Annotated in this window: 56 protein-coding genes and 2 pseudogenes (1 of these 58 only partly in view); 33 read left to right on the top strand and 25 right to left on the bottom strand. The window is 73.0% G+C overall.

Annotation, left to right across the window (positions count from 1 at the left end; genetic code table 11):
* Positions 1–592: 592 nt before the first annotated feature.
* Positions 593–2200, bottom strand: coding sequence for an MFS transporter (locus tag ALMP_RS42080; protein ID WP_264937317.1), 1608 nt, complete (start codon positions 2198–2200; stop codon positions 593–595).
* Positions 2201–2390: 190 nt separating this feature from the next.
* On the opposite strand from ALMP_RS42080, the gene ALMP_RS42085 reads away from it, so the two are divergent.
* The 9 genes from ALMP_RS42085 (at position 2391) to ALMP_RS42125 (ending at position 10363) form a co-directional block, all read left to right on the top strand.
* A complete protein-coding gene (locus tag ALMP_RS42085) occupies positions 2391–3029 on the top strand; it encodes a TetR/AcrR family transcriptional regulator (RefSeq protein WP_264937318.1) in 639 nt (212 codons plus the stop codon).
* Positions 3030–3261: 232 nt separating this feature from the next.
* The gene (locus ALMP_RS42090; protein ID WP_264937402.1) at positions 3262–3906 is read left to right on the top strand and encodes a TetR/AcrR family transcriptional regulator; all 645 of its coding nucleotides are present in this window, start codon (positions 3262–3264) and stop codon (positions 3904–3906) included.
* Positions 3907–4330: 424 nt separating this feature from the next.
* Positions 4331–5086, top strand: coding sequence for a HipA family kinase (locus tag ALMP_RS42095; protein WP_264937319.1), 756 nt, complete (start codon positions 4331–4333; stop codon positions 5084–5086).
* The gene (locus tag ALMP_RS42100; RefSeq protein WP_264937320.1) at positions 5083–5502 is read left to right on the top strand and encodes a DUF3037 domain-containing protein; all 420 of its coding nucleotides are present in this window, start codon (positions 5083–5085) and stop codon (positions 5500–5502) included. Before ALMP_RS42095 ends, ALMP_RS42100 begins: the two co-directional genes overlap by 4 nt.
* A 103-nt stretch (positions 5503–5605) precedes the next feature.
* Positions 5606–6367: a 3-oxoacyl-ACP reductase FabG gene (fabG, locus tag ALMP_RS42105; RefSeq protein WP_264937321.1), complete on the top strand. Its 762-nt coding sequence runs from the start codon at positions 5606–5608 to the stop codon at positions 6365–6367.
* 18 nt (positions 6368–6385) lie between these two features.
* Positions 6386–7147, top strand: coding sequence for an SDR family oxidoreductase (locus ALMP_RS42110; protein ID WP_264937322.1), 762 nt, complete (start codon positions 6386–6388; stop codon positions 7145–7147).
* Positions 7148–7340: 193 nt separating this feature from the next.
* Entirely contained in the window at positions 7341–8924 is a 1584-nt protein-coding gene (locus tag ALMP_RS42115; protein ID WP_264937323.1) for an ABC transporter substrate-binding protein, read from the top strand.
* Between the two features lie 79 nt (positions 8925–9003).
* Complete coding sequence (ung, locus tag ALMP_RS42120) at positions 9004–9687, top strand: uracil-DNA glycosylase (protein WP_264937324.1); 684 nt, start codon at positions 9004–9006, stop codon at positions 9685–9687.
* A 193-nt stretch (positions 9688–9880) separates the two neighbouring features.
* Entirely contained in the window at positions 9881–10363 is a 483-nt protein-coding gene (locus ALMP_RS42125; RefSeq protein ID WP_264937325.1) for a hypothetical protein, read from the top strand.
* A gap of 4 nt (positions 10364–10367) precedes the next feature.
* Here ALMP_RS42125 and ALMP_RS42130 read toward each other — a convergent pair whose 3' ends face one another.
* On the bottom strand, positions 10368–10874 hold the full coding sequence (locus ALMP_RS42130; protein ID WP_264937326.1) for a hypothetical protein: 507 nt from the start codon (positions 10872–10874) through the stop codon (positions 10368–10370).
* Between the two features lie 261 nt (positions 10875–11135).
* On the opposite strand from ALMP_RS42130, the gene ALMP_RS42135 reads away from it, so the two are divergent.
* Positions 11136–12047, top strand: a complete 912-nt coding sequence (locus ALMP_RS42135) for a Gfo/Idh/MocA family protein (protein WP_264937327.1) — start codon at positions 11136–11138, stop codon at positions 12045–12047.
* Here the strand turns inward: ALMP_RS42135 and lnt are convergent.
* Entirely contained in the window at positions 11965–13530 is a 1566-nt protein-coding gene (gene lnt / locus ALMP_RS42140) for an apolipoprotein N-acyltransferase (protein WP_264937328.1), read from the bottom strand. The two genes, ALMP_RS42135 and lnt, sit on opposite strands and share 83 nt — an antisense overlap.
* A gap of 135 nt (positions 13531–13665) precedes the next feature.
* Positions 13666–14139 (bottom strand): nuclear transport factor 2 family protein, encoded by a 474-nt coding sequence (locus ALMP_RS42145; RefSeq protein ID WP_264937329.1) that lies wholly within the window; start codon positions 14137–14139, stop codon positions 13666–13668.
* A 112-nt stretch (positions 14140–14251) separates the two neighbouring features.
* Here ALMP_RS42145 and ALMP_RS42150 point away from each other — a divergent pair, with 112 nt between their 5' ends.
* On the top strand, positions 14252–14887 hold the full coding sequence (locus ALMP_RS42150; protein WP_264937330.1) for a DUF4291 domain-containing protein: 636 nt from the start codon (positions 14252–14254) through the stop codon (positions 14885–14887).
* Positions 14888–15017: 130 nt separating this feature from the next.
* Here the strand turns inward: ALMP_RS42150 and ALMP_RS42155 are convergent, their stop codons facing one another.
* The 3 genes from ALMP_RS42155 to ALMP_RS42165 all read right to left on the bottom strand — a co-directional run bounded on the left by ALMP_RS42155 (position 15018) and on the right by ALMP_RS42165 (position 17582).
* The gene (locus tag ALMP_RS42155) at positions 15018–15995 is read right to left on the bottom strand and encodes an SGNH/GDSL hydrolase family protein (RefSeq protein WP_264937331.1); all 978 of its coding nucleotides are present in this window, start codon (positions 15993–15995) and stop codon (positions 15018–15020) included.
* A 385-nt stretch (positions 15996–16380) separates the two neighbouring features.
* Positions 16381–16560: a hypothetical protein gene (locus ALMP_RS42160; RefSeq protein WP_264937332.1), complete on the bottom strand. Its 180-nt coding sequence runs from the start codon at positions 16558–16560 to the stop codon at positions 16381–16383.
* Positions 16561–16706: 146 nt separating this feature from the next.
* Positions 16707–17582 carry an undecaprenyl-diphosphate phosphatase gene (locus ALMP_RS42165; protein WP_264937333.1) on the bottom strand — a complete coding sequence of 292 codons (876 nt, stop codon included), beginning with the start codon at positions 17580–17582 and terminating at the stop codon, positions 16707–16709.
* A gap of 332 nt (positions 17583–17914) precedes the next feature.
* On the opposite strand from ALMP_RS42165, the gene ALMP_RS42170 reads away from it, so the two are divergent.
* Together ALMP_RS42170 and ALMP_RS42175 are read left to right on the top strand one after the other, a co-directional pair.
* A complete protein-coding gene (locus ALMP_RS42170; protein WP_264937334.1) occupies positions 17915–19072 on the top strand; it encodes a Gfo/Idh/MocA family protein in 1158 nt (385 codons plus the stop codon).
* Positions 19069–19995 carry a PmoA family protein gene (locus ALMP_RS42175; RefSeq protein ID WP_264937335.1) on the top strand — a complete coding sequence of 309 codons (927 nt, stop codon included), beginning with the start codon at positions 19069–19071 and terminating at the stop codon, positions 19993–19995. Before ALMP_RS42170 ends, ALMP_RS42175 begins: the two co-directional genes overlap by 4 nt.
* 36 nt (positions 19996–20031) lie before the next feature.
* On the opposite strand, the gene ALMP_RS42180 is transcribed toward ALMP_RS42175, so the two are convergent.
* The gene (locus ALMP_RS42180) at positions 20032–20505 is read right to left on the bottom strand and encodes a helix-turn-helix domain-containing protein (protein WP_264937336.1); all 474 of its coding nucleotides are present in this window, start codon (positions 20503–20505) and stop codon (positions 20032–20034) included.
* A gap of 127 nt (positions 20506–20632) precedes the next feature.
* Here ALMP_RS42180 and ALMP_RS42185 point away from each other — a divergent pair, with 127 nt between their 5' ends.
* The gene (locus ALMP_RS42185) at positions 20633–21802 is read left to right on the top strand and encodes a thiolase family protein (RefSeq protein ID WP_264937337.1); all 1170 of its coding nucleotides are present in this window, start codon (positions 20633–20635) and stop codon (positions 21800–21802) included.
* Positions 21803–21805: 3 nt separating this feature from the next.
* On the opposite strand, the gene ALMP_RS42190 is transcribed toward ALMP_RS42185, so the two are convergent.
* Both ALMP_RS42190 and ALMP_RS42195 read right to left on the bottom strand, forming a co-directional pair.
* A complete protein-coding gene (locus tag ALMP_RS42190; protein ID WP_264937338.1) occupies positions 21806–22621 on the bottom strand; it encodes a TVP38/TMEM64 family protein in 816 nt (271 codons plus the stop codon).
* A gap of 119 nt (positions 22622–22740) precedes the next feature.
* The gene (locus tag ALMP_RS42195; protein ID WP_264937339.1) at positions 22741–23265 is read right to left on the bottom strand and encodes a hypothetical protein; all 525 of its coding nucleotides are present in this window, start codon (positions 23263–23265) and stop codon (positions 22741–22743) included.
* A gap of 314 nt (positions 23266–23579) precedes the next feature.
* On the opposite strand from ALMP_RS42195, the gene tuf reads away from it, so the two are divergent.
* Both tuf and ALMP_RS42205 read left to right on the top strand, forming a co-directional pair.
* Positions 23580–24758: an elongation factor Tu gene (gene tuf, locus ALMP_RS42200; protein WP_264937340.1), complete on the top strand. Its 1179-nt coding sequence runs from the start codon at positions 23580–23582 to the stop codon at positions 24756–24758.
* A gap of 95 nt (positions 24759–24853) precedes the next feature.
* Positions 24854–25699: a spermidine synthase gene (locus ALMP_RS42205; protein ID WP_264937341.1), complete on the top strand. Its 846-nt coding sequence runs from the start codon at positions 24854–24856 to the stop codon at positions 25697–25699.
* A 79-nt stretch (positions 25700–25778) separates the two neighbouring features.
* On the opposite strand, the gene ALMP_RS42210 is transcribed toward ALMP_RS42205, so the two are convergent.
* From ALMP_RS42210 to ALMP_RS42220, 3 genes are all read right to left on the bottom strand, one after another.
* Positions 25779–27110 (bottom strand): MFS transporter, encoded by a 1332-nt coding sequence (locus ALMP_RS42210; RefSeq protein ID WP_264937343.1) that lies wholly within the window; start codon positions 27108–27110, stop codon positions 25779–25781.
* A gap of 150 nt (positions 27111–27260) precedes the next feature.
* Positions 27261–28307 carry a hypothetical protein gene (locus ALMP_RS42215; RefSeq protein WP_264937344.1) on the bottom strand — a complete coding sequence of 349 codons (1047 nt, stop codon included), beginning with the start codon at positions 28305–28307 and terminating at the stop codon, positions 27261–27263.
* 66 nt (positions 28308–28373) lie between these two features.
* Complete coding sequence (locus ALMP_RS42220; RefSeq protein ID WP_264937345.1) at positions 28374–29321, bottom strand: hypothetical protein; 948 nt, start codon at positions 29319–29321, stop codon at positions 28374–28376.
* Positions 29322–29407: 86 nt separating this feature from the next.
* On the opposite strand from ALMP_RS42220, the gene ALMP_RS42225 reads away from it, so the two are divergent.
* Complete coding sequence (locus tag ALMP_RS42225) at positions 29408–29845, top strand: DUF4442 domain-containing protein (protein WP_264937403.1); 438 nt, start codon at positions 29408–29410, stop codon at positions 29843–29845.
* Positions 29846–29868: 23 nt separating this feature from the next.
* Here the strand turns inward: ALMP_RS42225 and ALMP_RS42230 are convergent.
* A pseudogene (locus ALMP_RS42230) lies at positions 29869–30239 on the bottom strand (UTP--glucose-1-phosphate uridylyltransferase); the annotation flags it as partial.
* Positions 30240–30377: 138 nt separating this feature from the next.
* Between ALMP_RS42230 and ALMP_RS42235 the strand changes: the two are divergent.
* A pseudogene (locus tag ALMP_RS42235) lies at positions 30378–30554 on the top strand (DUF721 domain-containing protein); the annotation flags it as partial.
* Positions 30555–30729: 175 nt separating this feature from the next.
* Positions 30730–31002, top strand: coding sequence for a hypothetical protein (locus ALMP_RS42240; RefSeq protein WP_264937406.1), 273 nt, complete (start codon positions 30730–30732; stop codon positions 31000–31002).
* Positions 31003–31063: 61 nt separating this feature from the next.
* Here ALMP_RS42240 and ALMP_RS42245 read toward each other — a convergent pair whose 3' ends face one another.
* Positions 31064–31636, bottom strand: a complete 573-nt coding sequence (locus ALMP_RS42245; RefSeq protein ID WP_264937346.1) for a DUF4240 domain-containing protein — start codon at positions 31634–31636, stop codon at positions 31064–31066.
* Between the two features lie 134 nt (positions 31637–31770).
* On the opposite strand from ALMP_RS42245, the gene ALMP_RS42250 reads away from it, so the two are divergent.
* The 3 genes from ALMP_RS42250 (at position 31771) to ALMP_RS42260 (ending at position 35929) form a co-directional block, all read left to right on the top strand.
* Entirely contained in the window at positions 31771–32550 is a 780-nt protein-coding gene (locus ALMP_RS42250; protein WP_264937347.1) for an SDR family NAD(P)-dependent oxidoreductase, read from the top strand.
* Positions 32551–33319: 769 nt separating this feature from the next.
* Positions 33320–35203: an RICIN domain-containing protein gene (locus tag ALMP_RS42255; protein WP_264937348.1), complete on the top strand. Its 1884-nt coding sequence runs from the start codon at positions 33320–33322 to the stop codon at positions 35201–35203.
* Positions 35204–35272: 69 nt separating this feature from the next.
* Positions 35273–35929, top strand: coding sequence for a DedA family protein (locus tag ALMP_RS42260; RefSeq protein ID WP_264937349.1), 657 nt, complete (start codon positions 35273–35275; stop codon positions 35927–35929).
* 3 nt (positions 35930–35932) lie between these two features.
* Here the strand turns inward: ALMP_RS42260 and ALMP_RS42265 are convergent, their stop codons facing one another.
* On the bottom strand, positions 35933–36472 hold the full coding sequence (locus tag ALMP_RS42265) for a gamma carbonic anhydrase family protein (protein WP_264937350.1): 540 nt from the start codon (positions 36470–36472) through the stop codon (positions 35933–35935).
* A gap of 109 nt (positions 36473–36581) precedes the next feature.
* On the opposite strand from ALMP_RS42265, the gene ALMP_RS42270 reads away from it, so the two are divergent.
* Positions 36582–37346, top strand: coding sequence for an acyltransferase (locus ALMP_RS42270; RefSeq protein ID WP_264937351.1), 765 nt, complete (start codon positions 36582–36584; stop codon positions 37344–37346).
* 99 nt (positions 37347–37445) lie between these two features.
* On the opposite strand, the gene ALMP_RS42275 is transcribed toward ALMP_RS42270, so the two are convergent.
* On the bottom strand, positions 37446–38303 hold the full coding sequence (locus ALMP_RS42275) for a DMT family transporter (RefSeq protein ID WP_264937352.1): 858 nt from the start codon (positions 38301–38303) through the stop codon (positions 37446–37448).
* 105 nt (positions 38304–38408) lie between these two features.
* On the opposite strand from ALMP_RS42275, the gene ALMP_RS42280 reads away from it, so the two are divergent.
* Together ALMP_RS42280 and ALMP_RS42285 are read left to right on the top strand one after the other, a co-directional pair.
* On the top strand, positions 38409–38981 hold the full coding sequence (locus ALMP_RS42280) for a helix-turn-helix domain-containing protein (RefSeq protein WP_264937353.1): 573 nt from the start codon (positions 38409–38411) through the stop codon (positions 38979–38981).
* 43 nt (positions 38982–39024) lie between these two features.
* Complete coding sequence (locus ALMP_RS42285) at positions 39025–39582, top strand: YbaK/EbsC family protein (RefSeq protein WP_264937354.1); 558 nt, start codon at positions 39025–39027, stop codon at positions 39580–39582.
* Between the two features lie 24 nt (positions 39583–39606).
* On the opposite strand, the gene ALMP_RS42290 is transcribed toward ALMP_RS42285, so the two are convergent.
* A complete protein-coding gene (locus tag ALMP_RS42290) occupies positions 39607–40725 on the bottom strand; it encodes a cation diffusion facilitator family transporter (RefSeq protein WP_264937355.1) in 1119 nt (372 codons plus the stop codon).
* Between the two features lie 63 nt (positions 40726–40788).
* On the opposite strand from ALMP_RS42290, the gene ALMP_RS42295 reads away from it, so the two are divergent.
* Positions 40789–41148, top strand: coding sequence for a metalloregulator ArsR/SmtB family transcription factor (locus ALMP_RS42295; RefSeq protein WP_264937356.1), 360 nt, complete (start codon positions 40789–40791; stop codon positions 41146–41148).
* A gap of 70 nt (positions 41149–41218) precedes the next feature.
* On the opposite strand, the gene ALMP_RS42300 is transcribed toward ALMP_RS42295, so the two are convergent.
* Entirely contained in the window at positions 41219–41626 is a 408-nt protein-coding gene (locus ALMP_RS42300; protein WP_264937357.1) for a CoA-binding protein, read from the bottom strand.
* 116 nt (positions 41627–41742) lie between these two features.
* Between ALMP_RS42300 and ALMP_RS42305 the strand changes: the two genes are divergently transcribed.
* The 5 genes from ALMP_RS42305 to ALMP_RS42325 all read left to right on the top strand — a co-directional run bounded on the left by ALMP_RS42305 (position 41743) and on the right by ALMP_RS42325 (position 47934).
* A complete protein-coding gene (locus ALMP_RS42305; RefSeq protein WP_264937358.1) occupies positions 41743–42459 on the top strand; it encodes a hypothetical protein in 717 nt (238 codons plus the stop codon).
* Positions 42456–43001, top strand: coding sequence for a histidine phosphatase family protein (locus tag ALMP_RS42310; protein WP_264937359.1), 546 nt, complete (start codon positions 42456–42458; stop codon positions 42999–43001). The genes ALMP_RS42305 and ALMP_RS42310 overlap by 4 nt, the downstream gene beginning before the upstream one ends.
* Before the next feature lie 35 nt (positions 43002–43036).
* Positions 43037–43663 (top strand): YigZ family protein, encoded by a 627-nt coding sequence (locus ALMP_RS42315; RefSeq protein WP_264937360.1) that lies wholly within the window; start codon positions 43037–43039, stop codon positions 43661–43663.
* 117 nt (positions 43664–43780) lie between these two features.
* Positions 43781–44944, top strand: coding sequence for an exonuclease SbcCD subunit D (locus ALMP_RS42320; RefSeq protein WP_264937361.1), 1164 nt, complete (start codon positions 43781–43783; stop codon positions 44942–44944).
* Positions 44941–47934, top strand: a complete 2994-nt coding sequence (locus tag ALMP_RS42325; RefSeq protein WP_264937362.1) for an SMC family ATPase — start codon at positions 44941–44943, stop codon at positions 47932–47934. The genes ALMP_RS42320 and ALMP_RS42325 overlap by 4 nt, the downstream gene beginning before the upstream one ends.
* Here ALMP_RS42325 and ALMP_RS42330 read toward each other — a convergent pair.
* The gene (locus ALMP_RS42330; protein WP_264937363.1) at positions 47928–48374 is read right to left on the bottom strand and encodes an Lrp/AsnC family transcriptional regulator; all 447 of its coding nucleotides are present in this window, start codon (positions 48372–48374) and stop codon (positions 47928–47930) included. The two genes, ALMP_RS42325 and ALMP_RS42330, sit on opposite strands and share 7 nt — an antisense overlap.
* A gap of 94 nt (positions 48375–48468) precedes the next feature.
* Between ALMP_RS42330 and ALMP_RS42335 the strand changes: the two genes are divergently transcribed.
* Positions 48469–48954 (top strand): rhodanese-like domain-containing protein, encoded by a 486-nt coding sequence (locus ALMP_RS42335; RefSeq protein ID WP_264937364.1) that lies wholly within the window; start codon positions 48469–48471, stop codon positions 48952–48954.
* Positions 48955–48972: 18 nt separating this feature from the next.
* On the opposite strand, the gene ALMP_RS42340 is transcribed toward ALMP_RS42335, so the two are convergent.
* Together ALMP_RS42340 and ALMP_RS42345 are read right to left on the bottom strand one after the other, a co-directional pair.
* Positions 48973–50664: a DUF885 domain-containing protein gene (locus ALMP_RS42340; RefSeq protein WP_264937365.1), complete on the bottom strand. Its 1692-nt coding sequence runs from the start codon at positions 50662–50664 to the stop codon at positions 48973–48975.
* 32 nt (positions 50665–50696) lie between these two features.
* Positions 50697–51188, bottom strand: a complete 492-nt coding sequence (locus tag ALMP_RS42345; protein ID WP_264937366.1) for an Lrp/AsnC family transcriptional regulator — start codon at positions 51186–51188, stop codon at positions 50697–50699.
* Positions 51189–51248: 60 nt separating this feature from the next.
* On the opposite strand from ALMP_RS42345, the gene ALMP_RS42350 reads away from it, so the two are divergent.
* Positions 51249–52433: a PLP-dependent aspartate aminotransferase family protein gene (locus ALMP_RS42350; protein ID WP_264937367.1), complete on the top strand. Its 1185-nt coding sequence runs from the start codon at positions 51249–51251 to the stop codon at positions 52431–52433.
* Between the two features lie 104 nt (positions 52434–52537).
* Here ALMP_RS42350 and ALMP_RS42355 read toward each other — a convergent pair whose 3' ends face one another.
* The 3 genes from ALMP_RS42355 to ALMP_RS42365 all read right to left on the bottom strand — a co-directional run.
* Positions 52538–53839, bottom strand: coding sequence for a GNAT family N-acetyltransferase (locus ALMP_RS42355; protein WP_264937368.1), 1302 nt, complete (start codon positions 53837–53839; stop codon positions 52538–52540).
* Positions 53840–54006: 167 nt separating this feature from the next.
* Positions 54007–55581, bottom strand: coding sequence for an alkaline phosphatase (locus tag ALMP_RS42360; RefSeq protein WP_264937369.1), 1575 nt, complete (start codon positions 55579–55581; stop codon positions 54007–54009).
* A gap of 155 nt (positions 55582–55736) precedes the next feature.
* Positions 55737–56236, bottom strand: the 3' portion of a protein-coding gene (locus tag ALMP_RS42365) for an alpha/beta fold hydrolase (protein WP_264937370.1). The gene runs 331 nt beyond the window's last position; the window shows 500 of its 831 coding nt (coding positions 332–831); its start codon lies off the right edge, out of view; the stop codon is at positions 55737–55739.

The following is a 56236-nucleotide window of genomic DNA, read 5'->3' on the forward strand; positions in this document are numbered from 1 at the left end:
CTGAGGTTCCCTTCGGGGGGTGCGGTGGATCTGCACAGAGTTACGGGCCGCGCTCGCCGCTCGTTCATCGGCGGCCCGCTCGGCCCGGACAGTGTCGAGATACTGACCCGCTCGAGATGAGACGGGCGTAAGCCACAGCTGTCGCGGAGCTGTCGGCCGGGCGCCGAAGGCCGCGCGCACCCCGGGGGCCTGGGGCGATGGTCAAGGAAGTGAGCGACCCGCTCGATCAGGCCATTGCGTGAGGGCGGCTCGCTGCCGTGGCTCGCCGAGGCCGACGCCGTGCGCGCCCCGTTCCATGGCCTCCGCCCTGCGCGTCGCGCCCGGTGCGGCTCGGCCCCGGCGTGGGAAGGGACGGTGCCGGGTGTCCCCTCCCGGCACCGTCCGGGGCCGTGCGCCGCTCAGGCACGGCCCGTTCAGGGAGGGCCTGCCGGAGCCCGGGGAGGCCATGGCGGCGTCCTCGGGCTCCGGCAGGCGGGTGAGCGGTTCGGCGGTGCCGGCGGGCGGCCCTTCCGGCGGGGAGGGAGGGACCGCCGCCGATGGGGTCGGCCGCCCTCCGCGGGCTCCTTGGCCGGCCCCCGCGCGGGTCTCATGGTCAGCCGACCTCCGCGGGCTCCTTCCGGGTCTCTTCGGTCCGCTCCTGGCGGTGGCCGGCGGTGGCCTTGCGGCCGGGCAGGACAGCCAGGACGATCAGGGCGCCGACGGCCATGATGACGCCGCCGATGATGCTGGTGTGCGCGACGCCGTGGGCGAAGGACTCGTGCACCGCGTCCACCAGCGCCTGGGCCTGCTGGGGCGTGGCGCCGGGGGTCTTGGCGACCTGCTCGGCGACCGCGAGGCCCGCGCCCACCGACTCCTTCGCGGTGTCGAGGGCGTCGTGCGGGAGCCGGTTGCCGACCAGGTCGGCCAGCTTGTCCTGGTAAGCGGTGCCGAGCAGCGAGCCCAGGACCGCGATGCCCAGGGAGCCGCCCAGTTCCAGCGAGGTGTCGTTGGCGCCGCCGCCGACGCCCAGCTCGGACTCGGGGAAGGAGTCCATGATCGTGTCGGTGGCCGGGGAGACGCTCAGACCGATCGCGAAGCCGAGCAGCAGCAGCGACGGCAGGAAGTCGGTGTACGTCGAGCTCTTGTCGATCTGGGCGAGCAGGAACACACCCACGGTGCCCAGGGCCATGCCGGGCACGACCATGGCCTTCACGCCGAGCTTCGGCGTCAGCTTCCCGGTGACCGCAGCGCCGGCGAACACGGCACCGGCCAGCGGCAGCAGACGAATGCCGGTCTCCAGGGCGTCGTAGCCGAGGACGAACTGCAGGAACTGCGTCGAGTAGTAGATCGATCCGAAGGTGCCGAAGAAGAAGAACAGCACCGCGAGCATCGAGCCGCTGAAGGGGCGCTCGGCGAACTTGCGGACGTCCAGCATCGGGTGCGGGTGCTTCAGCTCCCACAGCGTGAAGGCGACGAAGCCCACGCCGGCGACCACGGCCGCGGTGACCGGGCCGACGCCCCAGCCGAAGTGCGGGCCCTCGATGATGGCGTAGACGAGGGAGCCGACGGAGACGATCGACAGCAGCCCGCCGACGTAGTCGATCCGGCCCATGCCCTCCGCCTTCGACGGCGGCACCAGGACGAACGCGCCGACGACGGCGACGACCGCGATGGGCACGTTGATCAGGAAGGTCGAACCCCAGGCGCGGCTTTCCAGCAGCCAGCCGGCGACGAGGGGGCCGACGGCGATGGCGAGGCCGGAGGTCGCGGTCCACGCCGTGATGGCCCGCGTCCGCTCCCGCTTCGGGAACATCGCCACCAGCAGCGACAGCGTGGCCGGCATGACCACGGCCGCGCCGACCCCCATGATCGCGCGGGCGACGATGACCAGGGTCGTCTCGTCGACCAGGCTGCCCATCACCGAACCGCCCGCGAAGATCAGCAGGCCCGTGATCAGGGCGCCGCGGCGGCTGTACTTGTCGCCGATCGAGCCCAGCACCAGCATCAGCGCGGCGTAGGGGACCGTGTAGCCGTCGATGACCCACTGCAGATCACTGCTGCTGAGCCGCAGGTCCGTGGTCATGTCGGGGGCGGCGACGATCAGGGACGTGTTGGCCATGACCACGATCAGCAGGCTCAGGCACAGCACGATCAGCGCCCACCAGCGCCGTGTGTACGGCCCGGTCATCTTCTCGACCGGTGTGTTCGCGAAGAGCGGCATCGAAAAAGCTCCTAGGGGACGAAGCGGTGGCTTCGGGACCGGCGGGAACGGCGCGGGCTGCGGCCGGCACCGCGGACATTTATTTGCCCACCGGTGTGCAGGCTAGTTTATTGCCCGCCTGTGTGCAAGTATTACTTGCCCGCTTCTGGGCAAGTAGATGAGGCTTCCCGCGTCGACCGGAGGTATCGCCGTGACCGACCCACGCGTCCTGCCCGGCCCCCGGCGCGACCGGACGCGCCCGACGCGGACCCGCATCCTCGAAGCGGCCCGCCGGGAACTGGGCCGCGACCCGGACAGCAGCCTGGGTGCCATCGCCGAGGTCGCCGGTGTGTCGCGCCGTACCGTGTACGGCCACTTCGCCGGACGGTCAGCGCTGGTCGAGGGCCTCGTCGACGACGCGCGGGAGGCCCTGCGGGAGGCGCTGGCCGAGGTCGCGCTGCCGTCCTCCGACGCCATCGACGCCCTGGCGCGCTTCGTCCTCACCCTGTGGCCCGTCGGCGACCGCTACCGCATGCTGCTCCGGCTCGCACCCCAGGACCTGGGCACGAAACGCGCGGACGACGTCCTCGCCCCCGCCCGCGACATGGCCACGGCGATCATCACCGCGGGCCGGCGGCAGGGCGTCTTCCGCACCGGCCTTCCCCCGCACGTGCTCGGCCGCGCGATCGAGGCGCACATCCTGGCGCTCCTCGACTGCGTCAACGCCGGCATCTGGACCGACGACGGCACACGTACGGCTGCCGCCGTCCTGATCGCGGCCGGGGTCGACGGCGACCTCGCCGCCGCTCGCGTCCGTCGGCTGCGCCGGCCCCGGCGCCGGGGTGCCTGACGGTCGCGGACCACACCCCTGGAGAGAGCCATGTGGCCCCGTACGGCGAGGGCTCCGTGCAGGTGAGCGCCCCGTCGCCGCGGAGGCGGCGGAAGATGGCCGTCGTCCGCGACGGGGCCTCGGCCGCAGTGGTGCCGGGTCGCGACCTCGGACCAAGACGAAATTCCGCATGCCAGAATGGACGTGCCGTTGCTGTCCCTCCCGTACCGCCCCGTCGAGGTTGTCCGTGACCGTGCCCAAGCCCGTCGGCCGCGTGCCGCAGCGACGCAACGCGCGTTCCAACCGGGCACGCATTCTGGAGACGGCGCGCCGGGAGCTCGGCCGGAACCCGGACATCACCCTGGAGGAGCTGGCACGGCTCGCCGGTGTCGTACGGCGCACCCTCTTCGGTCACTTTCCCGGCCGGGCCGCGCTGCTGGAGGCGCTGGCCGAGGAGGCCTCCGAGGCCATCCGGGACGCGGCGGCGGCCGGGGTGAAGCCGGAGGAGCCGGCCGAGCGGGCGCTCGCGTACTTCGCGTTGTCGATGTGGCCCGTGGGCGACCGTTACCGGATGCTCCTGGCGCTGGCCCAGAGGGATCTGGGCGCGGAACGCGTCGCCGGGCTTCTCGAGCCCGCGCGTGACGAGGTCACGGCCATCCTGGAGCGCGGACAGCGGGACGGCGTCTTCCACGCCCACCTGCCCCCCGCGGTGCTCAGCGCGGGGGTGGAGGCGATGACGGTCGCCCTGCTGGAACAGGTCAACACCGGGGCACTGGAGGACGACGGCACACGGAGTGCCGTGGCCATGCTCATCGCGGCCGGCGTGTCCGAGAAGCAGGCGCGGGCCGTGGTCGAGGACGTCGCGGCCACGATCACCGCCGAGGCCACCGCCGACTGAGTCGTCACACGGCTGTCCTCAGGGGGCAGGGCGGTGCCGAACGCGGCCAGGGTGTCGGCGAGCCCGGCGACCGCGGCCGCCCGATGGCCCGGCACCTCGCGCCCGCCGGCCGAGGCGCCGACGCCGAGGAGCCGCTGCCTGGTGGCGAAGGCCAGCCCGACCTCGTGGCCGACCATGGACGCGCCGTCGGCCAGGCGCCGGGCGTTGTCGTCCCGCCGGATCGAGCAGGCGTCGGCCAGGTCCAGCCCGGGCAGCGCTCGCAAGGCTGGATGGGAGCGGGTCACCGCCCGACCGGGGCATCACCGCGACCGCCCGCGATCACCCTCGGTTACTATGCTCACTTCATGCCGGAGGCCGGAAGCTTCTGCACCCCTCCGAAGTTGGCCGTGGATCGCAAGGCTGAACAGATGGGTGGCCTGGGGAAATGTTGAAAGAGGTCGCCGCGACCCGCTACATCACGCCGTTGCGTGAGGGCGGCTCGCTGCCGGGGCTGATCGAGGCCGACGACCTCGGGACCTACGTCCTGAAGTTCACCGGCGCCGGACAGGGCCGCAAGACGCTTGTCGCGGAGGTCGTCTGCGGCGAGCTCGCCCGCCGGCTGGGCCTGCGGGTCCCGCGTCTGGTCGCCGTCGCACTCGACCCGGTGCTGGGCCTCGGTGAACCCGACCAGCAGGTGCAGGAGTTGCTGAGGTCCAGCGGCGGCACCAACCTCGGTATGGACTTCCTCTCCGGAGCCCTCGGCTTCGACCCGCTCGCCTTCCCGGTCGATCCCGAGGAGGCCGGCCGGATCGTCTGGTTCGACGCGCTGGTGAACAACGTCGACCGGTCCTGGCGCAACCCCAACCTGCTCGTGCGCCGCGGCGAGCTGTGGCTCATCGACCACGGCGCCACCATGATCTGGCACCACAACTGGCCCTCCGCCAAGGCCTCGGCGGCCCGCCCCTACGACGCCTCGGACCATGCCCTGGCCCGGTTCCGTCCGGACGTCGCCGCCGCGGCGGCAGGGCTGGCCCCGCTCGTCACCGCCGACCTCCTCGCCGAGGTCACCGCCGAGATCCCGGACGTCTGGCTGGCCGACGAGCCCGGATTCGACACCCCGGACGCGCTCCGGCGTGCCTACGCGGCACCCCTCCTCGAGCGCGCCACCGTCATCCACGACCGCATCAAGGGGACCGAGTGAGCGACGACCGCCACTTCATCAGACCGGGCCAGGGCGGCGACCGGGACGTCTTCGAGTACGCGCTGCTGCGTGTCGTCCCCCGTGTCGAGCGCGGCGAGTGCATGAACGCCGGCGTGCTCGTCTACTGCCGTGCCCAGGGCTACGTCGGCGCCCGCACCCACCTCGACGAGGCCCGGCTGCTGGCTCTCGACCCCGAGGCGGACGTGGCCGGTGTCCGGGCGGCCCTGCGGGCCGTCGAGGGAGTGTGCGGCGGTGGTGAGGGGGCCGGGCAGGCGGCGGCGGACGACCCGGGCCGGCGCTTCCGCTGGCTGATCGCCCCGCGCTCGACGGTCGTCCAGCCGGGGCCGGTGCACACCGGCCTGACCGCCGACCCGGTGGCCGAGACCGAACGATTGCTGAACCTGCTCGTCAGGTAATGGATCACACGCGCGCGGATGCCGTTGACACCGCGTGCCAGTGCTTCTAGCGTCACGTCGTACTGAAGGTACTAAGCGGTCGCTCACCCGAGGAGAAGCAGCAATGTCCACCACTGAGCAGCGGGTCGCCGTCGTCACGGGCGCCGCGCGGGGCATCGGCGCCGCCACCGCCGTACGGCTGGCCGCCGAGGGCCGCGCGGTCGCGGTGATCGACCTCGACGAGGCCGCCTGCAAGGACACGGTCGAGAAGATCACCGCGGCCGGCGGCAAGGCCGTCGCGATCGGCGCCGACGTCTCCGACGAGGCCCAGGTCGAGGCGGCGATCGCACGCGTCGTCGAGGAACTCGGCGCCCCGACGATCCTGGTCAACAACGCGGGCGTGCTCCGCGACAACCTGCTGTTCAAGATGAGCGCCGCGGACTGGGACACGGTCCTCAACGTGCACCTGCGCGGCTCTTTCCTGGTCACCAAGGCCGTCCAGAAGCACATGGTCGACGCCGGCTTCGGCCGGATCGTCAACCTCTCCTCGTCCTCCGCGCTCGGCAACCGCGGCCAGGCCAACTACTCCGCCGCCAAGGCCGGTCTGCAGGGCTTCACCAAGACCCTCGCCATCGAGCTGGGCAAGTTCGGCATCACCGCCAACGCCGTCGCCCCCGGCTTCATCGCCACCGACATGACCGCGGCGACCGCCGCCCGCGTCGGCATGGGCTTCGAGGAGTTCAAGGCCGCCGCCGCCACCCAGATCCCGGTGGCGCGCGTCGGCGAGCCCGACGACATCGCCAACGCGATCGCCTTCTTCACGGGCGAGGCCGCCGGCTTCGTCTCCGGCCAGGTGCTGTACGTCGCCGGCGGACCGCTCGACTAGCCACAGGGGTCACGGAACATGACTGAACTGCCCGCACTCTCCGGCAAGGCCGCCCTCGTCACGGGTGCCAGCCGCGGCATCGGCTACGGCGTCGCCGAGGCGCTCGTCGCCCGCGGCGACCGGGTCTGCATCACCGGCCGCAACGAGGAGGCCCTGAAGGAGGCCGTGGAGAAGCTCGGCGCCGACCGGGTCATCGGCGTCGCCGGCAAGGCGCACGACGCCGAGCACCAGGCCGCCGCCGTCGAGCGCGCCATGGAGGCCTTCGGCCGGGTCGACTACCTGGTCAACAACGCCGGGACCAACCCCGTGTTCGGACCGATCGCCGACCTCGACCTGAACGTGGCGCGCAAGGTCTTCGAGACCAACGTCATCTCGGCGCTCGGCTTCGCCCAGCGCACCTGGCACGCCTGGCAGAAGGACCACGGCGGCGCGATCGTCAACATCGCCTCCGTCGCCGGCCTGTCGGCCTCGCCGTTCATCGGCGCGTACGGCGTCAGCAAGGCCGCGATGATCAACCTGACCCAGCAGCTGGCGCACGAGTTCGCGCCCAAGGTGCGGGTCAACGCCATCGCCCCGGCGGTGGTGAAGACCAAGTTCGCGCAGGCCCTGTACGAGGGCCGGGAGGCCGAGGCCGCGTCGGCCTACCCGCTGGGCCGGCTCGGCGTGCCCTCCGACATCGGCGGCGCCGCCGCGTTCCTGACCTCGGAGCAGTCGGACTGGGTCACCGGCCAGACGCTCGTCGTCGACGGCGGCATCTTCCTCAACGCCGGCGTCGCCTGACGCGCCCCCCGCGTATACGAACCGGGCGTCCCTTGCGCGAGGGACGCCCGGTTCCGTACAACGGGTCCACGACGTCATGACAACGTCGTCACAACCGGAGTGATCAATAACGCTCCCCCGTGGCGGAGCCACCCGGCGTGTCGCTGCGGTATGGTCTGCCGACCCTTGGTATGGCAGCTCGAGGAGCGTGCGCGTGTTCAACCGGAACCGATCCATGCAGCAGGTGGCGGCGATCGTGTCCATATCCCTGGTGGCCGGATGCGGGCTGCTGGGGGAGGAAGGCTCCGACAAGGCCGGGCCGATCGTCGTGGGCACCACGAGCGCTCCCAGCACGCTGGATCCCGCCGCCTCCTGGGACGGCTCCTGGGAGCTGTTCCGCAACGTGTACCAGACGCTGCTCGCCTACCCCAACGGCGCGACCACACCGCAGCCGGACGCCGCCAAGAGCTGCTCGTTCACCGACAGCTCCAGCCGCACCTTCCGCTGCGAGCTGCGCGACGACCTGAAGTTCTCCAACGGGGACAAGATCGACGCCAAGGCCGTGAAGCACTCCATCGACCGGATCCGCGCCATCAACGCGCCCACCGGCCCGGCCGCCCTGCTCGGCAGCCTCGAGGAGATCGAGGTGCCCGGTGACCACGAGATCGTCTTCAAGCTCAACAAGCCCGACGCGACCTTCCCGTTCGTGCTCGCCACCCCGGCCATGTCGATCGTGGACCCCGACGACTACCCCGCGAACTCCCTGCGGGAGGCCGACGGCATTGTCGGTTCCGGGCCCTACCAGCTGGACTCCTACCAGGAGGGCGACAGCGCCGAGCTGGTCCGCTACGGCGGGTACAAGGGCTACGCCGACCACCAGAACGACGCGGTGACCATCCGCTACTTCCAGGACTCCGCCGAGATGGTCAAGGCCCTGCGGAGCCGGCAGATCGACATCACGTACCAGGGTCTCGCCGCCGACGACGTCGTAGAGCTCGGCCAGGGCGGCGCCGACAACGAGGGTCTGCGACTCGTCGAGGGCAGCAGCACCGCCATCAACTACCTGGTCTTCAACCCCAAGGACCCGGTGGCCGAGAAGCTGCCCGTCCGCCGGGCGGTCGCCCAGATCGTCGACCGGCCCGCGATCGCCCACAAGGTCTACAAGGACACGGTCGACCCGCTGTACTCGATGGTCCCCAAGGGGCTGACCGGCCACACCACCGCCTACTTCGACGACTTCGGCGAGCCGGACGCGGACAAGGCCCGCAAGATCCTCGCCGACGCCGACATCGAAACGCCCGTCCCGCTGACCCTCTGGTACACCACCGACCGCTACGGCTCCGACACCGCTCTGGAGTTCAAGGAGCTCAAGGCGCAGCTGGAGGCGTCGGGTCTGTTCACGGTCACCCTCAAGAGCCGCCCGTGGAAGACGTACGTGGTCGGCTACCAGAAGGGCGAGTACCCGGTGTTCGGCCGTGGCTGGATGCCGGACTTCCCGGACGCCGACAACTTCATCGCGCCGTTCGTCGGCGATCAGAACGCCCTCGGCACGCCCTACCCGGCGAAGGAGATCACCGACGACCTGCTGCCCCGCTCCCGGCAGGAGAGCGACCGTGCCAACGTGGTGAAGGAGCTCCAGGAGGCCCAGCAGATCCTCGTCGACGACGCCCGGCTGCTGCCGCTGTGGCAGGGCAAGCAGTTCCTCGCCATGAACGAGGACCTCTCCGGCGGCGAGCGGGCGCTCGACCCGTCGACGATCATGATGATGTGGCAGCTGTCCCGCAAGACCAGCTGGTAGGCACTGCGGGCGCCCCGCTGTCAGTGGTCACCTGTAGGTTCTGTGGCCTGGAAGTGACCGCACAACGAAGGACGTTGACGTGACCGACACCGCCATGCTGCCCGAGTCCTGGCGCGGGGTCCTGGGCGACGAGCTGCAGCAGCCCTACTTCAAGGAGCTGACGGAGTTCGTCGAGGAGGAGCGAGCGAAGGGTCCCGTCTACCCTCCGCGCGAGGAGGTCTTCGCCGCGCTCGACGCGACGCCGTACGAGCGGGTGAAGGTCCTCGTCCTCGGCCAGGACCCTTACCACGGCGAGGGCCAGGGCCACGGCCTGTGCTTCTCGGTGCGCCCCGGGGTGAGGATCCCGCCGTCGCTGCGCAACATCTACAAGGAGATGCACGAGGAACTGGGCACGCCGATTCCGGACAACGGCTACCTCATGCCGTGGGCCCAGCAGGGCGTGCTGCTGCTCAACGCGGTGCTCACGGTCCGCTCCGGCGAGGCCAACTCGCACAAGGGCAAGGGCTGGGAGAAGTTCACCGACGCGGTGATCCGCGCCGTGGCCGACCGGCCCGACCCGGCCGTCTTCGTCCTGTGGGGCAACTACGCGCAGAAGAAGCTCCCGCTGATCGACGAGACCCGGCACGTGGTGGTCAAGGGCGCCCACCCCTCCCCGCTGTCGGCGAAGAAGTTCTTCGGCTCCCGCCCGTTCACCCAGATCAACGAGGCGGTGGCGAGCCAGGGCCACGAGCCCATCGACTGGACGATCCCCAACCTGGCCTGAAGGTGCCGCCGGGCCGGTCCCTCGCCGGACCGGTCCGGTCCCGCCTGACCCGGAATGCCGCCGTCTGCCGTTAGCGTCGTCGCCAGGACGAAGACGATGCCGAGGCGGAGGCCGAGGACACGATGAGGACGGGACGGTACCGGCCGGGGCGACCCGGGCGGCCCCGGACCGCCGACGAGGTGCGGAGGGTGCGGTGGCGGAGCATCGACAGGGGCAGGCGACGCCGGACGCCCTGCTGACGCGGATCGGGCAGGTCGTGATGCTGCACCACGGCGGGGACCGCGAGGAGGCCCGGCGCCGCCTGCTCGACCTGTGGACGGAGATCGGCGAGGACGGCGATCCGCTGCACCGCTGCACCCTGGCCCACTACCTGGCCGACACCCAGGACGACCCCTTCGACGAGCTGGCCTGGGACCTGCGGGCGCTGACCGCCGCCGAGGAACACGAAGGGTCGCCCGAGGTGCGGGCGCTCTACCCCTCACTCCATCTGAACCTGGCGGCGGACTACCTCAAGCTGGGCCGTACGGAGGCCGCCCGCACCCATGTCCGCAAGGCGCGGCGCGCGGCCCGGGCCCTGCGCGACGACCGGTACGGGGACGGGATGCGGGCGGCGATCAGCCGGATGGAACTACGGCTGGGGGAGGGCGGCGGCATCGGCGGCCCGCGTGGCGAGTGACGACTCACCGCCCGTAGGCCTGCTCGCAGATCACCGCCTCCGGGCTGTCGGACTGCCAGCCGCCGTACCTCCTGCCCAGGCCGCACACGTCGGTGCCGCGGGGCACCTCGGCCGGCACGTCCGGGACCGGCACCCGGGGCTGCGCCGGACTGGTGCGGTCCGGCCGGTCGGGGCGGGGGTGGCGCGGCTGTGGCTGGGGCCGGGTCCGGGGCGGGACGCGGGACGACGGCGGCCGTTCGGCCTGCCAGGTCTGTCCCGCCGCCGGGGCGGACCGCTGCCGGGGCAGCGGCGTCCGCGGCTCCGGCTCGCGCGTTCCGATCCTCTGCAGCGCCTCGAGCGCCGGCGGCTGGACGGTCTTCGTGTCGTTCTGTTCCACCGGCGGCGACGGCACCGGCCGGGAGGGCGCCACGGGTGGGGCGGGTGCGGGCGGGTGCTGGAGGGTCACGCAGCCGGCCACGGCCGTGACGGCCACGATCAGCAGGAGCGTTGCGGTAGTCGTCGTTCGAAGCACCCGCGTCACTCTGCTGGTTCGGGTCCGCCCGGGCACGGCCAAGCGGCTCAGGATGCTCCGCACGAGTGATCCGCCGGCCCTTGGCGCACAGAACGGTCCCGTCACCTGCCGGGCATGCCGTCCAGCAGTTCCCGCAGGCCCGTGCGTACCTCCTCCAGGCCGACGGGATCGCCGAGTGGCGGCCGCCGCAGCAGCCGTATGCTGCGATGCGGACAGGTGCCGGCGGGCCGGACGAACAGGGCGAGCAGTGAGGGAGTTGTCGTGAAGGTCGGCTGTATCGGACTCGGTGACATCGCGCAGAAGGCCTACCTCCCGGTGCTCGGCGCGCTGCCGGGGCTCGAACTCCACCTGCACACCCGCACCCCGGCCACCCTCGACCGGGTCGCCGACACCCTGCGGCTGCCCGCCGGGCAGCGGCACCGGGACCTCGACGCGCTCCTCGCCCGGGGCCTGGACGCCGCGTTCGTGCACGCGCCCACCGTCGCCCACCCCGAGATCGTCACACGGCTGCTGGAAGCCGGCGTCCCGACGTACGTCGACAAGCCGCTGGCGTACCGGCTCACCGACTCCGAGCGGCTCGTGCGGCTCGCGGAGGAACGCTCCACCAGTCTTGCCGTCGGCTTCAACCGGCGCTTCGCCCCCGGGTACGCGCAGTGCGCCGACCACCCGCGGGAACTGATCCTCATGCAGAAGAACCGCGTCGGGCTGCCCGAGAAGCCCCGCACGATGATCCTCGACGACTTCATCCACGTCGTCGACACCCTGCGCTTCCTGGCCCCCGGCCCGGTGGACGACGTGACCGTGCGGGCCCGCGTCGAGGACGGGCTGCTGCACCATGTCGTCCTCCAGCTCGCCGGGGACGGCTTCACCGCGCTCGGCGTGATGAACCGGCTCAGCGGGTCGAACGAGGAGATCCTGGAGGTCTCCGGGCAGGACACCAAGCGTCAGGTGGTCAACCTGGCGGAGGTGATCGACCACAAGGGGCAGCCGACCGTGCGGCGGCGCGGCGACTGGGTGCCGGTGGCCCGCCAGCGCGGCATCGAGCAGGCGGTGCTCGCCTTCCTCGACGCCGTCCGCGCGGGCAAGGTGCTCAGCGCCCGGGACGCGCTGGCGACTCACGAACTGTGTGAGCGGGTGGTACGCGCGGTGGAGGAGCGCTCCGCCGCAGCCTGACCCCCCGCGTCGCCTCGATCAGGCCCATGGCCACCAGGACGAGCAGCGCCGCCTTGACGGGCCAGTCGCCGAAGCGGACGTAGAGGGTCGTGCCGCTGGTGAGGGGAACGTCGAAGACGACGGCCGTGCTCGCGTCCGTGCCCAGCCACGACCCGATCGGCCGGCCGCTCGCGTAGTACACGGCGGAGGTGCCCGTGAGGGTGGCGTGCACGAACGGCCGGCCGCTCTCCGCGGCGCGCAGGGCGCCCAGGGAGGCGTGCTGCTCGGGCGCCCAGCTCTCCTGGAACGTCGACGTCGACGACTGGGCGACCAGCACGTCGGTGCCGTCCTCGGTGAGGTGGCGGCTCATGTCGGGGAACGCCGTCTCGAAGCACACCATCGGGCCGATCCGCAGCCCCCGCCCGACCTCCATCACGACCTGACGGCTGCCGCGCCGACGGTCCTCGCCGGCCGCCTCGCCCACCGAGGTCGCCCAGCCGAGCAGCGAACGGGCCGGGACGTACTCGCCGAAGGGCACCAGCCGCATCTTGTCGTACCGGTCGCCGGTCGGGCCGTCCGGTCCGATCAGGATCGAGCTCTTGTAGATGCCCGGCCGGTCGGAGCGGCGGGCGTCCACGTTGACCAGGATGTCGGCGCCGGTCGTACGGGACAACGCCGCCAGGCGGCGCGCCAGGTCGGGCCGGTCGCCCAGGTCGTAGCCGACGCTGCTCTCGCCCCAGACGATCAGGTCGACGTCCTGTCCGGCGAGCTGTCGGGTCAGCTGCTCCTCGCGGGCGAAGCGGCGGTCGGGGCCGGGAACCACACCCGGTTGCACGACCGCGATCCGCGCCCGCCCGTCGGTGTCGGGCCGCGGCGCGCCCGTCCAGGCGGCGGAGGCCGCTGCGGCGGTCGTGAGAAGCCCGGCGACGGCGGGCACCCGATGCGCCGGGACCACCAGGAGGACGGCCATGGCCACGTTCACCGCCACCACCAGGAAGCTGAGCAGCCACACCCCTCCGACGGACGCCAGCCGCAGCGCCGGCTCCACCTGCCACTGGCTGGACCCGAGCATGCCCCACGGCCCGCCCAGCCCCTGCCAGGACCGGACCAGTTCCACGACGAGCCAGCCCGAGGGCAGCACCACCAGCGCGGCCGTGGCCCGGCCCCGGGAGGGCACCCCGGCGAGGAAGCGGCGCACCAGCAGGCCCCACGGCGCCCACAGCGCGCCCAGCAGCGCGGCGATCACCAGGGTGAACACATGCAGGTTCGGCAGCAGCCACAGATGCATGGCCAGCATGAACCCGAACCCGCCGCTCCAGCCGTCGTACATCGCCCGCCTGCCCGTCGGCGCCGAGCGGACGAGCAGGAGCCACGGGACCAGCGCGACGAACGCCCACCACCACAGGGCCGGCGCGGGGAACGCCGGCACGGGCAGCGCGCCCGCCAGCGACCCGACGGCCGAACGCCGCCACGGGGAGGTGAGCCAGGGAGCGAACGTCTTCATACGGCACCTCCCTACCCGCTGGTGCCTCCAGTGTGCGCGTCGTGAACGATCTCCGACCAGATGGGCTCGTTTCCGCTGGTCGGATTCAGGTCAGCGGGGCTGGGGGCCGCCGGGTGGGGGGAGCGGGGCTGGGCGTCAGCCGGCCTGGGCGGGTCGGCCGAGACGGCGCCACTTCTCCTCCACGACCACCTCGCGCACCCGCCAGCCGTCGGGGGTGCGCAGCAGTCCGAAGGAGTACCGGCCGCCGCACACGAAGTCGGGCGCGCCGGCCGAGCCGCCGTCGGCCAGCCGCATGGGGTTGACGTAGTCGGCCCGCAGCCGGGCGGTGTCGCCGGTGTCCCGCTCCAGGACCTCGAAGCGCAGCCGGCGGTTGACGATGAGGTGCTGGCGCATCTCGAACAGCCCGAGGCTCCGCTCCAGCCAGGCGGCGACCTTCCCGGCGTCTCCCTCGATACCGCCGGCCGAGCGGTAGTCCGCCCGCCCGTCCGGTGTGAACAACTCCCGGTACGCCGTCCAGTCGCCGTCGTCGACCGCCACCGCGTAGTCGGTGATCAGCCCGTCGACGGCCAGTCGGTCCATCAGAGTGGCGAGCTCGGCACGCTGCGTCATGGCCCGAGTGTTGGGCATGACGCCAGCCGAGCCAAGAGCCGTGCGGGTGGAGCCGGGCCACCGGGGAAAAATCGGTGGCCCGACCGGGCGACGGGCGGCGAGGCTGAACGCCGTGAACGATCAGTCCGTCGAACGACAAGGTCAGCTCGCCGTCGACCAGGAGCCCAGGTTCCGTATCCGTGCCCTGTACACGGAGTCCACGGTCACCGTCTATCAGGCCTACCGCCCCGAGATCGGCCTCGCGGCGGCCCGCACCGGGCGGTTCCCGTCGGCGTGGAGCCGGGAGCGCATGACCTGGATCAAGCCGTCCTTCCTGTGGATGATGTACCGCTGCGGCTGGGCCACCAAGGAGGGCCAGGAGACCGTCCTCGCCGTCGAGATCACCCGCGAGGGCTTCGAGTGGGCGCTGCGCCACGCCTGCCTCTCCCACCACGTGCCGCCGCTCCACGGCGACCAGGCCTCCTGGAAGCGGCAGTTGAGGAGTTCCCCCGCACGCGTGCAGTGGGACCCGGAACGCGACCTCCAGCTCAACCCCCTGCCCCACCGCTCCCTCCAACTCGGCCTGGCGGGCGAGGCGACGGCCCGCTATGCCGACGAGTGGATCGTGGCCATCGAGGACGTCACCCCCCTGGCCCGCCGGATCCACACCCACGTCCGCGCCCGCGAACTCGACCACGCGACCCGGCTGCTGCCCCCCGAGCGGCCGTATCCGGTGGCGGACGAGGTGCTGGCGCATCTGCGGAGCTAGGCCTTGTCTCCCAGACGTGAGAGGCCGGATCTGGGGTCGCCCTGGAACACGGAACCGGCCCCTGGCTGAACGCCGAAGGCCGGCCGCGTCGCCGGTTCGCTGCGGGTTTGCCCCGGGGGTGCGGTGGGGGTCAGCTCTCGTCGAGGGCGTTCAGCAACGCCTGTCCGACGTGGTCGGCGGCGTTGCGGTGGCCGTGGGCGTTGGGGTGCACCAGGGACAGCTGGTCAGGGGGCGTGACGAAGCCCTCCACCCACTTGTCGTCGTCGCAGACGCTGTGCCTCTGGGAGGAGTCGTAGAGATCGACGAAGCTGGCGGCTTCCTGCGTGCTGGTCGACTTCTCGATGGTCTCGTTGAGGGGTTCCAGGACGTCCTGGCGAAGCCAGTCCAGGTCGCCCTGGGTGATCGTGCCGAACTTCGTGATGTCCGCCCAGCCGCACTTGGAGGTGTTCTGGGGGACGATGGTGGGGTAGCCGACGGTCAGGATCTTCGCCTTCGGGGCACGCTTGTGGAGCACCGTGAGCATCCGGTCGTATTCCTGGCTCACCTTCTTCAGCCGGGCCGGGATGCCGGCGGCCAGGGCTTCCTTGCACGGGGTTCCCGCGCCTTCGGCTTCGCCGCCCAGCCGGGTGCACTTGTCGAGGATGTCGGCGAAGCCGAGGGTGTTTCCGCCCACGCCGACGGTGATGACGTCGGTGTCGGGGCCCACCGCCTCGGACTGAGGGGGCACCGCGGGGAACGGGTAGTCCGGGTCCGGGAAGTGGGGCGGGAAGTGGTGGCCGATCGGGAGCTGGGGTGTGTCGGTGACGTTCTCGATGGTGGCGGCGCCGCAGCTGACGTTCTGGGTCAGGTCGAAGAAGTACCAGAGGTCCTGGTAGGCGACCTCGGGGTAGGACTTGTCGGTGCGCTCGCAGCCGTCGCGCGGGTAATCGATGGGGTCGCCCGCGGCTTTGATGACCCCGGCGGTGTAGGAGTCACCCAAGGCGACCCACTGCTTCTTCTCGGCCGCGGCGGCGGGTTGTGCTCCGGTGAACTGCGCGGGGACGGCGGCGCCGGCGGCGAGAGCCGCGGCCGAGCCGAGTAGGGCCAGACGGGTACGGAAGCGTGCCACGAATCCTCCAGGGATACGGGGTTGGCGTCGCTTTAACCCTAAAGAGATGATTACTTAGCGCACTAGATTCAATACGGTCAGTAGTCGTCGTGCTGTGGGATGCGTCTATGTGGGGGACATAGGTTCGATCTGTCGACCGGGCATGTCTATCCGCGACCGCCTTGGCGCGACACGTGCCCGATCCGGAGCACCCCTTGACTGGCTGGGTGATCCCAGCATGAGGCGCACGTTCATGGTGGCTGTCTTGTTCTCGATCACCGACAAGCCCGGGCTCCAGCCATGCAGGCCCGGCGAAGACTCAGGGCTGATGCATCATGCTCCGCAGTCCCCGCTATCGGCGGGCCTGTCGTCTGGATCGGGCCGGCTGTGAAACGCGGGCGGCGTCTCAGGCCGCCTCGACCACCTCGCCGCGCATCGCCGCGGCCCACTCCACCACCAGCAGCTCGTACTCCGCCCGCTCCTGGGCCGACAGCGACCCTCCCGCGCGCAGCCACAGCGACCGGATCTGCTCGTTCACCTCGGCGGCGGACCGCACGGAACCAGGGGTGGTAGAAGTGGGGGACATGCCGAACAGCGTAGGGGCAAGCACTGACACTGCGCTACCGGACGGCTACGCGTCCCGTATGGGCTTGGTCACGGTCGACCACCGACACCAACTGCCGGGCGGGGAAGGGGAATCGGGTATCTCGGTCCTCGCCCCGGACCGTCCGGTCAGCCCGCCGACTCCGCCGCGTGCGGGCTGAGCACGCCCATCGCCACCAGCGCGATGAGGATGAGGCCGAGGGCGACGCGGTAGTAGACGAACGGCATGAACGACTTGGTGCTGATGAACTTCATAAACCAGGCGATGACCGCGTATCCGGACGCGAACGCGATCACCGTCGCGAACGCCGTCGGCCCCCACGCCACGTGCCCGCCCTCCATCGCGTCCTTCAGCTCGAAGAGCCCGGAGGCCAGCACGGCGGGGATGGCGAGCAGGAACGAGTAACGGGCCGCCGCCTCGCGCTTGTAGCCCATGAAGAGGCCGCCGCTGATGGTGGCGCCGGACCGGGAGACGCCGGGAATGAGCGCACAGGCCTGGCAGAGGCCGAAGATCAGACCGTCCTTCACGCCGAGGTTGTCCAGCGTCTTGCGCTGCTTGGGCGCGCGGTGCCGCCTGCTGTTCTCGTCGCGGGCCGCCAGCCGGTCGGCGATGCCGATGATGACGCCGACGACCACGAGCATCGTCGCGGTGAGCCGCAGATCGCGGAAGGGTCCCTCGATCTGGTCCTTGAGGGTGACGCCGAGCACACCGATCGGGATCGACCCGACGATCACCAGCCAGCCCATCTTGGCGTCGTGTTCCTTGCGCATGCTCTTGTCGAACAGCGACCGGGACCACGCCGACACGATCCGCCCGATGTCCTTGCGGAAGTAGATCAGGACGGCCGCCTCCGTGCCGATCTGGGTGATCGCCGTGAAGGCGGCGCCAGGGTCCTCCCAGCCCGAGAAGGCCGCGGTCAGCCGCAGGTGCGCGCTGGAGGAGACGGGGAGGAACTCGGTCAGCCCCTGGACGAGTCCGAGGATGAGGGATTCAAACCAAGACATGAGGTTACGGAGTCCAAGTGCCGATCGGGAAAGGGCGACGGACACGGCGGGCCGCCGCGCGTGCGGTGATCAAGTGGTGTGCAGAGGGCAGCGTATCGCCCCCGGGTGACAGTCCCGCCACAGGGGTTTCGAAGGAGGACGCGCGGGGGATAGGCGTGCGGCGCCGGGAAAGGGCGCGCGGTGCGGCCGAGCTGGGCGGATGTGTTGACCGGGCCTGGGGAGGCCGCATACGTTGCTGCTGGAGGGAAAGCGCTTGCTGCATGCCTCGCTCGCGGTGTGCCGCGCTCCAGCCAGTGGTTCGGTCGTTCGTCGGAGGAGTGCTGATCACGCCCATGTCCCCATCCACTCCGCTCGCCGGACGCCGCATCCGGGCCGCCGTGATCGGCACCGGCGCCATCGCCCGCGGCTCCCACCTGCCGGCCCTCGACCGGCTCGCGGCCGAGGGCGAGACCGAGGTGGTCGCGGCCGTCGACATCGATGCCGCCGCTGTGGAGGCGTTCTGCGCGGAAGGTGGGGTTCCGCACGCTTACACCGATCTGGAGCGGATGCTGGCCGAGCAGCGCCCCGATCTGGTGACCATCTGCACCCCGCCGACCCTGCACCGGGAGCAGAGCGTGGCCGCGCTGCGGGCCGGTGCCTGGGTATGGTGCGAGAAGCCGCCGGTCCCGACGCTCGCCGATTACGACGCCGTGGAGGCCGAGGAGGGGACCGAGGGCGGCCCGTACGCCTCGATCGTCTTCCAGCACCGCTTCGGGTCCGGTTCCCGGCACGTACGGCGGCTGCTCGCTGAGCAGGCCCTCGGCCGGCCGCTCGTGGCGCACTGCCAGACCACCTGGTACCGCGACACCGCCTACTACGCGGTGCCCTGGCGTGGGCGCTGGCGGACCGAGGGCGGCGGGCCCGCCATGGGCCACGGCATCCACCAGATGGATCTGCTGCTGGACCTGCTCGGCCCGTGGAGCGAGGTGCGGGCCATGGCCGGCCGGCTCGTCCACGACGTGGAGACCGAGGACGTCTCCACCGCCCTGGTCCGCTTCGAGAACGGGGCCATGGCGACGATCGTCAACAGCGTCCTGAGCCCCGACGAGGTCAGCCGCATCCGCATCGACTGCGAGCGGGCCACGGTCGAGCTCACCCATCTCTACGGCCACTCCAACGCCGACTGGCGCATCACGCCGGCCCCGGACGTGCCCGGCGACCGGGCGGCCGCCTGGCAGGACTTCGGCGCGGACGTGCCCAGTTCGCACCTGGCGCAGCTGCGCGAGCTGGTGGCGAGCATGCGCGCCGGTGAGCGGCCGCGCAGCAGCGGCGCCGACGGGCGCACCAGCCTGGAACTGATCACCGCGCTGTACAAGTCGGCGTTCACGGACACCACGGTGAAGCGGGGCGAGATCGGCCCCGGCGACCCCTACTACACCGCCCTGCACGGCGGCGCCCCCGGCTGGGCGCCAGCCGCCGCACCGACCGCCACCGAGGAGGTGTCGGCGTGAGCGGCCTGCGTCTCGTCCACGCGTACGGCGACCGGGTCACCGTGACCGACCCGGCCGGCGGTGTGGAACTGCTCGCGTACGTGTACCGGCCGGAGGCCGCCTGGGAGGCGCCGAGGCCGTACATCCACCCGCTGCGCACCCTCGCGGGCGACGTCGTCACCGACTACCGGCCCAACGACCACCGCTGGCACAAGGGCCTGTCGCTGACCGCCTCCCATCTGTCAGGCGCGAACCTGTGGGGCGGCAACACCTATGTCCACGGCGAGGGGTATCTCGAACTCCCCGAACGCGTCGGCTCGATGGCGCACGTCGCCTTCGACGAGATCACGGCCGACGGCGACCGGGTCGTCATCGCCGAGCGTCTGACCTGGCATCCGCACAGCGGTGAGCTGTGGGCCGAGGAGCGGCGCCGCATCGAGGTGCACGACGTGGACCGGGCCTTCGGCTCCTGGGCGCTGACCTGGACCAGCGCCATCACGAACCGCCGTGACGAGCCCCTGCGGTTCGGCAGCCCGACTACCGCCGGGCGGGAGATGGCCGGCTACACCGGCCTGTTCTGGCGCGGTCCGCGGGCCTTCCGTGACGGCCGCGTCATCGGCCCCGACGGCGAGGGGCCCGGGCTGATGGGCACCCAGGGCCCCTGGCTGGCCCTGTCCGGCGAGCACGACGGCACCGACGGTCACGCCACGGTCGTCTTCGCCCACGCCCCGGAGAACGACCACTCGGGCGCCGCGGGCGCCCACCCCGCCCACTGGTTCGTGCGCAACGAGCCCTTCGCCGGCATCGCCCCGTCCTGGGCGTTCTACGACGAGCTGGAACTCGCCCCCGGCGACACCCTCACCCGCCGCTACCGCGTCGTCGTGGCCGACGGCGCCTGGGAGCGGGAGGAGATCGCCAAGTACCTTCAGGCGCACCCCTGGTGAACCGGGCGCACCCCGGGCGGACCGGGGCGTACCCGATCAGGCCGCCGTCGGCCCCGACAGGGTCCAGCCGGGGCTCTGGGGGTGGGCGGTCAGTTCCTCGTGGCGGACCGGATCGCCGCAGGCCGCGCAGGTGACCACCGGGACCATTTCGTTGCCGCAGGCGTGCTCGATGACCATGGGGCGGTCGTCGTCCGTGCGGAGGTGGCGGTCGCCCCACGCCATGAGGGTCATCAGGACCGGCTCCAGCTCCAGCCCCGCCCGGGTGGGCAGGTACTCGAAGCGCTGGGGGCGCTCGCTGTAGGCGCGCCGGGTCAGGATCCCGGCGTCGACGAGCCGGCGCAGCCGGGTGGTCAGGACGTCGCGCGGGGCGCCGATGTTGCGCACCAGCTGGTCGAAGCGGCCGTTGCCCAGACACACCTCCCGCAGTACGAGCAGGGAGTACTTCTCTCCGACGAGCGCCAGGGTGTCGGCGATCGAGCAGGGGCGCGGGTCTTTGGTGGAGGCGGCCATGACGCCCAGTCTAGGTGAGGGTTTGATTTTCCAACTCACAGAGTTATGGTGAGTTCGGATTTCCTACTCACCGGTAGCCGCCCGTCCGGCGGGCCGGTCACCGCCCGGCGGCCAAGGAGGCCCGCACATGCGTGACGCAGTCATCGTCGAAGCCGTACGCACCCCCATCGGCAAGGGCAAGCCGAACGGTTCCCTCGCCCACGTGCACCCCGTCGAGCTCCTCGCCCACACCCTGCGCGCCCTCGTCGAGCGCTCCGGCGTCGACCCCGCGCTGATCGACGACGTCATCGGCGGCACCGTCGACCAGGTCGGCGAGCAGGCCATGAACACCACCCGGTACGCCGTCCTGTCCGCGGGCTTCCCGGAGACGGTCCCCGCGACGACCGTCGACCGGCAGTGCGGCTCCTCCCAGCAGGCCGTGCACTTCGCCGCCCAGGGCGTCCTCGCGGGCGCCTACGACCTCGTCGTCGCCTGCGGCGTGGAGTCGATGAGCCGGGTGCCGATGTGGTCGAACGTGCCGCCCGGCAAGGATCCCTTCGGCCCCGGCGTCGCCGAGCGCTATCCGGAAGGCCTCGTCCCGCAGGGCATCAGTGCCGAACTCATCGCCGCCAAGTGGTCGATCACCCGCGAGCAGATGGACGCCTTCGCCCTGTCCTCGCACCGCAAGGCCGCCGAGGCCTGGGAGAAGGGCCTGTTCGACGCCGAGGTCGCGCCCCTGGCCGGCGTCTCGCGCGACGAGTGCGTACGGCCCGACAGCAGCCTCGATGTCCTCGCCGGCCTGCGTCCCGCCTACCACGACCCCGGGTTCGCCGAGCGCTTCCCGCAGATCGAGTGGAACGTCACCGCGGGCAACGCCAGCCCGATCAACGACGGCGCCTCGGCCGTGCTGATCACCTCCGGGGAGATGGCCGCCCGCCTCGGGCTGCGCCCGCTCGCCCGGCTGCACAGCTTCGCCGTCACCGGCTCCGACCCGCTGCTGATGCTCACCGGCGTCGTCCCGGCCACCGAGAAGGTGCTGCGCCGGGCGCGGCTGAGCCTGGACGACATCGATCTGTTCGAGGTCAACGAGGCGTTCGCCAGCGTGGTGCTGGGCTGGCGTCAGGAGACCGGCGCGGACCTCGCCAAGGTCAATGTGCACGGCGGCGCGATCGCGCTCGGTCACCCGCTCGGCGCGAGCGGGACCCGGCTGACGACGACCCTCGTCCACGCGATGCGCGAGCGCGGCGCCCGCTACGCCCTCCAGACGATGTGCGAGGCGGGCGGACTCGCCAACGCGATGGTCCTGGAAGCCGTCTGAGGCTCAGCGGGCCCGCAGGTGGTGGCGCTTGCGCCAGGCCACCGCCGCGCCCGCCAGCGCCGGCAGGGCGATGCAGGCCATCGAGATCAGGAAGAGCGGAGAGGTCGGCGACGAGGCGCTGGCTCCGGCGACGACGTACGCGGCCGTGTTCGGGATCGAGCCCAGCGCGGTCGCGACCAGGAACGGCAGCCAGCCCATGCGGGAGACGGCGGCGCAGTAGTTCGCGGCCCAGAACGGCACCCCGGGGAACAGCCGGGCCGCCAGCATCGAGCGCAGCCCGTGCCGGCTGAGCTGCCCGTCCGCGGCCTTCAGCAGCCTGCCCCGCAGCAGCGGCCGCAGCGCGTCCTGCCCGAGGATCCTCCCGAGCCCGAAGGCGATCCCGGCGCCCAGCACCGTGCCCCCCAGTGCCGCGCCCAGGCCCAGCTGGGCGCCGAACAGCGCGCCCGCGGCCAGGTTCAGCAGGGGCCTCGGCACGAACGCCACCGTGCACAGCCCGTAGGCGACCGCGAACACGGCCGCCGCCGAGGCGCCGCCCAGCTGTGGTGGCCAGCCGTCCGCGAGCAGCTTCTGCGGCTCGAAGAGCAGCACGCAGGAGGCCGCCGCCGCGAGCAGCGCGACCAGCAGCGAGAAGCGGGACCAGGGCGAGAGCAGCACTCTCGTGCACCGCGCGGCGAGCCCGGCGGGTGCGGCGGGCGTGGACGCGGCGGGTGCGACGGCGGGTGCGACGGCGGGGACGGGAAGCGGAACAGCCAACTCCGTTGCCGCGGCCCGGGGGGCGGCCGTGGCGGTGCCCCCCGAGCGGGTGGTGGCATCGAGCATCCGGCGACACTAACCGACGGAGGTGTGTGATCGCCGTGTGGTCCGTCTCAAGCCCGTCACAGGAACGGAGACGGTCGGTGCCGACGGAATGCCTCATCGCCCTATACGAGCTTATTGCCCTAATTGCCCGGAATGTCAGGGCTGGTGAAGCGGAAGGGCACCGAGAGACGGGCGGCCAGGGCCCCGCCGATCCGGTCGGCCACGACGGCCGAGGGGTGCCGCGCGCCGGGGTCCTCGTCACCGAGCCGACGGACGGCCGCCCCCCAGGGGATCGTCGTCAGCCGGTGCTCGCCCGCGGGCTCGGCGGTGACGGCCACCAGGTCCACGAACCAGTCGTGGACGGTGTCCCCGTCCCACACGGCCTCGATCGCCACGACCCGCCCGGTCAGCCCCGCCGCGCGGACGGCCAGGGATTCCACGTCGAGAACAGGCCCGGGCCTGCGGGCGACGCGGTCACCGTGGTGCAGGTAACGCTCGTGGACGACGAACTGGGCGCCGTCGAGCCCCAGCCCGCGGGCCCGGCCGGCCTCCAGGACGGCCTGGACCGCCGGCAGCCGGGCGTCCCGCAGCACATGCCCGTCGACCTGGTCGCGCACGTCGCCGGGCAGCGACGACCACCAGTCGGCGGGGGGCAGGTCGGTCATCCGGGTAACACCCGTCCTTTCGTGAGGTGACAGCCGAAAACCATTCGACACCCGTCGAACCCTCGGCCAGGATCTACCCCATGTTCCGGTACGCCTTCGTCGTCACAGCATCCGCGGTCGCGGATGCCCCGAAGGCTGCCGTTCCCGTTGTCGTGGCCGCCGTCGACGGCGCCCGAAGCTGACCCTCTCCGGATCGTCCGGCGGACCCCGCAGGGGGAGGGTCGGCGAGTTCTCGGGGTCCCCGTCCCGGCCGCGCCCACGCGCCGCCGGGGCCATCACTCAGCACCTTCACTGAGAGGCTTCGAGGTATCGCCATGTCCAAGACGGCATACGTGCGCACCAAACCGCACCTGAACATCGGCACGATGGGGCACGTCGACCACGGCAAGACCACCCTGACCGCCGCCATCACCAAGGTCCTCGCCGAGCGCGGCGCCGGCGGTACCACCGCGTACGTCCCGTTCGACCGCATCGACAGGGCGCCGGAGGAGGCGGCGCGCGGCATCACCATCAACATCGCGCACGTCGAGTACGAGACCGACACCCGGCACTACGCGCACGTCGACATGCCCGGCCACGCCGACTACGTCAAGAACATGGTCACCGGAGCCGCGCAGCTCGACGGGGCGATCCTCGTCGTCTCGGCGCTCGACGGGATCATGCCGCAGACCGCCGAACACGTGCTCCTCGCCCGGCAGGTGGGCGTGGACCACGTGGTGGTGGCCCTGAACAAGGCGGACCGGGCCGACGAGGAGCTGGCGGACCTCGTCGAGCTGGAGGTCCGCGACCTGCTCACCGCGCACGGCTACGGGGGCGACGCCGCGCCCGTCGTACGGGTCTCCGGGCTGAGGGCGCTGGAGGGCGACCCGCGGTGGACGGCGTCGATCGACGCGCTGCTCGACGCGGTGGACACCTATGTGCCGATGCCCGAGCGGTATCTGGACGCGCCGTTCCTGCTGCCCGTGGAGAACGTGCTGACCATCACCGGCCGGGGAACCGTGGTCACCGGGGCCGTCGAGCGGGGCACCGTGCGCGTCGGTGACCGCGTCGAGGTGCTCGGGGCGTCCGTCGAGACGGTCGTCACCGGGCTGGAGACCTTCGGCAAGCCGATGGAGGAGGCGCAGGCTGGGGACAATGTGGCGCTGCTGCTGCGCGGGGTGCCGCGCGACGCCGTCCGCCGCGGGCATGTGGTGGCCGCGCCGGGGAGCGTCGCGCCGCGACGGCGGTTCTCGGCGCGGGTGTACCTGCTGTCCGGGCGCGAGGGCGGGCGCACGACGCCGATCGCCACCGGGTACCGGCCGCAGTTCTACCTCCGTACGGCGGACGTGATGGGCGTCGTCGACCTGGGGGAGACGGGGATCGCACGGCCCGGCGAGACGGTGACGATCTCCGTCGAGCTGGGGCGTGAGGTGCCGTTGGAGCCGGGGCTCGGGTTCGCCGTCCGTGAGGGCGGGCGGACCGTGGGGGCGGGGACCGTGACCGCCGTCGCGTGAGGGGAACCCCGCGTGCGGGGGCCGTGGGCCGGCCGTGACCGGTCGCGCGGTCCCCGCGCTCCTCGGCCTCTTCGGGCGCGCGGGACAATGAGGGCGTGAACGAGTCCCTCCCCGTCTCCCGCGCCGTCGATCACGGCACCGCCAAGCTGATGCCCGACGTCGACCGGGAGCGGGCCTGGCTGCTGACCGTGGACGGGGCGCCGCAGTCGTACGTCGATCTCGACGAGCCCGACCACCTGGAGTTCGAGTACGCGCGGCGGCTGGGGCACGTCCTCGACGTCCTCGCGGAGGAGGGACGGCCGCTGGAGGTGCTGCACCTCGGCGGCGGGGCGCTCACCCTGCCCCGGTACGTGGCCGCGACCCGTCCGGGCTCACGCCAGGACGTCGTCGAGGCCGACCGGGGGCTGCTGGACCTGGTCGTCGAGCATCTGCCGCTGCCGGACGGCGCGGACGTCGCCCTGCACGCGGCCGACGCCCGGGCCTGGCTGGAGGCGGCACCCTCAGGCTCGGCGGACGTGCTCGTCGCGGACGTCTTCGGCGGCTCCCGCGTGCCCGCCCATCTGACGTCCCTCGCCTACGCGCGTGCGGCCGGGCGGGTGCTGCGCCCCGACGGTGTCTACCTGGCGAACCTCGCGGACGCGGCGCCGTTCGCCTTTCTCCGCTCCCAACTCGCCACGCTCGCCGAGGTCTTCGAGGAACTCCTGCTCATCGCCGAACCGGCGGTGCTGCGGGGGCGCCGCTTCGGCAACGCGGTCCTCGCCGCGGCCCACCACCCCCTCGACATCACGGGCCTGGCCCGCCGTACCGCCTCCGACGCCTTCCCCGCCCGCGTCGAACACGGCCCCGCCCTGCGCGACTTCATCGGCGGCGCCCGCCCGGTACGCGACGAGGACGCGGTCCCGTCCCCGGAGCCACCCGACGGGGCGTTCGGGATCGGTTGAACGTTCCGTCAGTGCCCCGGGAGGAGCCGGGGCGGGGCGGCCGCCGTGCGGCGAGTGCCCCTGCCGGGGTGCGTGCGCGTCAGCCCCGGCCGGTGGCCCGTGTGTTCACCCCCGTCGGGTCCTCGTCCCCGACCTCGTCCGGGGCCGCCGGGGGAGGGGTGTGGGCGGTGACCTGTTTGGTGCGGCGGGTCAGGTTCCTGACGTCCGGGACGCACAGGACCGCCGCCGTGACCAGGACGACCACGACGGCGCAGCCCCACAGGGACGCCGTGCGGCCGAAGGCGGTCTCCGCCGGGCCCGCGAGGGCCGTGGCCAGGGGAATCAGGGCGACCGAGCCGAACCAGTCGTAGGCCGAGACCCGGGAGAGCTTGTCCTCGGGGATCTCCTGGTGGAGGGCGGTCATCCAGGAGACGCCGAAGACCTCCAGGGTGACGCCGGTGAGGAACATCACCGCGCACAGCACACCGATGGGTACGGGAACGGCGAGCGCGGCGGACGGAAGGGCCAGAGGGAAGACGCAGAGTGTGCCGGCGAGCAGCAGACGGCGTGGCTTCCAGCGGGTCATGAGGAAGGCGCCGGCCACCGTGCCCGCGCCGAAGAAGCCGAGCGCGAGACCCCAGGGGCCCGGCCCGCCGAGATGGTCCCGGGCGACCAGCGGGCCGTAGACCGCGTCGACGGCGCCGATCACCGCGTTGGCGACGGAGAACTGGAGCACGATTCCCCACAGCCACGGGCGGCCGATGAACTCGTGCCAGCCTTCCCGCAGATCGGCGAGCATGCCGCCGCCCGGCCCGCGCGCCGGGACGTCCCTCACGTCGAGGAAGGCGCGCAGCGACCCGGCGAGGGCGAACGCGGCGGCGTCCGCCGCCAGGACCCAGCCCGGCCCCACCACGGCCACCATGGCACCGCCCAGGGCCGCGCCACCGAGGGCCGCGCCCTGCATCGCCATCCGGAACACCGCGAACGCCCGGCCGGCCTGCTCCCCCTGGACCGAGGAGAGCAGCATGCCCTCGGCGGCGGGACTGAAGAACGCCTGGCCGCTGCCGCCGAGCGCGGTCAGCAGCATCATCTGCCACAGCCGCGGCTCGCCCGCGAGGACGAGCGCCGCGAACGCGGCCTGCGACAGACAGTTGAGGGCGTTGGCCGCGACCATCACGCGGTGCCGGGGCAGCCGGTCGGCGACCGCTCCGCCGATGAGCAGGAACAGCACCAGTGGCAGCGTGCGGGCGGCGGCGACCAGACCCACGTCGCCGCCGTCGCCCCCCGTCTCCAGGACGGCGAACGCGGCGGCGATGAGCGCCCCCTGACTGCCGAGGTTCGTGATGAACGCGGCGGCGGTCAGCAGGCTGTAATTGCGGCCCGCCCAGGCGGGTCCGCGCAGCCGGGAGGGCGTGTCGGCGGCTGAGGTCACCGGCCGACTATCCCCGCCGAGGCGCCGATCCGCCAAACGGATTACCTGCCGGGGCCCGCACCCGCCCGCTCCGGCTGACGCACCCGCCGGTCGTACTGACGCGCCCGCCCAGCCGTGCCGACGCACCCGCCCGGTCGTGCCGCGTGCCGCTCAGTTCTGCGTGGGCTCCCCGTGCAGCCGCACGGTCGAGAGGATCTGCATGATCGTCGCCTTCGGCAGCTCGTCCTTCACGCCCTTGGCCGCGTACAGGTTGAACGACACGAAGTCGCTCTTGCTGTTCTTGAAGCCGAACGTGATCGCCTTGCCGTCGCTGTCGCACTTGCCCTTCTGGGGCGTGTTCGTCGACTGCGCCCAGGCGTAACTGCCCTGGACGCCCGAGGCGGTGGTGAAGGCGGTCGCCTTCTTGTCGAAGGTGATGCTCTTCTTGTCCGGCTCGGTGTAACCGCCGAAGACCCACCAGGCGGGTGTGTTGATGGCGATCTCGTCGGTGTTCTTGGCCCCTTCGGCCCCCTTGGTGCCGGCCATCGCCAGCGGGGTGTCGTCGGCGTCGCCGTCCTTGTCGGAGTCGGTCGAGCACCACTTGGACTTGAACTCGGCGGTACCCGACATGATGATCGAGTCGTAGCCGTCGGGCTGTTCCTTGTCCTCCCACTCGAAGCCCTGCCCGAGCCCCGGGGACTGCACCTCCCAGTCCGCCGGCACGTCGAAGGCGATGCCCCACTTGGGGTTGATGACGACCTTCCAGCCCGCGACGGTCGGCTTCTCCGTCTCGTTGTCCCGCGGGTTGTCGTCGGTGCCGGACGACGCCGAGGCCGAGCCGCTCGGATCGGCGGACACGGTCGGGCTCTTGCTGCCCTTGCCGGTCGCCTCCGCCGGGTCGTCGTCGCCGCCCAGCACGAGGAAACCGGTGACACCGGCGGCCACGACGACGGCCGCGGCCGCCACGATCGCGATCAGCTTGGTGCGGTTGCCACCGCCGCCGGTTCCGCCCGGGCCGCCCGCCTGCGGCGCGCCCACGGGCGTGGGGACGTTCCACTGCGGCTGCTGCGCATAGGGGTTGGGCTGCTGATGACCCGGCTGCTGCTGATAGCCGGGTTGCTGATAGGGATTCGGCTGCTGGTATCCCGGCTGCTGGTACGGATTGTTCTGCGCCTGCGGGTTCTGCTCTCCCCCGGGCGGCTGCTGTCCTGGCCACATGGCCAGAAACCCTAGTCCCGCCCGGGACACGTTTCGGTCACCACCCCTTGTCAGGGACGTACCGAATCAGGAGTCGGAGGGCTCGAACACGCGCACCGTGCCCATGATTTTCCGGATTGTGGCTTCCGACACCTCGTCACGGACCCCCTTGGCGCCGAAGAACGACCACGACGCCAGGTCGCCGTCCGGGGTCTTGAAGGCGAACGTGGTGGCCTTGCCGTCGGAGTCGCACTTGCCCTTCTTCTCGACCCCGGAGGACTGCGAGGTGGCGACGCTGCCGGTGAGGCCGGAGGCGGTCGTGAAGGGGGTCACCGGGCCGGTGGTGACCTTGTCCCGGTCGGGCTGGGTGTAGTCGCCGTAGACCCACGCCGCCGAGTCCGCCCGGGCGATCTCCTCGGTGTTCTTCGCGCCGTTGTTGCCGCGGGTGCCCGCCTGCGCGAGCACGGTGTGGTCGTCGACGCCGTCCCGGTCGTCGTCCGAGGCGCACCACTGCTCCTTCAGCACGGCCGGGGCCTTCATGGCGACGAGCGGCTTCTCCGTGGGGTCGTCGTCCTCGGCGACCCACGACACCCAGTCGGTGGACCTCGGGGCCCACTCGGCGGGCACGTCGAAGGCGACGCCGATGTCGGGGTTCGCGACGACCTTCCAGCCGGCGATCGTCGGCTGCTGGGCGGCGCCGCCGCGCGGGTTGCCGGAGGAGGAGGCGGAGGCGGAGACGGAGGAGGGGGCCGGGCCGGGAGCCGCCCCGTCGTCCCCGCCGCCCACCAGCACGACGCCCGTCACGGCGGCGGCCACCACCACGGCGGCGGCCGACACGATCGCCACCACCTTCGTCCGGCCCCCGCCGCCCCCGGCCGCAGGCGCGGGCGCCGCCGTCACGGTCGGCGCGTTCCAGGGGGCGACCGGCTGCTGGTACGGGTTCGGAGGTGCGGGCTGGGGGTGCTGGAAGTTCTGGGGGTGCTGCGGATACGGCGGGTTCGGGCCGCCGGTCGGCGCTTGTTCTCCTGGCCACATGGTCGGCCAGCATACGGCGATCATCACACCGGTCTGGCGGGCACAGGCTACTCGCGGGTAACCTCGTGGGTATGAGCGCAGACCAGATGTCCATCGGCGAGATGCTCGCCGCCACGGTGCCCATGGCCCGGACCCTGCACCTCGAGTTCCTCGAGACCGGCCCGGAGAAGGCCGTGGTCGCCCTGCCGGACCAGAGCGACTACCACAACCACGTCGGTGGACCGCACGCCGGAGCGATGTTCACGCTCGGCGAGTCCGCGAGCGGCGCGATCGTCCTCGCCGCCTTCGGCGACCAGCTCTCGCGGGCCGTGCCGCTCGCCGTCAGCGCGCAGATCGGCTACAAGAAACTCGCGATGGGCGCCGTGACCGCCACCGCGACGCTGGGCCGCCCGGCCGCCGAGGTCGTCGCCCAGCTCGACGCGGGCGAGCGCCCCGAGTTCCCGGTGTCGATCGAGATCCGCCGCGCCGACGGCGCCGTGACCGGCGAGATGACGGTCGTCTGGACCCTTCGCCCCAACGGCTGAGACGGGGAAACCCGGCCGCGCCCTCACGCCACCAGACGCTCCCTCGCGTCCCGCTCCTCCAGGCCTGCCGCGAACTCCTTCAGCCGGCTGATGAACTCCGGCCCCAGGTCGGGCCGGTGGCAGGCCAGGCGGACGACCGTGCGGAGGTAGTCGGCCTTGTCGCCGGTGCCGTAGCGCAGGCCGGAGAAGACCACGCCGTGGACCGTGCCGCCGACGGCCGGCTCCTGGAGGGCGTCGGTGAGCTGGATCTCGCCGCCCCGGCCGGGCAGGTGCGGTCGAAGACGTCGAAGACGGCCGGGTCGAGGACATGGCGGCCGATCATGGCGTACCGGCTCGGCGCGTCCGCGCGGGCGGGCTTCTCCACCAGGCCGGTGACGCGCACCACGCCCCCTCCCCGGTTCCAGACCGCGCAGCAGGCCGTCCAGGAGCATCGAAGAAGCCGAAGCGGCGCACCGGCAGCGTCGTACGCCGTGACGGCCGCGAGCCGCTCGGGCTCGGTGCGGCGATCGGCATGACGATGACCGAGCGCGGCATGGTCGCCCCGGCCGCCGGCGGCAGCGTCCTCGCCCGGTTCGACGACATCCTCGCCGTGGCCGCGCCCGAGCTCACCGGGCACGTCCAGGCCGTGGGCTTCGACGCGGACACCGGCCGCCTGGACGTCGCCCTCGACGCGCCCGCGTACGGCACGCAGCTACGCTGGAGCGCACCGAAGCTGATCGCGGCGGCCAACAAGCGGGTGCAGGGCGCGAACGTCCGAGCCGTCCACGTCCTGCCGCCCGCGCCCGCGAAGGCCGGCCCCGCCATGGCGGCCGCCGATCCGGTCCCGCAGCCAGCCGTGCCCACCGTGCCGGTGGAGCGCCGGACGCCGCCGGAGGGATACCGTCGTGCGATCGAGGCACACCGCCAGGCCGTCCCTGGCGGACCCGGCCATCGCGGAGGCGGTGGAGCGGCAGACCGCCGCGATGCGGGAGCGGTCGCGCCGTGCGTTCCCCGAGCCCGACATCGTCGCGGAAGATGCGCCGGCCCCGATCGAGCAGGCCCGCGCCCAGCGCCGCCGCCAGGCCGCGGCGACCGCGGCCGCCGCGCTGCGCCGGGCCCGAGCCGAACCAGCCGGGAAGCTCCCCGCACCCCGGCCGGTGGTCGGCAGGACGGCATGACCCATCACCAGGGGATGGAGGCACCGGCGTGGCGGGGAGGGATGCCTTCTGAGAGCCCTTTTCAGGGGCTTGTGTCAAGGAACAGGGCGGCCAGACGGGGAAGCCGACGCCTCATCTCCCTGTCGTCGTCGAAGTCGAAATCCTCGCCCATATCAACCGCGTTGTCGCTCTCCGTATCAGCCTCGCGGAAACTGCGCCAGGCTTCGTAGAAGGCATCCGCATCACCCGTGATCCGTTCGAACGCGCCGCTGGCCGCATAGTTCACGTCCTCGTAGAACAGCACCTCGGAACGGTCCCGGAGGTTCGCCGCCTGAACGACATCAGGATGCGAACCGAGGCTGTCAGGGTCAGCGGCCACGCGCTGGTACCACTGACAGCCCAAGGCGATCACACCGGCGCGGAAGTCCATGAAACTGTCGTCGGAGCACCCGCCCCCGATGAGGTAAGCAGCCGCCCACACATCCCAGCGGTACAGGGCGTCGTGCAGCTCATCGAAGCGTTCCGCATACTCCAGGATCTCCTGCCGCGGTCTCTTCGCGAGCTGCTCGACGAGGACCTCGTCAAATGGCTCGCCCGTTGCGGCAGCCCCGGCTTGGGCGGCTTCGATGACGTCCCAGAACGTGTCGATCTCCATGACCGCGCACTCTGCCACGACCCGATGACAATCGATCGTGGCCACCCTGCCGACACCTGGCCATTGCACGGAACTGCGGACAGAGCCTCCGCCCCGGCCACTCTCGCCGTGGACGCGCCGCCTAGGGTGCGGGCATGATCTCGCATGACTACCTCTCCGAACTGTTCTCGCTGGACGGGCGGGTCGCCGTGGTGACGGGCGGCAGTTCTGGCATCGGCCGGGCCATCGCCGGGGCCCTCGCGCGAGCGGGGGCGAGCGTGGTGATCGTGGCGCGCAAGGAGCCGGAACTGGCCGCAACGGCCGACGAGCTGGCGGCGGATGGCTGCCGGGCGGCCTGGGTGAGCGCCGACCTGAGCACCCGCGACGGGGTGCGCGCGGCGGCGGAGCACGCAGCCGAGGTGTTCGGCGAGCCCGACATCCTCGTCAACAGCGCCGGGATCAACCTGCGGCCGCCGATGGGCGAGCTGGGCGAGGACGTGTGGGACGCCACGATGGCGGTGAACCTGGAAGCGCCCTACCTGTTGGGCCAGCGGTTCGGGCCCGGCATGGCCGAGCGGGGCTTCGGGCGGATCATCCACATCACCTCCCAGCAGGCGCACCGGGCGTTCGTCCAGAGCGGCGCCTACGGGGTCTCCAAGGGAGCACTGGAGTCACTGGCCCGCTCACAGGCTGAGGCGTGGTCACCACACGGCGTCACCTGCAACACGCTGGTGCCCGGCTTCGTCATGACCCCGCTCAATGCGCGGTTGTCGTCCGACCCGGAGAAGGCGGCGGCGCTGGCCGCGCGCACGATGGTCGGGCGCAACGGACTGGCCGAGGACTTCGCCGGAGCGGCGGTGTTCCTGGCCAGCCGCGCCTCTGACTACGTCACTGGGCAGGCGATCTTCGTCGACGGCGGGCTCTCCGTTTGCTGAGCCCCTCGGAGACCGGCACCAGACCGAGCAGACCGCCGAGCGCGAATGAGTATCCTGCCGACTCGGAGGCGACGAACCCACCGCACTTTCGAGCCTGCCTTTCGAAGACGCCGGGGGTTCCCGATGAAAGTCCCTCAGTCACGCTGAACCCACGGCTGACCTGCCGTTGACCTCGAAGTTTCGTGACGGTCCGCCGACGGAGTCGGTGGACCGTTTTCGTGCCGTGGGCTGAGCCTGTGCAGGCCGAAGACCCGAGGAAACGGCGGAGCCGTAGTCGGCGGGGCTCCCAGAGGCGGGCCTTGCCGGTCAGGGCGAGCATCGGCATCCAGGCGGCGGGGGAGTGGGGGTGTTCATGGCGATCATGCTGGGCCACTCGGATGGGAGTACGGCGGGAGTCACCTTCGAGATCGCTGTGGATGAGGGCCGGCGCTTGGAGGTTCCGTGTCTCATCCGCCTTTCTCCGTACACAAGTTGACTCAGGGATTCCGCAGCGCTTTCGACAACGGGTGCGGATACCGTCGGTAACTTATCTGAATAGCCCTCGCTTTGAACTCCGGTCACTCGAACTCCTTGTTTCCCGTGAGGCGCATGTGCGAAGGTGAGCCTCCCCGCGGGCCGGTCGATCGGGACGACGCACCCGGTCGGACCATAAGTACGCACCAATCACACGCCAGTTGTCACCGTCGAATCACCGCACCGATCACACACCTGCTTTCCGGCGGACGCCCATGCCCTGTGCCGTTCGTCGGCTGGGAAGGAAATTGGTTTCGTGCCGTCCCCGAACCCCCCACGCCCGCCCTACCCGCCCCGCCCCGGATGGACCCCCGGGGACTCCGACCGCGACCTCGCGGCCCGGCTGGGCACCGACGGCAACGCCCGTGCCGTCGCCGTCCTGCTCGCCCGGCACTGGCGGGCGACGTACGACTACGCCACCGTCTGCCTCGCCGGACCCGAGGACTCGGCGCGGCTCGTGGCCGCCGCCGCGTTCCACGAGGTGTTCGGCCGGCTCGCGCAGGGCCGCATGGGCGGAGCGCTGCGTCCCCAACTCCTCGTCGCCGTACGGAACACGGTCCGGGAATGGGCCGGATCGGAAGGCGTGATCGCCGTTCTGCCGGAGTTGCGCAAAACCGTCGGCGGCCGCGGACTGCGTGCCGCGCGGCCCACGACACCCGAAAGGCGACAACTCGCCGAACGCGCTTTCCACTCCCTCCCGGGCGCTTCCCAATGCCTGTTGTGGCATACGGAGGTGGAGGCAGAGCCGCTAACCATACCCGCCGGTCTGCTGGGCGTCGACGGCATCACCGCGGCGGCCGGACTGGAACGGGCCAGGGAACAATTCCGCGCCGGCTGCGTACGCGCCCATCGGGAACTCGCGCCGACCACCGAATGCCGCTTCTACAACCGCCTCCTCGACGTTCCCCTGCGCCGCGGCGGAACCCTGCTGCCCGATGTCCGCCGCCATCTCGCCCAGTGCCGGCACTGCCGTCACGCGGCCGAACAGCTCAGCCACTTCGACGGCGGGCTGGACGTGCTGCTCGCCGAGACCGTCCTCGGCTGGGGTGCCCGCCGCTATCTCGACTCCCGCCCCGGACGGGCGAGTTCCACCGGCACCGGGGACCCGACTGGGCCGGTGCGCCCGACGCGTGGGACCGGCCGGCACCGCACCACGCCGGCCGGTCTGCTCGAACTGCCGGGCGGGCGCTCCAGGAAGGCGGTCCTGGTCGGCGTCGGCCTGACCTCCCTCGCCCTGCTCGCGACCGTCCTCGCGGCGGGGAGCTGGTCCGAGGACAACGGTGTCCCCGACTCCCGGGCCACCTGGGGCGCGCCCGTCGGCCGCACCGACACCCCCGGAACCCCGGACGGCTCCTCCGGCCGGCCCGGCGGCGCTCCCACCACCGCCTCGGCCGCCGACCCCGCCGACGTCACCCTCGGCCGGCTGCGCGCCACGGCCTCGGGGCTGTGCCTCGACACCGCCGGCGGCCGCGCCGAGTCCGGGGCGGCGGCCGTCCTGGCGGTCTGCTCGTCGGCCGCGTCCCAGCGGTGGTCGTACCAGGACGACGGACTGCTGCGCAGCGCCGCCGCCCCGACCCTGTGCCTGGCCGCCGACCCCGAGCGCGGGACGGCCGCCCTCGCCGGGTGCGTGGTGCACTCCGGTGAAGTGTTCTTCGACCTGACCGTGCGCGGGGAACTGTTACTGCGGCGCGGCGAGGGCGGCCTCGTCGTCGCCCCCGGTGCCGGCCGCCCCCACTCACCCGTCGTCGTCACGGGACGGGACGGCTCCGAGGGCCAGCGCTGGGAGATCGACGCGGCCGCCACGGGAGAGCGGCCGCCCCTCCCGACGCCCGCCCCGGACGGCGCCGCGGAGGGCCCGGCGCTGCCGCCCGCGGCACCGGGCCCGGACAGACCCGTGCCGGAGGGCGCCCCGGCCGAGCCGGACGTCCCACAGCGCGACGAGGAGCACAGCCAGGAAGACGGCCAGGAGCACGGCCAACGGTTCGTCCAGGTCGCCTGCTGCGAGACGCCCGCGCCGGCCGACGCGCCGGCCTTCCCGCCGGACCCGGTCACGATGGCCGGCGGCGTCCTCGAAGACGGCCTCGGCGACGCGCTCACGGCCGCGACCGGGCCGCTCGGGACCCTCGGCACGACCCGGTAGGCTTCCCGGCGTGCGCCCGGCCGGGGCGCGCGCCGGGAACGCAGGGACGTCGAAGGGGAGGAACCGGCGGTGCACGTCCAGGAATGGCTGGAGGCCGTACCCGCGGTCGCCATCTACGCGCTGGTGGGTGTGGTCATCGGCCTGGAGAGCCTGGGCATCCCGCTGCCGGGCGAGATCATCCTCGTCTCCTCGGCGCTGCTCGCCTCCCAGCACGGCGAGATCGACCCCGTCGTCCTCGGCACCTGCGCCACCGCGGGCGCCGTGATCGGCGACTCCATCGGCTACGCCATCGGCCGCAAGGGCGGGCGGCCCCTGCTGGCCTGGCTGGGCAAGAAGTTCCCCCGGCACTTCAGCGAGGCGCACATCGCCACCGCCGAGCGGTCCTTCGAGAAGTGGGGCATGTGGGCCGTCTTCTTCGGCCGCTTCATCGCCCTGCTGCGCATCTTCGCCGGCCCGCTCGCGGGCGTGCTGCGCATGCCGTACTGGAAGTTCTTCGTCGCCAACGTCCTCGGCGGCATCCTGTGGGCGGGCGGTACGACGGCCGTCATCTACTACGTGGGTGTCGTCGCCGAGTCCTGGCTGAAGCGGTTCTCGTGGCTGGGACTGGTGCTGGCGGTGCTGATCGGCGTGACGTCGATGCTCGTGCTCAAGCGCAGGGCGAAGAAGGCGGCGGCCGGGCGGCCGGCGGCCGATCCGGAGCCGGAGCCCGTCCCGGCCGCCGAGTAGCTCTCAGCCAGTGGGGTCCCGGTGCACCTCGCGGTGCGCGCCGGCCAGCTCCGCGTACATCGTCCCGTTCAGGGTGACGCCCGCGCGCTCCTCGTCCGTCAGCTGCCGCTTGACCTTCGCCGGCACGCCCGCGACGAGGGAGCCCGGGGGCACCCGCATGCCCTGCGGCACCAGGGCCTGCGCGGCGACCAGGGAGCCGGCGCCGATCACCGCGCCGTTGAGCACCGTCGCGCCCATGCCGACCAGACAGTCGTCCTCGACGGTCGCCCCGTGCACGACCGCGTTGTGGCCGACGGAGACCCGCTCGCCGATGGTGACGGGGAAGCCCGGGTCGGCGTGGAGCGTGCAGTTGTCCTGGATGTTGCTGTGCGCCCCGACGGAGATCCGCTCGACGTCGCCGCGCAGCACCGCCCCGTACCAGACGCTCGCGCCGGCCTGAAGGGTCACATCCCCGATCACCGAGGACATGGGCGCCACGAACGCCTCCTCGTCGATCTTCGGGTCCCTGCCGCCGATGCCCGTGATCAGCGCCTTCTGCGTCATCACCGTCTCCTGTCGTCCGCGGTACACCCGCACCGTACGCCACCCGGTGGGGTGAAGATCACAGGGATCCGGCCATCACGACGTGCGACGCGCTGAGTACGGTGAGCGGGTGCCGAAGCGCAAGAACACGTTCTCGTCCTGGTGGCGCCGCCTCGCGCAGCGCGCCGTCCACGCGGGCTGGGCCTGGGTGCAGCGCACCGGCTCCGTCACCGCCGAGCACCCCGGCCGCTTCCGGTTCGGCTCGATGGGCACCGGCACCCGGCTCGCCTTCCCGCTCGGCACGGTCTTCGGCGAACCCTGGATCCACCTCGGCGCGCACTGCATCGTCGGCGAGCAGGTCACGCTGACCGCCGGTCTGATGCCCGACCTCGACCTCGGCCCGGACCCGATCCTGCGCATCGGCGACGGTGTGGTCCTGGGCCGCGGCAGCCATGTCATCGCCGACACGACGGTCACCATCGGCAGCGACTGCTACTTCGGCCCGTACGTCTACGTCACCTCCACCAACCATTCCTACGACGACCCGCACGAGCCGATCGGCAAGCAGTGGCCGCGGATGGACCCCGTGGAGATCGGCCCGGGCTGCTGGATCGGCACGGGCGCGGTGATCCTGCCGGGCGCGCGCGTCGGACGGAACGTGGTCGTCGCGGCCGGCGCGGTGGTGCGCGGCACGGTGCCCGACCACGCCGTGGTGGCGGGCGCCCCCGCCCGCGTCGTACGGCGCTGGACACCCGCCGAGGGCTGGCAGCCCCCGCTGCGCACCCCGCCGCCGGTGCCGATCCCCGACGGGGTCACCTCGGAGCAGCTGGTCGCCCTCTCCGGCCTGGACGAGGAGACGGCGGCGCGGCTCGCGCGACTGGAGCCGGAACGCTGAGCCGGCTGTGAGGCGCGTGTGATGTCGGCCCGTGGCCGGGAGGGCGGTGGTGGTGAGGGCCGGATTGGCGCCTGCCGTCCGGGCGGCGGGCGTGTGGTGTCAGCCCGTGGCCAGGAGGACGGTGCCGATCAGGGCCAGACTCGCGCCCACCGTCTGGACGGCGCGCAGGCGCTCGCGCAGGAAGCCGCGTGCGGCGAGGGCGGTGACCACGGGGTAGAGGGAGGCGAGTACGGCGGCCACGGTGACCGGGCCGTGCTGGGCGGCGACGGCGTAGGTGCCGTTCGCGGCGACGTCGGCCAGGCCCACGAAGGCGTACGCAGGCAGGGCGGTCCACGGCAGGCCGCCCTCGGGCAGCGCGGGTGAGCCGCGCCGCACGGCGGCGCAGAGGGCCGCGCCCCCCACGGCGACATTGACCACGCGCTGCGCGAAGAGGGCGAGGAAGAGACCGGTGACGGTCGTGGACGCCTCGGTGATCAGGACGAACACCGTGCCGAAGCCGAGCGCCGCGACCAGCGTGAGCAGGACGGCCCGCCGCTGCACGGACGCGCCGCGCAGGTGTGGGCCGCCCGCCAGGACGACCCCGACGACCGCGACGGCGATGCCCGCGAGCTGCACCCACCCGGGGCGTTCGCCGAGGAACAGGCCGACCGAGACCGGGACGGCAACGCTCAGGGTGGCGAGCGGCGAGACCACCCCCATGGGGCCGAGCGCCAGCGCCTGGTAGAAGGCGAACAGCGCGACCGGGCCCACCAGCCCGGCGCCGACCGCGAACCACAATCGGGGCCCGGCCTCGCTCCAGCCGCCGGTGGCGACCACCACCACGCCCAGGACGGCCGCCGCCACGGACTGCGAAACCACGACCACCGTCAGGGCCGGCGCGCGCCGCGTCAGCAGTCCGCCGCCGAAGTCGGCCAGGCCCCACAGCAGGCTCGTGGTCAGGGCGAGGAACGCTGTCACGAGGGCCTCGCAGTACAGTTCGGTACACGATCAGGTGCATCTCACCGTAGTGCAGGGCATTGAACCCTGTCATCCAGAATATTGGACTCCTGAAGTGGACGGAATGTGTCGGACCTCGACCTGCTGACCCAGTCCCTGGCCCGCAGCGTCAAGCACTGGCGCGGCGTGCGCGGCTTCACCCTCGACGTGCTCGCCGCCCGGGCCGGTGTCAGCCGGGGGATGCTGATCCAGATCGAGCAGGCCCGCACCAACCCCAGCCTGGGCACCGTCGTCAAGATCGGCGACGCGCTCGGCGTCAGCATCACCACCCTCCTCGACTACGAGAAGGGCCCGAAGGTCCGTGTCGTCCCCGCGGACCAGGCGGTGCGGCTGTGGCACACCGAGGCGGGCAGCCACAGCCGACTCCTCGCGGGCACCGAGGCGCCCGGCCCGCTGGAGTTGTGGGACTGGCGGCTGATGCCCGGCGAGCGCAGCGGCTCCGAGCCGCATCCGGCGGGCACGGTCGAGATCCTCCACGTCACGGCCGGTGAACTGACCCTGACCGTCGACGGCGCGGAGTACCGCGTCCCGGCCGGCGCGAGCGTCACCTTCGAGGCGGACGCGCCGCACGTCTACGCCAACGACGGCGACATCCCGACGGAGATGGTGCTCGCCGTCTCGGTGCCTCCCGTGGCCTGAGACGGCCCGCCGACGGCCGCCGGTGTGCTGTTAGCGTGCGGCCATGGACGCACCCATCGGACATTTCGACAATGCCAGGCCCGCCCCCGACTGCCTCGACGAGCTCACCCGCCCGGTCGCCGAAGCCGTACGCCACTGGAACGGCAGTGTCCCCGCCGACGAGATCGTCTACGTCGACACCGACCCGCGGTGGGCCGACACCGCCGTCTTCGTCGAGCGCTACGGGCAGGAGCTGCTGGAGCGGTCCGCCAACTGCGTGGTCGTCGCGGGCAAGCGCGGTGGTGAGACCACCCTCGCCGCGTGCCTGGTCCTGTCCACCACCCGGGTGGACGTCAACGGCGTCGTACGCCGCCAACTCGGCTCCCGCAAGGCGTCGTTCGCCTCGATGGACACGGCGGTGGGGGAGACCGGCATGGAGTACGGCGGCATCACGCCGATCGGACTCCCCGCCGCCTGGCCGCTGCTCGTGGACTCGGCCGTCGTCGACCTGCCGTACGTCCTCGTGGGCAGCGGACGCCGGCGCGGCAAGCTGCTGGTGCCCGGCAAGGCCTTCGCGGAGATCCCCGGAGCGGTCGTGCTGGAAGGCCTCGGCGTGGCCTGAGGCGGGTTTCGGCGTGGCCCGAGGTCAGGCCGTGTGGTGGGCCAGCGCCAGATGCGGGTCCGCCTCGCCGGGGACCGGCGCCGGGTCGGCGTGGACGAGCGCGGCGGTGAGCCGGGGAACCGCGTGCAGCAGGGCGTGTTCGGCCTCCACCGCGATCGCGTGTGCCTGGCGCACCGTCACATCGCCGTCCACGACGACCGCCACCTCGGCGCGCAGCCGGTGCCCGATCCAGCGCAGCCGCAACTCGCCCACCCCGCGCACCCCGTGGACCTCCTCCAGCGCCCGTTCGGCCCGGTCGACCAGCGCCGGGTCGACGGCGTCCAGCACCCGCCGGAACACCTCCCGCGCCGCGTCCCGCAGCACCAGAACGATCGCCGCGGTGATCGCCAGCCCCACCACCGGGTCCGCGAGCCGCCACCCCAGCGCCGCGCCGCCCGCGCTCAGCAGGACGGCCAGCGAGGTGAAGCCGTCGGTGCGCGCGTGCAGCCCGTCCGCGACCAGCGCGGCCGAGCCGATCGCGCGCCCGACGCGGATGCGGTACCGGGCCACCCACTCGTTGCCCGCGAAACCGACCAGCGCGGCCACCGCCACGGCGGGCAGGTGCTCGACCGGCCGCGGATGCAGCAACCGGTCCACGGCCGTCCAGCCGGCGAAGGCCGCCGACGCGGCGACCGTCAGCACGATCACCAGACCCGCCAGGTCCTCCGCCCGCCCGTAGCCGTAGGTGAAGCGGCGCGTGGCCGCCCGCCGCCCCAGCACGAACGCGATCCCGAGCGGTACGGCCGTCAGCGCGTCCGCCGCGTTGTGCACCGTGTCGCCGAGCAGCGCCACCGACCCGGAGGCCACGACGACGACCGCCTGCATCGCGGCCGTCACGCCCAGCACCGCCAGCGACACCCACAGGGCGCGCAGGCCGCGGGCGGAGGACTCCAGGGCCGCGTCGACCTTGTCGGCGGTCTCGTGGGAGTGGGGGGTGAAGAGGTGGGAGAGGCGGTGGGAGAGGCGGCGGCTCGGGCCGCGGCGCGGAGGCTTCCGACCGTGTGGGTGCGGGCGTCCGTGGTCGTGGGCGTGCCCGTGGCCGGGCGTGTGCGGGTGTCCGTGGTCCTGGGCGTGCCCGTGCCCGTGGTGGTGCCGTTCGCTCACGTCGGTCCCCTTCCGCTGCGCCGGGGGTGGACCCGCGCCCACCCTCGGCGCCATTATGTGCGTATGAGCGCACGCATGCACCTGTCATCTGCGCATGATGCGCACCCGCACAGCCCCGGCGAGGAGCAGTTCACCCTCGCCGCCGAGCTGCTCGCGCTGCTCGGCGACCGCACCCGCCTGACCCTGCTCCACGCCCTGGCCTCCGGCGAGGCCGACGTGACCACGCTGACGGAGCGGTGCGGTGCGGCCCGGCCCGCGGTCAGCCAGCACCTGGCGCGGCTGCGGCTCGCGGGGCTGGTGGCCACCCGCAAGGAGGGGCGCCGGGTGGTCTACTCGCTGCGCGACGGCCATCTGCGCCGCCTGGTGGACGAGGCGCTGAACGTCGCCGACCACCGGCTGAGCGACCGGCCCCCGCACGACTGACTCAGCAGCGCTCCGCCGTGCCCAGGTACTGCTCCGCGAAGGCGGCGGCGGTGAACGTTTTTCGAGGGGATCACCGCAGCCGGGGGATCTCGATCGCCGGGCAGCGGTCCATCACCATCTCCAGCCCCGCGGCGCGCGTACGGTCGTAGGCGGCCTCGTCGACCACCCCCAGCTGGAACCACACCGCCTTCGCGCCCCGGGCCACCGCCTCGTCGGCGACGGCTCCCGCGAGGTCGCTGTTGACGAACACGTCGACCACGTCCACGTCGAAGGGGATGTCCGCCAGGGAGGCGTAGCCCCGCTCCCCGTGCACCGTCTCCGCCTTGGGGTGGACGGGGACGACCCGCTTGCCGAAGCGCTGGAGCACCTCGGCGACGCCGTACGCCGCGCGGCGCGAGTTCGTCGACAGGCCCACCACCGCCCAGGTGTCGCCGAGCCCGGTCAGGATCTTGCGGATCGTCGCCTCGTCGCCGTACACGGGTGGCCTCCTGAGCATGAGAACGGGAAGGGTGCGCACCGGCACAACAGCGGACGGCGGGTCCTCATTCCGTGCCGTCGCACCGCGGACGGCCCTCCACCGCCTACGCTCACTGCGTGCTGCGCATCATCGACGCCCGAACCGGCGAGCCCACCGCCGCCGCACCCGTCCGCCGTGGCCTGACCCGGGTCCAGGCCCACGCGTCGGCGGACGACGCCGGCGAGCTCCGCGTCCTCCTCGTCGCCGACCTGCTCGTCCGGGCCCTGGAACTCGGCGGGACCCCCGTCCTCGCCACCCTGGCCGGCGACCGGCACCGGCCGAGGCTGCGCGCGGCCGCCACGGCGCTCGGCGTGCGCCCCTTCGAGGACGGGCAGGACCTCGGCGGGCAGGTCGTGCACGTGCTGGAGGCGGGCCGTGGGGCACCCGAGGGGATCCGGGTGGAGGTGGCGGCGGTGCGGGACCCGCGGGCCTTCGACCGGGTCTTGGCCGAGGACCCGGCCGCGCTCCGCCTCACCCTGCTCTCCCATCACCACCGCGACCCCGTCCGGCTCGACACGGACATGCCACGCGAGGCCCACGACACCCTCGCCCGCTGGCGCCGCGCCGTCGCCCGCTGGGCCCGCCACCCCTCCCGCCCGGTCCCCGACGAGGTCCGTGACCGTCTGCGCACCGCCTGGGAGGCCGACCTGGACGTCCCGGAGGTGCTGCGCGTCCTGCGGTGGGTGGAGCGGGCGGGCCCGGACCTGGCGGACGGCGCCCGCTTCGAGACGTACGCCTACGCCGACCGGCTGCTCGGCCTCGACCTCACCCGCGACCTGGGAGCCCCGGCGTGAGCGCGCGCGTCGGGGCGGGGCCGCTGCGGCGGCTGGTCGTGCTGCGGCACGCCAAGTCCGCCTGGCCGGAGGGGGTGCCCGACCACGAGCGGCCGCTCGGCCCGCGCGGGCGCCGGGACGCGCCGGCCGCCGGACGGGCCCTCGCCGAGGCCGACTGCCTGCCGGACCTCGCCCTGTGCTCGACCGCCGTCCGCGCACGTCAGACCTGGGAGCTGGCCTCCGCCCAGTGGGGGACCCCGCCCGCGGTGCGCTACGAACCGCGGCTGTACGCGGCCGGCGTACCGACCCTGCTCGACGTGGTGCGGGAGACGCCCGGCGAGGTCGGGACGCTGCTGCTGGTGGGGCACAATCCCGGGCTCGAGGAGCTGGTGCTCGACGTGGCGGGGGAGGGGCTGGACGACGCTCTGGAGCAGGTGCGGACGAAATTCCCGACGTCCGCCCTCGCCGTCCTGGCCTGGCGCGGTTCCACCTGGCGCGACCTCGCCCCGGGCACGGCCCTGCTGACCTGGACCGTCGTACCGCGCGGGAAGAAGGGCGGCTGAGCGGCCGGCTCGCGCGCCTCGCATAGGCTGACCGGATGCAGGACGAGTACCGCACCGTCACCCGCGCCGGTGTGCACGAGACCGAGGTCAACCGCTCACGTTTCCTGTGCGAGATCGCACCGGCGGCCACCGAGCAGGAGGCGCAGGACTTCGTCGCGGCCGTCCGCAAGGAGCACGCCGACGCCACCCACAACTGCTGGGCGTACGTCATCGGCGCCGACGCGTCCGTGCAGAAGGCCAGCGACGACGGCGAACCGGGCGGCACCGCGGGCGTGCCCATGCTCCAGATGCTGCTCCGGCGCGACATGCGGTACGTCGTCGCCGTCGTCACCCGCTACTACGGCGGCGTCAAACTCGGCGCCGGAGGGCTGATCCGCGCCTACGGCGGCGCGGTCGGCGAGGCCCTCGACGTCCTCGGCACCCGCACCCGCCGCCGCTTCCGCCTGGCCACCGTCACCGTCGACCACCAGCGCGCCGGCAAGCTCCAGAACGACCTGCGCGCCACCGGCCGCGAGGTGCGCGACGTGCGTTACGGCGAGGCGGTCACCCTCGAGATCGGCCTGCCCGACGCCGACGTGGACACCTTCCGCGGCTGGCTCGCGGACGCCACGGCGGGCACCGCCCGCCTCGAACTGGGCGGGGAGGCGTACGGGGACGCCTGACGTCCGGGCGACCGTCGGGCGAAATGTCCGTAACGCTCCGCTGTGTCGCCTGGCATGACGGGGTGATACGGGAGTAACCGCCCGGGCTGTCGGACCCTCCCGTTAGTCTCGAGGATCATGAGGCTCCTGCACACTTCCGACTGGCATCTCGGCCGGGCGTTCCACCGGGTGAACATGCTCGGGGCGCAGGCCGAGTTCATCGGCCACCTGGTCACCACCGTGCGCGAGCGCGCGGTCGACGTGGTGGTCGTGTCGGGGGACGTGTACGACCGGGCGGTGCCGCCGCTGGCCGCCGTGGAGCTGTTCGACGACGCCCTGCACCGGCTCGCCGCCCTGGGCGTGCCGGCGGTGATGATCTCCGGCAACCACGACTCCGCCCGACGGCTCGGCGTCGGCGCCGGACTCATCGGCCGGGCGGGCATCCACCTGCGGACCGACCCCGCGGCGGCCGGCACCCCGGTGGTGCTCGCCGACCCCCACGGCGACGTCGCCTTCTACGGCCTGCCCTACCTCGAACCGGCCCTGGTCAAGGACGAGTTCGGGGTGGAGAAGGCCGGCCACGAGGCGGTGCTCGGCGCCGCGATGGACCGGGTCCGCGCCGACCTCGCGACCCGCGCGGACGGCACGCGTTCCGTCGTCCTCGCCCACGCCTTCGTCACCGGCGGCCGGGCCAGCGACAGCGAGCGGGACATCACCGTAGGCGGGGTCGCCTCGGTGCCCGCCGGCGTCTTCGACGGCGTCGACTACGTGGCGCTCGGACATCTGCACGGCTGCCAGACCATCACCGAGCGGGTGCGCTACTCCGGCTCCCCGCTGCCGTACTCCTTCTCCGAGGCCGGGCACCGCAAGACCATGTGGCTCGTCGACCTCGACGCCGACGGGTCGGTGACCGCCGAGCGGATCGACTGCCCCGTCCCCCGCGCGCTGGCCCGCCTGCGGGGCACGCTGGAGGACCTGCTCGCCGATCCCGGTCTCACGCGCCACGAGCAGGCGTGGGTCGAGGCGACGCTCACCGACGCCGTGCGCCCGGCCGACCCCATGGCCCGGCTCACCGAGCGCTTCCCGCACACCCTCAGCCTCGTCTTCGCGCCCGAGCGCGCCCCGGACGGCCCCGACGTCTCCTATGCCCGGCGCCTGGCCGGCCGCAGCGGCCAGGAGATCGCCGAGGACTTCGTCGCCCATGTACGCGGAGCGGGGCCCGACCTGCGCGAGCGGGGCGTGCTGCGGGACGCCTTCGACGCCGTACGCGCCGACGACGCGGTGCGGGAGGTCGCCCGATGAGGCTGCACCGGCTCGACCTCACCGCCTTCGGCCCGTTCGGCGGCTCCCAGAGCGTCGACTTCGATGAACTGTCGGCCGCCGGCCTCTTCCTCCTGCACGGCCCGACGGGCGCCGGCAAGACCTCCGTCCTGGACGCCGTGTGCTACGCGCTGTACGGCTCCGTCCCCGGCGCCCGGCAGAGCGGCCAGGGCCTCACCCTGCGCAGCGACCACGCCGCCCCCGGCACCCGCACCGGCGTCACCCTCGAACTGACCGTCGCCGGACGGCGGTTGGAGATCACCCGCCAACCGCCGTGGGAGCGCCCCAAGAGGAACGGCCGCCCGGGGACGACGGTCGACAAGGCCCAGACCTGGCTGCGCGAGTACGACGCCGCCGCCGGGACGTGGAAGGACCTCAGCCGGTCCCACCAGGAGATCGGTGAGGAGATCACCCGGCTGCTCGGCATGAACCGCGAGCAGTTCTGCCAGGTCGTGCTGTTGCCCCAGGGCGACTTCGCCCGCTTCCTGCGCGCCGACGCCGAGGCGCGCGGCCGGCTGCTCGGCCGGCTCTTCGACACCCGGCGCTTCGCCGAGGTCGAGAAACGGCTCGCCGAGCGCCGCCGCGGCGCCGAGGGACGCGTGCGGGAGGGCGACGCCGAACTGATCGCCGTCGCCCACCGCATGCAGCAGGCCGCCGGCGACGCCATGGAGCTGCCCGAGCTGACCCCGGGCGAGCCGGGCCTCGCCGAGGCGGTGCTGACCGCCGCCGCGGTGGCCCGCTCCACCGCCCGCGAGCAGCTCACCATCGCCCACTGCGGCCGCCTCGCCGCCGAGTCCGCCCAGGCCGCCGCCGAGCGCGCCCTGGACGACGCACGCGAACTGGCGCGCTTGCAGCGGAGGTTCGCGGAGGCACGGGAGCGGGCCCGGGCGCTGGAGGAGCGGGCCGGGGAGCACCGGGAGGCGCGGGAGCGGATGGAGCGGGGCCGCAAGGCCGAGGCCGTGGCGCCCGCGCTGGAACTGCGGGACGCCGCCGACGCCGAGCACCGCGGGGCGGCCGCCGCCGAGGCACGCGCGCGTGCCCTGCTGCCGGAGCGGTTCGCGGACGCCGGTGCCGCGGGTCTGGCCGCCGCCGCGCGCCGGGCCGCCGAGCAGCTGGGCGGGCTGGAGTCGGCCCGCCGCGGTGAGCACCGGCTGACCGAACTGGTCGCCGAGCGTGCCGACCTGGACCGCCAGGAGCGCGCCGACGAGGACGTCCTGGCGGAGAGCGAGAGCTGGCTCGCCCGGTGGGACACCGTCCGCACGGCCCTCCAGTCCCGGATCGAGACCGCCCAGGAGGCCGCCACCCGGGCCGAACAGCTCGCCGTCCGACGGGAGCCCGCACAACGGCGGTCGACAGCCGCCCGCGAGCGCGACCGGCTGGCCCGCGACACCGAGGACGCCCGGCGGCGGGCCCTCGCCCGCGCCGAGCGGGCCGTGGCGGCCCGCACGCACTGGCTCGACCTGAAGGAGCAGCGACTCAACGGCATCGCCGCCGAACTGGCCGCCACCCTGAAGGCCGGCGAACCCTGCGCGGTCTGCGGCGCCACCGACCACCCCGCCCCCGCCCGCAAGGTCGCCGGACACGTCGACCGCGAGGCCGAGGAACGCGCCCACGAGGCCTCCCAGCGCGCCGAAGAGGAACGGGCGGACGCCGAACGGGCCCTCGGCGCCCTGCGGGAGAAGCTCGCCGCCGTCACCGCCGAGGCCGGCGACACCCCGGCCGACCGGCTCGCCGCCGAGGTCGAGGAGCTGGAGCACGACTACGCGCGGGCCCGCCGGGACGCCTCCGACCTGCACGCCGCGCGTGAGGAGCTGCGCCGCGCCGAGCAGGAGCACGAACAGCGCGCCGCCGCCCAGCGCGAGGCCGCCGTCCGCGCCGCGTCCCGCGTCGGCCACCGGGACCGCCTGGAGCGTGAACGGGCCACTCTGGAGGCGGAGTTGGCGCAGGCCCGGGGCGCCGCCGAGAGCGTGGCCGAGCGGGCCGCGCAACTGGAGCGGCAGGCCGCCCTGCTCACCGACGCCGCCGACGCCGCCCGCGCCGCCGAGGAGAGCGCCGAGCGCCTCAAGGCCGCCGACGGGCGCCTCGACGAGGCCGCCTTCCGCGCGGGCTTCGACACCCCGCAGGCCGCCGCCGACGCCCTCCTCGACGCCGACGCCCACCGTGAGCTGCAACGCCGCCTGGACGCCTGGCAGACCGAGGAGGCCGCCGTACGGGCCGTGCTCGCCGAGCCGGAGACCCTGGCCGCCGCCCAGCGGCCCGCCGCCGACCTCACGGCGGCCGACGAGCACGCCGCCCGGGCCGCCGAGCGGCTGCGCCGGGCCGCCTCGGCCCAGGACGCCGCCGCCCGCCGCTGCGCCGAACTCGACCACCTCTCCGCGCGCGCCGCCGACGGCGTACGACGCCTGGCGCCGCTGCGCGAGGAGTACGACAGGGTGGCCCGTCTGGCCGGACTGACCGCCGGCACCTCCGCGGACAACGAGCGCAGGATGCGCCTGGAGTCCTACGTCCTGGCGGCCCGGCTGGAACAGGTGGCCGCCGCCGCGACCGTACGGCTGCAACGCATGTCCTCCGGCCGGTACACCCTCGTCCACTCCGACGACCGCACGGGGCGCGGCCGCAGCGGGCTCGGGCTGCATGTCGTCGACGCCTGGACCGGCCGGGAGCGGGACACCGCCACCCTGTCGGGCGGCGAGACCTTCTTCGCCTCCCTCGCCCTCGCGCTCGGCCTCGCCGACGTCGTCACGGACGAGGCGGGCGGGGTCCGGCTGGACACCCTCTTCATCGACGAGGGCTTCGGCAGCCTCGACGACCACACCCTGGACGAGGTCCTCGACGTCCTCGACTCGCTGCGGGAGCGGGACCGCAGCGTCGGAATCGTCAGCCACGTGGCCGATCTGCGGCGGCGCATCCACGCCCAGCTGGAGGTCGTGAAGGGCAGAACCGGGTCGGTGGTGCGGCAGCGGGGTCAGTGACCCAGCGGGCGCCGTGGCAGGGGCGAGGAGTACACGACGCTCGTGGTCACCGAGCCCAGGGCGCCGATCCTGCCCGACACCTCCTCCAGGTGCCGCATCGAACGGGCGGCGACCTTGATGACGAAGCAGTCGTCGCCCGTGACGTGGTGTGCCTCCAGGATCTCCGGCGTCGCGGCGACCAGGTCGTGGAACGGCTTGTAGTTGCCGGTGGGGTAGCGCAGCCGGACGAACGCCAGGATCGGCAGCCCCAGCCGCTCGGGGTCCACGACGGCCGTGTACCCCTGGATCACGCCCGCCTCCTCCAGCCGCCGGACGCGGTCGGTGACGGCGCTCGCGGACATCGACACGGCGCGTGCCAGTTCGGCGAAGCTGGCCCGGCCCTCGCGCTGGAGGACCTCGAGGATGCGCCAGTCGGTGGCGTCCGGGGAATACGCGGTCATGTGCGAGGGATAGCAGGGGAATCCCCGGCGGATCAAGAGGAAGGCCGGGGATCCCTCCTTCAAGAAGGGGATCACCGGCCATAGATTCCTCGCCATGACGATCACCGCGAACACCGACGCCAACCCCGTCCTGCGCGTCGCGCCCGCCGCCCCGGCCGAGGCCGCCGCCTACTTCCGGGCGAGCCTCGTCTTCCACGCCGACGTCTCCGACGTGGCCGCCGCCCTCGCGGCCGGCGGCCACCCCGGCTTCGTCGTCGTGGACTCCCGCTCCACCGAGGCCTGGGACCAGGGGCACGTCCCCGGCGCCGTCCACCTGCCCACCGCGCTCATCCCCGAGCAGGCCGAGCAGCTCCTCGACAAGGACGTGCCGGTCGTCACGTACTGCTGGGGCCCCGGCTGCAACGGCGCCACCCGCGCCGCCCTCGCGCTCGCCGAACTCGGCTACCGGGTCAAGGAGATGCTCGGTGGCTTCGAGTACTGGGCGCGCGAGGGCTTCGCGTTCGAGACCTGGCAGGGCCCCGGGCAGCGCGCCGCGGACCCGCTGACCGCGCCGGTGGACGCCGAGGACTGCGGCTGCTGAAGGGGCCCGCGGCGCGGATCAGAGCCGCGCCAGCTCGTCCACCAGGTCGTCCAGGCCCAGCGATCCCAGCGACAGGGCCGCCATGTGCCACGCCTTGAGGTCGAAGGCGTCGCCGTGCCGCTCACGGGCCTTGTCCCGGCCCAGCAGCCAGGCCCGTTCGCCGAGCTTGTAGCCGATCGCCTGGCCGGGGATGGTCAGGTAGCGGGTCAGCTCGCTCTCCACGTAGTCCGCCGGACGGCTGCTGTGCGCGCCGAAGAACTCCTCGGCCAGCTCCGGGGTCCACCGCTCACCCGGGTGGAAGGGGGAGTCCGCCGGGATCTCCAGCTCCAGGTGCATGCCGATGTCGACGATCACCCGCAGCGCGCGCATCATCTGCGCGTCCAGGTAGCCGAGCCGCTGCTCCGCGTCCGTGAGGAAGCCGAGCTCGTCCATCAGCCGCTCCGCGTACAGCGCCCAGCCCTCCGCGTTGGCGCTGACCATGCCGACGGACGCCTGGTAGCGGGAGAGGTCCCCGGCGACGTGCGCCCACTGCGCGAGCTGGAGGTGATGGCCGGGGACGCCCTCGTGGTACCAGGTGGAGACGAGGTCGTAGACCGGGAAGCGGGTCAGGCCCATCGTGGGCAGCCAGGTGCGGCCCGGACGCGAGAAGTCCTCCGACGGAGGGGTGTAGTACGGGGCCGCCGCGCTGCCCGCGGGCGCGATGCGCGACTCGACTCTGCGCACCCGCTCGGCGAGTTCGAAGTGGGTGCCGTCCAGGGCGTCGATCGCCTGGTCCATCAGGCCCTGGAGCCAGTCGCGGACCTCGTCGACGCCCTCGATGTGCTTGCCGTGCTCGTCGAGGTGGGCGAGCGCCACCCACGGCGTCCTGGCGCCGGGCAGGATCTTCTGCGCCTCCTGCTCCATCTCGGCGAGCAGCCGGTGGTACTCGGCCCAGCCGTACGCGTACGCCTCGTCCAGGTCGAGATCGGTGCCGTTGTAGTAGCGCGACCAGCGGGCGTAGCGCTCCCGGCCGATGGTGTCCGGGGCGTCCTCGACGGCGGGGGCGTACACGTCGCGCATCCAGTCCCGCAGCTCGACGACCGCCGCGTCCGCCGCCCGCGCCCCCTCCGTCAGCTCCGCGCGCAGCGCCTGTGGCCCGGCGGAGGCGAACTCCGTGAACCAGCCGCGGCCCGAACCGTCGGTGTCGGACCACTCGGTGAGCTGCCCGACGAGCGTGGCGGTCGGCCGGGGACCGCCGAACAGCTTGCGCTCCAGGCCGAGCGCCAGGGACGCGCGGTAGCCGGCCAGCGCCGCGGGCACCGCGCGCAGCCGCTCGGCGATCGCCGCCCAGTCCTCGTCGGTCCGTGTCGGCGTCACGGTGAAGACCTCCCGCACATGGTGCGGGGGCGTGCCCAGGTTGCCGACCGTGCGCAGACTCTCCTCGGCCTCGTGCACGGCGAGTTCCGCGGTGAGGCGCTCGCGCAGCAGGCGCGCGCACCGGCGCTCGATCGCGCTCTCCGCGCCGGGCCGCCGTTCCGCCTCGTCGAGCTCGGCCAGCGTGTCCCGGGCGAGCCGGGCGAGCGCCTCCTGCCCGGCCGGTGAGAAGTCGGGCAGACGGCCGGCGCTCTCCGGCACACCGAGGTAGGTGCCGGTGATCGGGTCGAGGGCGACGAGCCCGTCGACATAGGCGTCGGCGAGCTCGCGGGGCAACGGGTTGCTGGTCTGCGACATGCGCACCATCCTCGTACGAGGTGGTGGTGGCGTCATGGCGTTTGCGCCGAGGGCGAAGGCGGCAGCAGCGGCCCGCAGTCCCACTGCTGGAAGATCAGCCGCGTCTCCACCCGGGCCACTTCCCGCCGTGCGGTGAACTCGTCGAGGACCAGCCGTTGCAGATCGGCCATGTCGGCGACCGCGACATGGACGAGGTAGTCGTCGGGCCCGGTGAGGTGGAAGACGGTCAGCGCCTCCGGCAGCGCCCGGATCCGCTCCACGAACGGCCCCACCAGCTCCCGCCGGTGCGGCCTGACCTGCACCGACAGCAGCGCCTGAAGCCCTCGTCCCAGCTTGGCGGGATCCAGCCGCAGCTGGTGGCCGAGGATCACACCGCTGCGCCGCAGCCGCGTCACCCGGTCCAGGCAGGTCGACGGCGCGACGCCCACCTGCGCCGCGAGATCACGGTAGGTCGTCCGGGCGTCGTTCTGCAGCAGCCGCAGCAACTGGAGGTCCACCGGATCGAGTACGACGGATTCGGCCATCGGCCGAACGTAACACGGACTTCGCCGCCGTACATCCGTTCGGTGTTCACTCTGCTGTTCATGGACTCCGCCAGCACGCACACGTACGACGAGGTACGTCTGTCCGCAGCGCCCCGCGCCCTGGCCACCGAGGCCGTGCACGCCGGGCGGGACGACCTGGCCCGGCAGGGCCTGCACGCTCCGCCGATCGACCTGTCCACCACCTATCCCTCGTACGACAGCCGCGCCGAGGCGGCCCGGATCGACGCGTTCGCCACGACCGGCGCCGAGCCGGAGGGCCCCCCGGTCTACGGCCGACTGGGCAATCCGACGGTCGCCCGCTTCGAGACCGCGCTGGCCCGGCTGGAGGGCACGCGGAGCGCCGTCGCGTTCGCCAGCGGCATGGCCGCGCTCAGCGCGGTGCTCCTGGCGCGCGCCTCGATGGGCCTGCGGCACGTCGTGGCCGTGCGCCCCCTCTACGGATGCAGCGACCATCTGCTCACCGCCGGGCTGCTCGGCTCGGAGGTCACCTGGACCGATCCGGCCGGGATCACCGACGCGCTGCGCCCCGACACCGGGCTGGTGATGGTCGAGTCGCCCGCCAATCCGACCCTCGCCGAGGTCGATCTCCGGGGGGTCGCCCACGCCTGCGGCTCGGTTCCGCTGCTCGTCGACAACACCTTCGCCACGCCCGTGCTCCAGCGTCCGGCGGAGCAGGGCGCCCGGCTGGTGCTGCACAGCGCCACCAAGTACCTCGGTGGGCACGGGGACGTGCTGGCCGGTGTGGTGGCCTGCGACGAGGAGTTCGCCGGACGGCTGCGGCAGATACGGTTCGCCACCGGCGGGGTGCTCCATCCGCTGGCCGGCTATCTGCTGCTGCGCGGCCTGTCGACGCTCCCGGTGCGGGTCCGGGCGGCCTCCGCCGGCGCGGCCGAGCTGGCCCGCCGGCTGGCCGCCCACCCGGGCGTGACCCGGGTGCACTATCCGCGCCTCGGCGGCGCGATGATCGCCTTCGAGGTCGAGGGCGATCCGCACGAGGTGGTCGGGGGAGTCCGCCTGATCACGCCGGCGGTGAGCCTCGGCAGCGTCGACACGCTCATCCAGCACCCGGCGTCCATCAGCCACCGCATCGTGGACGCCGAGGACCGGCGGGGCGCCGGGGTGAGCGACCGGCTGCTGCGGCTGTCGGTGGGGCTGGAGGACGTCGAGGACCTGTGGGCGGACCTGGACCAGGCGTTGGCCCGGTCCCTGGTCAGGGCGGGCTGAGCCCGCTCCCGCCGCGGGACGGCCCGGCGCCCGGGGGACCGGGCCGTCCACCGGCGCCGGGTCTCAGGGGGCCTTTCACCGGACGCTCATAGTGAAAGGACCCCTCAGTCGCGGACGATCGGCTCCTCGAACCGCGCCAACGGCGTCGCCTGCGCGCCGGTGTCGTCCAGCCGGGCCGTGATGACGAGGGTGCCCTCCTCGATCTGGTAGTCGAGGGGGAGCCCGAGGCCGCGCATGGCGGCGACCATGCCGGTGTTGGAGGACTGGGTCACGGCGTACACGCTCGCGCAGCCCGCCTCGACGGCCATCGCCACCAGCCGGCGCAGGAGTTCACCGCCGATGCCGCGCCGCTGCCACTGGTCCTCGACGAGGAGCGCGACCTCCGTCTCGTCACCGTCCCACAGCAGGTGGCCGAGGCCGACGATCCGGCCGGAGCGGGTCTGCACGGCGAGGGTGCGGCCGTAGCGCGGGCTGAGCAGGTGGTTGAGGTAGCGGTCCGCGTCGCCGACCGGACCGTGGTAGCGCATCCCGAGGGTGCGCGCCGAGCACCGCTCGTGCATGGCCTTGGCCGCCTCCAGGTCGCCGGTGTCGGCGCGGCGCACGGTGATGTCGTTGCCCTCGGGCAGCGTCAGCACGTCCTGCCCGTCCGGGACGCGCGGGCCGAGCCGCGCGTCCAGCTCCACCAGGGCCCGCGCCCGCGCGAACTCGGTCGGTGTGAACGGCAGGTACGGCCGCTCCACGGTGATCACTCCGCCTTCCGGCGCCCGCAGGCGCATCACGGTCTCCTCCAGCACGCCCTCCACGGGTACGCCGCTCTGCGTCCGGCCCGGGCCCGCGGCCGGCAGCTGGCGGATCGTGCAGCGGCCGAGCAGCTGGCGCAGCGCGAGCGGCAGTTCGGCGGCGTCCAGGGCGGTGCGGGTGGCCAGGTCCAGGACCCGGGTGGGCGCGTCCACCAGGTCGTGGGCGTCGGCCCGTTCGATCCAGGTGCCGTTGCCGCCGGCCCGCTCCACGGCCCGGGCGATCTCCCGCGCGGCGAGTGCGCCGGGCGCCCGCAGCAGGAACTCGTCGACGATGTCCTCGCCGAGCGGGTGCGTCTGCAGGCTCAGGATGTCGACCCGGTGGTCGGCGAGTGCCGTGCACAGCGCGGCCAGCGATCCCGGCGTGTCCTTCACCGTCGTCCGCATCCGCCACAGAGCGCTCGCCCCGGCCACACCCGCGGGGACGTCGGACGGCCCGGCCTGCGCCTCGCCGGAGGGCGGCCGGGCATCGGTATCGCTCGTGGGCGGCGCGTGGCCGTGGCGGCGTGACCACCACAGGGCGGCGCGTTCCGCCACGTTCAGCCGCCAGGTGCGCGCCGGGCGTCCGCGCTTCTGCGCGCGCGTCACATCAGACATGTCTCGAGTCATGCGGCCACTGTGAAGGAACGGTGTTGCGTGATCACGAACGCTTTGTGACCGGCGAGTAAAGCATGCTTATGTCCAGTTTGTTCATTGTTCTATGGTTGCGCCGCGCACCGCGGGATGACGCCGGTGCGCGGAACGCCCTTCCAGGGTACGAGAGGGGCCGGCCGCGGTTACTGGCCGACCAGGCCCGGCTGGAGCACCTTGGTGAACAGCACGGTGCCGTCCTGCTCCCGCAGACGGACCGTCAGCTCCCCGCTGTCGCCGTCGATGTCGACCTCGCCGAAGAACTGGTAGCCGTCGGCCGGCGAGACGTTGGCCGTGCTCGGCGCCTTCACGAAGACCCGGTCCGGGCCGAAGGTGGCGTCCAGCGCGTTCGCCGGGAAGGCACCCGCGTTGAGCGGCCCGGAGACGAACTCCCAGAACGGCGCGAAGTCCTTGAACGCGGCCCGTGACGGGTCGTAGTGCTGCGCCGAGGTGTGGTGGACGTCGGCGGTCACCCACACGGTGCCGGTGATCCGCCGGTGCTTGACGAACCGCAGCAGTTCGGCGATCTGGAGCTCACGGCCGAGCGGCGCCCCCGGGTCGCCCTGCGCGACGGCCTCGAAGTTCGGCCTGCCGTCCGTGCCGTCCGGCACGACCAGGCCGAGCGGCATGTCGGAGGCGATCACCTTCCACACCGCCCGGGAGCGGGCCAGCTCCCGCTTCAGCCACTCCAGTTGCTCCCGGCCGAGGATGCCCTGCGGGTCGGTGGTCTGGTCGTCGGGCGAGTTGGCGTTGCGGTAGGTGCGCATGTCCAGCACGAAGACGTCCAGCAGCGGCCCGTGGTGCTGGACGCGGTACACCCGGCCGCCGGGGCGGCGCAGCGTCGAGATGGGGAAGTACTCCGAGAACGCCTGCCGCGCGCGGGCGGCGAGGACGTCGATGTTCTTCTCGGTGTACCGGCTGTCGGCGAAGATCTCGCCCGGGAACCAGTTGTTGGTGACCTCGTGGTCGTCCCACTGGACGATGGAGGGGACCTGGGCGTTGAAGGCCCGCAGGTTGTCGTCCAGCAGGTTGTAGCGGAAGTTGCCGCGGAACTCCGCGAGCGTCTCGGCGACCTTGGCCTTCTCCTCGGTGGTGACGTTCCGCCAGGTCCGCCCGTCGGGCAGGGCCACCGACCCGGTGAGCGGGCCGTCCGCGTAGATGTTGTCGCCGCTGCACAGGAAGAAGTCCGGGTCCAGGGCGGCCATCGCCCGGTAGATGCGGTAACCCCCGAGCTCGGGGTTGATGCCCCAGCCCTGGCCGGCCAGGTCGCCGGACCAGACGAACCGTACGCCGTCGCCCCGCTCGGCGGACGCGGTACGGAACGTTCCGGTCACCGGCTCGCCCGTGCGGCGCGGGTCCTGCGGGTCGGCCAGCAGCACGCGGTAGTGGATCTGCTCGCCGGACGGCAGCCCGTGCAGCCGGGTGGTGCCGGTGAAGTCGGTGCCCGGGCCGAGCAGCGGACCGTGCCAGCGGCGGGCGCCACGGAACGACTCGGTCGCCGAGGTCTCGACGATCATCCGCGCCGGACGGTCCGAACGCACCCACACCAGCCCCGAGTGCGCGGTCACGTCCCCGGTCTGCACACCCCAGTCGGCTCTGGGCCGCCCGGACAGGGCGAGGGCCGGCGCCGCGCCGACGGCGGCGGGCAGGGTCAGGGCCGCGGACGCGGCCAGCGAGCCGCGCAGAACGCTGCGGCGCCCGGGGAGCGGACGGTGGGACATGGGGGCCTCCTGGGACGAGAACCGGCCGGTGTGCACCGTCACACCTACTCGTACGCCGCAGCGCGCGCGCAAACGCCGAGTGAACAACCGGCCGTGCCCCGCGCACACACCGGTCAGCGGCTTCCGTCCGGCAGCTACCGTGTCGCGCGCACCGGTCAGCGGCTGCCGTCCAGCAGCACCCGTGCGACGAGCGCGGGGTCGTCGTTCATCGGGACGTGGCCGCAGCCGGGCAGCCGTACCAGGCGGGCCCTGGGGATGATCTGCTTGGCGCGCACGCCCTGACGGCGCACCAGCAGCCAGTCCCGGGTGCCCCAGGCGACCGTGACCGGCAGGCCGGGGAGGTCGTCGGTGAACTTGACCGTGGTACCCGCCCGCAGGGTCTGGTCGAACCCGGTGGCCCGTGCCAGCGCCAGCGTCTCGGCGACCACGGCCTCGGGGGAACGGCGGCCCGGGCGGGCGTAGATGGTGCTGGTGAGCGCCGTACGGCCGGCCGCCGTGCGGGACAGGCTCTCCACCAGGGGCAGGGGCATCCGGCGCGAGAGGTGCCGCATCGTGAGCAGGACCCCGAAGGCGTACCGCCGCTCGGCCTCCGACCAGAACCCGGCGGGAGACAGGGCGGTGACGGACCGTACGCGCTTCTCGCGGCCGAGTTCCA

Source organism: Streptomyces sp. A012304, from assembly GCF_026008495.1.
GTDB lineage: Bacteria > Actinomycetota > Actinomycetes > Streptomycetales > Streptomycetaceae > Streptomyces.

Bases quoted from the DNA above. Each gene is read 5' to 3' on its own strand.
- ALMP_RS42080 (WP_264937317.1), bottom strand. From the start codon at position 2,200: ATGCCGCTCTTCGCGAACACACCGGTCGAGAAGATGACCGGGCCGTAC.
- ALMP_RS42095 (WP_264937319.1), top strand. From the start codon at position 4,331: ATGTTGAAAGAGGTCGCCGCGACCCGCTACATCACGCCGTTGCGTGAG.
- fabG (WP_264937321.1), top strand. From the start codon at position 5,606: ATGTCCACCACTGAGCAGCGGGTCGCCGTCGTCACGGGCGCCGCGCGG.
- ALMP_RS42110 (WP_264937322.1), top strand. From the start codon at position 6,386: ATGACTGAACTGCCCGCACTCTCCGGCAAGGCCGCCCTCGTCACGGGT.
- lnt (WP_264937328.1), bottom strand. From the start codon at position 13,530: ATGAAGACGTTCGCTCCCTGGCTCACCTCCCCGTGGCGGCGTTCGGCC.
- ALMP_RS42145 (WP_264937329.1), bottom strand. From the start codon at position 14,139: ATGACGCAGCGTGCCGAGCTCGCCACTCTGATGGACCGACTGGCCGTC.
- ALMP_RS42160 (WP_264937332.1), bottom strand. From the start codon at position 16,560: ATGTCCCCCACTTCTACCACCCCTGGTTCCGTGCGGTCCGCCGCCGAG.
- ALMP_RS42165 (WP_264937333.1), bottom strand. From the start codon at position 17,582: ATGTCTTGGTTTGAATCCCTCATCCTCGGACTCGTCCAGGGGCTGACC.
- ALMP_RS42170 (WP_264937334.1), top strand. From the start codon at position 17,915: ATGTCCCCATCCACTCCGCTCGCCGGACGCCGCATCCGGGCCGCCGTG.
- ALMP_RS42180 (WP_264937336.1), bottom strand. From the start codon at position 20,505: ATGGCCGCCTCCACCAAAGACCCGCGCCCCTGCTCGATCGCCGACACC.
- ALMP_RS42185 (WP_264937337.1), top strand. From the start codon at position 20,633: ATGCGTGACGCAGTCATCGTCGAAGCCGTACGCACCCCCATCGGCAAG.
- ALMP_RS42190 (WP_264937338.1), bottom strand. From the start codon at position 22,621: ATGCTCGATGCCACCACCCGCTCGGGGGGCACCGCCACGGCCGCCCCC.
- ALMP_RS42195 (WP_264937339.1), bottom strand. From the start codon at position 23,265: ATGACCGACCTGCCCCCCGCCGACTGGTGGTCGTCGCTGCCCGGCGAC.
- tuf (WP_264937340.1), top strand. From the start codon at position 23,580: ATGTCCAAGACGGCATACGTGCGCACCAAACCGCACCTGAACATCGGC.
- ALMP_RS42215 (WP_264937344.1), bottom strand. From the start codon at position 28,307: ATGTGGCCAGGACAGCAGCCGCCCGGGGGAGAGCAGAACCCGCAGGCG.
- ALMP_RS42220 (WP_264937345.1), bottom strand. From the start codon at position 29,321: ATGTGGCCAGGAGAACAAGCGCCGACCGGCGGCCCGAACCCGCCGTAT.
- ALMP_RS42225 (WP_264937403.1), top strand. From the start codon at position 29,408: ATGTCCATCGGCGAGATGCTCGCCGCCACGGTGCCCATGGCCCGGACC.
- ALMP_RS42245 (WP_264937346.1), bottom strand. From the start codon at position 31,636: ATGGAGATCGACACGTTCTGGGACGTCATCGAAGCCGCCCAAGCCGGG.
- ALMP_RS42250 (WP_264937347.1), top strand. From the start codon at position 31,771: ATGATCTCGCATGACTACCTCTCCGAACTGTTCTCGCTGGACGGGCGG.
- ALMP_RS42265 (WP_264937350.1), bottom strand. From the start codon at position 36,472: ATGACGCAGAAGGCGCTGATCACGGGCATCGGCGGCAGGGACCCGAAG.
- ALMP_RS42285 (WP_264937354.1), top strand. From the start codon at position 39,025: ATGGACGCACCCATCGGACATTTCGACAATGCCAGGCCCGCCCCCGAC.
- ALMP_RS42295 (WP_264937356.1), top strand. From the start codon at position 40,789: ATGAGCGCACGCATGCACCTGTCATCTGCGCATGATGCGCACCCGCAC.
- ALMP_RS42315 (WP_264937360.1), top strand. From the start codon at position 43,037: ATGCAGGACGAGTACCGCACCGTCACCCGCGCCGGTGTGCACGAGACC.
- ALMP_RS42320 (WP_264937361.1), top strand. From the start codon at position 43,781: ATGAGGCTCCTGCACACTTCCGACTGGCATCTCGGCCGGGCGTTCCAC.
- ALMP_RS42325 (WP_264937362.1), top strand. From the start codon at position 44,941: ATGAGGCTGCACCGGCTCGACCTCACCGCCTTCGGCCCGTTCGGCGGC.
- ALMP_RS42330 (WP_264937363.1), bottom strand. From the start codon at position 48,374: ATGACCGCGTATTCCCCGGACGCCACCGACTGGCGCATCCTCGAGGTC.
- ALMP_RS42335 (WP_264937364.1), top strand. From the start codon at position 48,469: ATGACGATCACCGCGAACACCGACGCCAACCCCGTCCTGCGCGTCGCG.
- ALMP_RS42340 (WP_264937365.1), bottom strand. From the start codon at position 50,664: ATGTCGCAGACCAGCAACCCGTTGCCCCGCGAGCTCGCCGACGCCTAT.
- ALMP_RS42345 (WP_264937366.1), bottom strand. From the start codon at position 51,188: ATGGCCGAATCCGTCGTACTCGATCCGGTGGACCTCCAGTTGCTGCGG.
- ALMP_RS42350 (WP_264937367.1), top strand. From the start codon at position 51,249: ATGGACTCCGCCAGCACGCACACGTACGACGAGGTACGTCTGTCCGCA.
- ALMP_RS42355 (WP_264937368.1), bottom strand. From the start codon at position 53,839: ATGACTCGAGACATGTCTGATGTGACGCGCGCGCAGAAGCGCGGACGC.
- ALMP_RS42360 (WP_264937369.1), bottom strand. From the start codon at position 55,581: ATGTCCCACCGTCCGCTCCCCGGGCGCCGCAGCGTTCTGCGCGGCTCG.